Below are 57,671 nucleotides of genomic sequence, written 5' to 3'. Positions count from 1 at the left end.
AACAGATTGTTACCAAGATCACTGATCAAGGTTATGTGACTTCCCACGGCGACCATTTCCATTACTATAATGGTAAGGTGCCTTATGATGCTATCTTTAGCGAAGAACTGGTCATGAAAGATCCGAATTATCAGTTGCGTGATCAAGATATTGTCAATGAGATTAAAGGTGGCTATATCATCAAAGTGGACGGCAAATACTATGTCTATCTAAAGGATGCTAGCCATGCTGATAATGTCCGTACCAAAGAACAAATCGAGCGTCAGAAACAGGAAGGCACATCAGATAGAGGAAATGAAACTAAGGAAGTCCTCGCTGCACGAGCACAAGGCCGATATACAACGGATGATGGTTATGTCTTTAATGCTGCAGATATCATAGAAGATACTGGTGATGCCTATATCGTTCCTCACGGTGGGCATTATCACTACGTTCCAAAGAGCGCTCTATCTTCAAGTGAATTGGCTGCCGCTCAAGCTTACCTTGCTGGAAGAGGAAGTCAACAAAGTTTAACAGACTACAAACCGATTCCAAGTGTTGAACCAAGTCACCAAGTAGAGAAACCAGCTACAAGCAATCCAGTACAAGAAGAAAATAATCTTCAAAAACTTCTAGAACAGCTTTATGCTTTACCAGTTAGTCACCGCTATAAAGAATCTGATGGTTTGGTATTTGACCCGGCTAAAATTACCAGTCGTACTCCATCAGGGGTGGCCATTCCACACGGTAATCACTACCATTTCATCCCTTATAGTAGTCTATCTGCTTTGGAGCAAAAGATTGCACGTTTGATGCCACTTTCAGGTCTTGTAAGTCCGTCAAATCCTGTAGAACATCCAAACAAACCAAGTGAAGACCATGAACACCACCATGACCATGAAGATGCTAATCATGACCATCATAATGATGGAGAAGAACATGATCATGGATTTGCAGCTGAGCGAGTGATTAGTGAGGATGAGCAAGGTTTTGTGGTTTCACATGGAGATCATGCCCACTATTTCTTTAAAAAAGATTTGTCAGCAGAGCAGATAAAGGCAGCGCAAGAACATTTACATGGTCACCATCAGGCAGAGCCTGTAAAACCTCTTGCCAAGACTGTAGAAAGTTTCTCTCGAGATGCCAGCGATGAAGAAAAGATAGCTTATATCTCTAAAACCTATGGTGTTCCGCTTGAAGCTATCCGAATTTCAAATGGATTCTTTGTATTTGGAAATCCAGACCAGGCTTATGACCCAACTCACATTCACCCTTATGCAGTTCGAAAAGAACACGTTCGTATTCCGCTTCAAACAGGCGATGCAGAGCTTGATTTCCTAAACGAACTCTATACAACTGCACTTCGGGATGGTGTCTCTCCATATAGTTTGCAGGTGGAAAATGGCAGCTTCGTCATTCCTCACGGAGACCATAATCACTACATTAAAGTACAGACTAAAGGTTATGAAGTGGCTTTAAAACATAAGATTCCTGCCTTGCAATCCAACTACCAACCAGGTGCCTTTGATGAAGCTACTGTTCAGAATAAAATTGATCAACTTTTAGCAGAAAGTCGCGAAGTTTACAAGGATAAACCAATTTTACAAAGACAAATTGAGCTTGCCTTGGGACAATTCTCTGAAAATATGAAGAAGCTCTCAACAAACTCTACAGCTGGTTATCTGGCTGCTTTAGATCTCTTTGACAAGCAGTATATCCATGTTGATGCTAGCGTAAAACCAACAGAAATCAGTCCTTTAGATAAGAAATATCAAGCTTTAGTAGATAAGATTAATATCTTGGATACGGATGCTTATGGACTTCCTAAGAAGGATCTCTTGGCTCAGCTCCAAGAAAATAAATTGGCTCAAGATGAGGCTGGATTAGATGCAGTAGAAGCAAAACTAGAAGCCTTACAGGACTTTAATGATCGAACTGGAGTTACAACAGTCGAGTACATTAAGTATTTCTATCAACATCTGTCAGATGGTCGTTTAAATGATACTCTTAGAAATAAGGTTGCCAACTTAACTTGGACCCTTTATCAGTCACAATCCTTCCTTAAGGCGACTGACTTAAACAAACTCTTCCCTGAAATCTATCAAACAAAATTAGAGGTAGAAGAAGCAGTGAAGAATGAATCTGTTGCTCATAAACCTTCTGAAACAATTTTAGATACTGAAAAAGTGGATGGTCACAGTGCTAAAACGGCAGTCTATGAATTTTTGAAAGGTTTGTATGATGATATTAAACCTGAGGAACAAAGTAATCATGTTCGAAAAGGTCAAGTAGTAGAACTCTTAACGAAAGCTGAAGAGTTAGTGGCTCAAGTCAAAGAAGAGGGAGTCAAAGCTTCCCTTGCTGACGAAGTGAAAAATCTGAAAGCTGCTCTAGAAAAAGACGATGCAGACCTTGATGAACTAAACACACAAGTTCAAGATCTTCTAAAACGAATTTCACAAACCATTCAGACTGAACGTGAGAATGCCAACCAAGACCCAGAGGTTTTAGTTCTTTATCAAAAACTATACAACGGAGTTATTGCCCTTCATACTTATTTAGAAATGAATAATGGTTCTGATGCTGACTTTGAAAAAGTAGATGCCTTGTTTGATAAATTGTCAGCTGCAAGCAAAGACAAGCAAGCTCTTCTAGCTCTTGCTCAAGAAATTGTCTCATTAAACCAGGAATTTCAATCTAAAGTCAAGCCAGCTGAAGTTAACACCGAAACAGCCAATAAAGAAACAAACGATAAACAAGCTGAGTCAACCTTAACTCCTGCAACTACATCTTCAGAAACAAGAGAAAAAGTAGCAGAATAACAAAAAGTTCAGTCAACTACCGTGTCAAAAGTAGATGCTGATAAAAAAAGAGGTCGGGAATTTTTTCCCGATCTCTTTAGTCTTTATAAGCTACAATTCCAATGATAGTATCAACTGCACGCTCCATGGTTTGAAGACTAACATATTCAAAACGACCGTGCATATTTTCACCACCGGCGAAGATATTTGGCGTAGGAATTCCCATAAAGGAAATCTTAGACCCATCTGTTCCACCACGGATAGGCTCAATAATTGGAGTAATATCAAGACTTTCCATTACTGATTTAGCGATGGTGATTGGAGTCATATCCTTTTCAATGACTTCCTTCATGTTGTAATATTGGTCTGTCAAAGTCAAGGTTACACGATCGCTACCAAGTTCTTGGTTCATCTTATCAGCAATAGCTTGCATGGCAGCTTTACGCGCTTCGAAGCTTTCTTTTTCAAAGTCGCGAATGATGTAGCTAGCACGCGCTTCCTCAACAGTACCAGTTATATCCATGAGATGGAAGAAACCTTGGTAACCCTCAGTCAACTCAGGTCGGTCACCAGCTGGAAGTTGATTGTGGAAGTTGATGGCTAACTGGAGAGCATTGACCATTTGTCCTTTAGCTGTTCCTGGGTGAACATTACGGCCTTGGAAGTGAAGTTCAGCTCCTGCAGCAGAGAAGGTTTCATACTGCAATTCTCCAAGAGGTCCGCCGTCAACTGTATAAGCAAAGTCAACATTGAAGTCCTCTGCATCAAATTTGTTGGCACCAACGCCGATTTCTTCATCGGGACCAAAGCCGACACGGATTTCACAGTGCTTTATTTCAGGATGAGCGTTCAAGTATTCGATAGCTGTCATGATTTCAGCGATACCAGATTTGTCATCAGCGCCGAGAAGAGTAGTTCCATCTGTAGTAATTAAAGTTTGGCCATGGTATTTCTCTAAGCTCTTAAAATCTGCTGGATCAAGTTTGAAACCAGAATTCCCAAGCTCTATAACACCACCGTCGTAGTTTTCAATAACTTGCGGGTTAACACCTTCAGCATTAAAATCAGCTGTATCCATGTGGGAGATAAAACCAATCTTACGAGTCAAACTTGGGTCGTTGGCTGGTAAGGTTCCGATAGCAAAACCGTTTGGTAGATAGTAGACATTTTGCAAACCGACACGTTTCATCTCAGGGATGAGGACATTGGTTGCGAAGTCTACTTGACTTTGGGTACTTGGTGTAGTGGTTGAATGTTCGTCAGAACGAGTATTGACTTTGACATAAGTCAAAAAACGCTCCAACAATGTTGGATATTTCATCGTAACTCCTTTTTCCTTCTTTTAAAACCATTGTATCATAGAAAGAAGAGAAAAACAAAAGTCAGAAGGGAGGTAACATTCTTATGTTAGCGTTTACTTATGGCTGTTTTAGTGATACAATAAAAAAGATAAAAATATCACAAGGATGCAAATATGAAAAAAGCGATTTTAATGATGACATTTGGTTCCCCAGAAGAGATTACCTTTGAAGGAGTAGCCGATTTTTTTACCAACATTCGTCGTGGAGTTCGACCTCAAGATCACGAGATTCAAACACTTTATGATAATTATGTTCGAATTGGAGGAACTCCACTACAAAAAATTACCCGTGAAGAAGTTGCCTTAGTAGATGCTAGATTGGGAAATGAATATAGTGTCTATTTTGCCAATAAATTTTCAACCCCTTTTATTCCAGATGTGATTCGGCAAATGGAAGCAGATGGAATTGAAAAGTGTATTTGCTTGATTTTGGAACCACACTATTCCTTTTACTCTGTCATGGGGTACGAAAAGTTTCTGGAAAGCAAACAAATTCAGTTTTTAGTTATTAAGGACTGGTATCAAGAAGAAGCCCTCTTAAACTATTGGACAGATGAAATTGCTAGGATTTTAAAAGAAAAGGTGAAACAGGATAGCTTTAAAGTCATCTTTTCTGCCCACAGTGTGCCCATTTTTGCCTTAGATTTTGGTGATCCCTATATCGACCAGATTTTCGAAAATAGCAAGTTAATTGCTGAAAAATTAGGCTTGAAACCAGAGCAATATACCAACACTTGGCAGAGCGAAAGTGATATTGGTATTCCTTGGATTAAACCAGATGTCCTGGAATATCTTAGAGAGCAGAAAGAACATCCAGAGCATTATATTTTTGTACCCATTAGTTTTATTAGTGAGCACATTGAAGTCTTGTTTGACAACGATGTGGAATGTTATGACTTGTGTCAGGAATTGGAGGTGAACTACCATCGGCCACCAATGCCAAATACAGATTCTCGTTTGATTGATGCCTTGGTCAATATTGTCCGAGCTAACGAACATAAAGAATTTAGAGAATTCCTCCCAGAAGAAGAGACCTTTGATGAATTAGTCCCTTCGGATGAAACTAAGAATATTTTAGATGAATCACAAGACTTACAAATGCCAGAATTTGTTAAAAAATTAATAGAGAAAAAAGGTCGTGAAAATGTCAAGATGCCTTATTTAATCAAAAAAATGCTTGAAAAAGCTGGCAAATTACCTAAAGACTAAGTGAAAATAGAAAAGAACTGGTAATACTCTTCGAAAATCAAATTCAAACTGCGTCAACGTCGCCTTGCCGTATATATGTTACTGACTTCGTCAGTTCTATCTACAACCTCAAAGCAGTGCTTTGAGCAACCTGCAGCTAGTTTGCTTTTTAATTTTCATTGAGTATAAGGTTTGTTTCAGATTTCTGCTAAGGCAGGATATAACTTAGAAGGTGAAAGAAAAGGCGGTGGGACAGACAGCCATGACGACATAGCCGTCACCCACAGAAACACGAAAATAAAGACAAGAGCCCTCATTTAGAAGTATAATCTAAGTGAGGGCTTTGTGGTTGATAATTTCTTGAATATCACTTTCGCGGGACAAACTAATCCACTCTACCGACGAGTACCCCAAAATATCGCCTTGAGCATGAGTATAAAAATACGACAACGTTATCGGTAGACAAGCTCTCTGACTTTATAAATGGAGGGAATCACAATGGATGTTCTCTATCAATCTTGTGCAGGTATTGATGTCCATCAAGCTACTGTTGTGGTTTGTATTCTACATGGGCCGCTCACTTCTACTCGTCCAAAGCGTGAAATGGCTCAGTTTGATACAACGACAAAAGGATTAAAAGCCTATCATGATTTTCTCACTCAATTTCATGTAGAAGCCGTCGGCATGGAAAGCACAGGAGTTTACTGGAGACCTGTCTGGCATGAACTCTGTGATGACTTTGAACTCATCCTAGCACAGCCTGCTCATATGAAAGCTATTCCAGGTCAAAAAACAGATAAGAAAGATGCTCACTGGATTGCCCAATTAACACGAATCGGCCTGCTCCCTCGCAGTTTCGTTCCTGATGAAACCATTCAAGAATTGAGAGAGCTAACACGACAACGGAAACACTATGTAGAGAGCCGTAATCGTGAGACCAATCGGATCCATAAAATCCTCCAATCAGGAGGTATTAAGCTGACAACCTACATAGAAGATATCATGGGTGCTTCTGGTCGAAACTTACTGCAGCTGCTTATTGATGAGACGCCCCTTACCCCAAGAATGATCCATCAATCTGTTTATACCAGTTTGAAAAGAAAAGTTCCCCAACTCCTTGAGGCACTTGATGGGTACTTTTCGGCTCATCATCGTTTTATGTTAGGTCAGTCCTTAGAGATTTACGATTTTTATCAAAAACAAATCGATTGTTTGGAAGAGCGTATAAACGGCTATCTAAATCTCTATGAGAGACCAGTGGAAATCCTAGATTCTATTCCTGGTATGGATCTTATTACAGCCTCTGTGATCATAGCGGAAATTGGGGTAGACATGAGCCAGTTTCCAACAGCTGGACATCTCGCTTCCTGGGCTGGTTTGTGTCCTGGAAATAATGAAAGTGCCGGTAAAAAGAGGAGCACAAAAATCAGACATGGCAATTCCTATTTAAAAAGGTGTCTCTGTCAAGCAGTTTTTGCGGCAAAAAGACAAAAAGGAAGTCCACTAGCAGAGCGTTATTACCAAATTCAAAGTAGGAGAGGACCGCAAAAAGCAACTATTGCACTCGCACATCAACTTCTTAAAATAGCTTATATCCTTTTGAAAGAAAATCTCACTTATCAGGAGTTTGTGCTACAAAAAAGGCTACTAGAGACGAGCCAGTAGCCTAATACAATTTTTTCACCTTCATTATATCACAAGGGGAGTCTTTTTGCGCTCTTTTGAGTTTTCGTATAAGAAATCGGTAATTCGTTAGAATTCGATTTCGTCGTCCCAGCCCCGCGAGGATGATTAGGAGCTTTTTGGAGTCTAAAAGACGAACAAAAAGTTCAATCAGCTACCGCGTCAAATCATGATTGATAATAAAAAGTGAGGTCGGGATCTTTTTGTCCCAACCTCTTTTTAGGTGACTAGTATTTTTTGACCTAGTTTTTATGTTATTTACCTAAACAGAATTGGCTAAATAATTTTGTGATAAGCTCATCTGGAGCAGCATCACCAGTAATTTCTCCAAGAATTTCCCAAGTACGGGTCAAATCAACCTGAAGCAGGTCGACTGGCATGCCCAATTCAAGACCTTCGTTAACAGCTTGTAAGCTTTCAAGTGCCTTCTCAATCAAAGAAATGTGGCGAGCATTAGACAAGTAAGTAGCATCTTGCTCAACAAGTCCAGCATTTTCAAAGAATAGATTATTGATTCGATCTTCAATCTTATCAATGTTTTGATTTTTGAGAACCGAAATGCGGATGATATCTTCAGGAAGTTCCTTTGTTTCAATAGCTTCTGGCAAGTCAGTTTTGTTGAGAAGAATGATTCGATTAGTATCTTGACTAATTTCAAGAAGTTGTCGGTCTTGAGTAGTCAGAGGTTCACTAGCATTTAGGACAAGTAGAACTAAGTCAGCTTCCTTGAGGGCTTTTTTGGAGCGTTCAACCCCGATCTGTTCCACGACATCATCCGTTTCTCGGATACCAGCAGTATCAATCAACTTCAGTGGAACACCGTTGATATTGACGTATTCTTCAATGACGTCTCGAGTAGTCCCTGCAATATCCGTTACAATGGCTTTATCTTCGCGCAGGAGGTTATTGAGAAGGCTAGACTTCCCAACGTTGGGACGACCAATGATAGCCGTTGAAATCCCTTCACGAAGGATCTTCCCACGACGTGCCGTTTTTAAGAGATTGGTTAAGAGTTGTTCAAACTCCATAGTTTTTTCACGGACAACAGCAGTAGTGGCTTCTTCAACATCGTCATACTCAGGATAGTCGATATTAACCTCTACTTGTGCTAGTGTATTGAGGATTTCCTGACGAGTATTGTTAATCAAGTCAGATAGAGAACCGTCTAATTGTTTGACCGCTATATTCATAGCCTTATCAGTCTTGGCGCGGATGATATCCATAACAGCTTCAGCCTGAGTCAAGTCCACACGACCGTTGAGGAAGGCACGTTTAGTAAACTCTCCAGGCTCTGCCATACGTGCACCTTCACGGATAGCCAATTGTAGGATTTCATTAGTTACGGCGATCCCACCATGGGTATTAATCTCGATAATGTCTTCACGAGTGAAGGTCTTTGGAGACTTCATAGCCCCAACCATAACCTCGTCCATGACCTTACCAGTTTGAGGATCAACAATGTGGCCGTAGTTAAGAGTGTGGCTAGCAACCTTGCTCAAGTCCTTGCCTTTAAAGATTTTCTGCGCAATGGCAAAACTATCCGTTCCGCTTAGGCGGACTATCCCAATAGCACCTTCACCAAGCGGTGTCGAGATAGCTGCAATGGTATCAAATTCCCGTGTAATCATTTCAATTCCTTTATAGTTTATTTGTTTGTATAGACTAATATCTCTTCAAATTGTAACAAATTTTAGTATTTTCTTCAATGAATGTTACTTATAAAGAAAAGCCTAAGCAGATTGCTTAAGCTTTACTTAGTGCGCATTTCACCTTGTGGGAAATAGGTTCCTTCAGGCATATCGTTGATAATGACATGAACAGCAGATTGAGGTGCACCAGTGTTGCGAACAACAGCTTCCGTAACTTCCTTGGCTAGGGCTTTCTTTTGCTCTAACGTGCGTCCTTCAAATAAATCGATGCGTACAAATGGCATAATTGGGTCCTCCACTAGTTCTTGATTTCTTCTATTTTACCACAATTTGTCGTTTAAAGCTTTGAGAAAATATGGTATACTAGAATGTAGCAAAAATTTAGAAATGGACGTGAAATAGAAGCATGGCACAGTTGTATTATCGTTATGGGACCATGAACTCAGGAAAAACGATTGAGATTCTCAAAGTAGCCTATAACTATGAGGAGCAAGGAAAGGGAGTTGTGATTATGACTTCGGCTCTGGATACGCGTGACGGTGTTGGCTATGTTTCAAGTCGAATTGGGATGAAAAGACCAGCAGTTGCTATTGAGGAAACAACGGATATCTTTGGATTTATCCGAGATTTACCTGAAAAGCCTTACTGTGTACTTGTCGATGAAGCCCAGTTTTTAAAGCGTCACCATGTTTACGATCTAGCTCGTGTTGTGGATGAGTTAGACATACCTGTTATGGCATTTGGTTTAAAAAATGACTTTCGTAATGAACTATTCGAAGGTTCAAAATATCTTCTGCTCTTAGCAGATAAGATTGACGAAATCAAGACCATTTGTCAGTATTGCAAGAAAAAAGCGACCATGGTCTTGCGTACGCAGAATGGTCTGCCAGTCTATGATGGTGATCAGATTCAGATAGGTGGCAATGAAACCTATATCTCGGTTTGCCGTAAACATTATTTTGCACCACTGATAACATCTAAAAGGAACAAGACTATGACAATTGAACTAAGAGATGTTACAATAAAAAATTATTTTGATGTTCTGAATTTGGATGTTAAGGAATATCAAAAACAATTTATTGCTACCAACGCAATTAGTTTAGCTGAAGCATATGTCTACACAAAAAATGGAGATTTTGTAGCTCCATTGGCAGTTTACGATAATGATGCAATCATAGGTTTTGTGATGTTAGCATATGATAAAAAAATCGGAATTAGTAATGGAAATTATTTACTATTTCGTTTCATGATTGATAAGTATTTTCAAGATCAAGGATATTTTAAACCAATTATGGATAAAGTGCTAGACTATGTTCGGACAGCGCCAGCGGGTTTATCCAATAAACTTTGGTTGTCTTATGAACCAGAAAATGAACATGCAAGATCTTGTTACCTCAGTTATGGATTTAAAGAAACTGGGGAAATATTTGAGAACGAAGTAGTAGCCATATACGATTTAACAATTGAGAAATAAGGAGAAGAAATGAACATCTATGATCAACTACAAGCTGTAGAAGACCGTTATGAAGAGTTGGGAGAATTGCTCAGTGACCCTGATGTAGTTTCAGACACCAAGCGTTTCATGGAGCTTTCAAAAGAGGAAGCTTCTACTCGTGATACTGTAACTGCCTACCGCGAATACAAACAAGTCCTTCAAAACATTGTCGACGCCGAAGAGATGATTAAGGAATCAGGCGGAGATGCGGACTTGGAAGAAATGGCTAAGCAAGAATTGAAAGATGCTAAGGCTGAAAAAGAAGAGTACGAGGAAAAACTGAAGATCTTGCTCCTTCCTAAAGATCCAAACGATGACAAGAATATCATCCTTGAAATACGTGGAGCTGCAGGTGGTGATGAAGCAGCACTTTTTGCTGGTGATTTGCTAACCATGTACCAAAAGTATGCTGAAGCCCAGGGCTGGCGTTTTGAAGTTATGGAAGCTTCAATGAACGGTGTTGGTGGTTTTAAAGAAGTGGTTGCCATGGTTTCTGGTCAGTCAGTTTACTCTAAACTCAAGTATGAGTCTGGTGCCCACCGTGTGCAACGTGTCCCTGTGACAGAAAGTCAGGGTCGTGTTCATACATCGACTGCAACTGTTCTTGTCATGCCTGAAGTCGAAGAAGTAGAATACGATATTGATCCAAAAGACCTTCGTGTGGATATCTACCACGCTTCTGGTGCTGGTGGACAGAACGTCAACAAGGTTGCGACTGCTGTTCGTATCGTTCACTTACCAACCAATATCAAGGTTGAAATGCAGGAAGAACGTACTCAGCAGAAAAACCGTGAGAAGGCCATGAAGATTATTCGTGCGCGTGTTGCTGACCACTTTGCTCAAATTGCTCAAGACGAGCAAGACGCAGAGCGTAAGTCTACTATCGGTACTGGTGACCGTTCAGAACGTATTCGTACCTATAACTTCCCACAAAACCGTGTCACTGATCACCGTATTGGCTTGACTCTTCAAAAACTAGATACTATTTTGTCTGGTAAACTAGATGAAGTTGTGGACGCCTTGGTTCTTTACGACCAAACTCAAAAATTGGAAGAATTAAACAAATAATGAAATTAGCTCAAATTTTTAAGGATTTTGAGGAAAAGTTGATAGCACAGGGAGAGGAAGCAGAAAGCCTCTCCTTTGTCTATCGTAGCCTGAAAAATCTATCTTTTACTGACTTCGTCTTTGCCCTTCAGCAAGAAGTTACAGAGGAAGAAAAAGAGTTTGTAGAGGAAATTTACACGAAACTGGCAAATCATATACCTGCCCAGTACATTATCGGTCATGCAGAATTTTTTGGGATGCAGTTAAAGGTTGATGAGCGGGTCTTGATTCCCCGTCCAGAGACAGAAGAGTTGGTGGAGCTCATCCTAGCTGAGAATCCAGAGGAAAATCTCAAAGTTCTGGATATTGGAACTGGGAGTGGAGCTATCGCTCTTGCTTTAGCTAAAAATAGACCAGATTGGACAATCACAGCTGCCGATATTTCTCAGGATGCTTTGGATTTGGCGATGGAAAACGCTGATAATCTAGGTCTAACATTATTCTTTATTAAATCTAACTGTTTCTCCGAAATTTCTTCAAAATATGATATAATTGTATCCAATCCACCTTATATATCTCAAGTAGATGAGGCAGAAGTTGGTTTGAATGTTCTCCATTCAGAGCCACATTTAGCCCTCTTTGCAGATGAGGATGGTCTAGCGATCTATCGCAGAATCGCGGAGGAAGCTAAAGACTATCTAAAAGATGGTGGTAAGATTTATCTTGAAATTGGCTACAAACAAGGACAAAGCGTTCCAGCTCTTTTCAAGGAAAATTTTCCCGAGAAGCGAGTTCGAACTCTGAAAGACCAATTTGGCCAAGATAGGATGGTTGTCATTGATGATGGAGAAAATTAAACACGAGCTTGAAAATGGTGGAGCTGTTGTTTTGCCAACGGAGACAGTTTATGGACTTTTTGCAAAAGCATTGGATGAAAAGGCTGTTGACCATGTTTATCAGCTTAAATGTCGTCCAAGAGATAAGGCTCTCAATCTCAATGTTGCTAGTTTAGACGATATCTTGAACTTTTCTAGGAATCAGCCAACTTATTTACAACAATTGGTTGAAAGTTTTTTGCCAGGCCCTTTGACCATTATCTTAGAAGCTAATGACAAGGTTCCTTACTGGGTCAATTCAAATTTGACGACAGTTGGATTTCGCATGCCGAGTCATCCTTTAACTCTGGAATTGATTCGTGAATTTGGCCCCTTAATCGGACCTTCTGCCAATATCTCAGGTCAATCAAGTGGAGTAGATTTTCACAAGATCCTTCATGATTTTGAGCAAGAGGTCGTGGGACTTGAAGACGATGCATTTTTAACAGGTCAGGATTCGACTATTTTAGACCTATCTGGCGATAAGGTGAAGATTCTACGCCAAGGAGCGATTACTCGAGAAGATATCCTTGCCAAGATACCAACAATTCCTTTTGAGGAGGTATGACATGCTACGTGATTTGAAAACAACAGATGTTACAGCTATTTGTGAGATTAATAAAGAAGCTTTAGGTTATTCGTTTAGTTTAGAGGAAACGGCTAGTCAACTAGCTAAGTTATCTCAGGACTCCCATCACTACCTACTGGGTTTCGAGGATTCGACCAGCCATGACTTACTTGGCTATGTCCATGCCGAGGTTTATGAATCCCTTTATTCAAAACCAGGTTTTAATATTCTAGCTTTAGCTGTTTTGCCTCAAACACAGGGCCAGGGTATCGGAAAAACTTTGCTCCAAGGATTGGAACAAGAAGCAAAAAAACGAGGCTATAACTTTATTCGCTTAAATTCTGCAGACCATCGTCTGGGTGCCCATGCATTTTACGAAAAAGTTGGTTATACTTGCGATAAAGTGCAGAAACGGTTTATTCGCATTTTTTAGTTTGGATTTTATATTCTTGTTGTAAAAACAAACTAAAGACCTGTCACACTATAAAGGAGAAGACCTATGATTTTTGACAAAGATGATTTTAAAGCTTATGACGCAGATCTTTGGAATGCTATCGCCAAAGAAGAAGAACGCCAACAAAACAACATCGAGTTGATTGCTTCGGAAAACGTAGTTTCCAAGGCTGTTATGGCTGCTCAAGGGTCTATCTTGACAAACAAATATGCCGAGGGGTACCCAGGACGCCGTTACTATGGTGGAACTGATGTGGTAGACGTGGTAGAAAGTCTAGCTATTGAACGTGCAAAAGAAATTTTCGGCGCTAAATTCGCTAATGTCCAACCTCACTCAGGAAGCCAAGCCAACTGTGCGTCTTACATGGCCTTGATTGAGCCAGGTGATACCGTTATGGGGATGGATTTGGCAGCAGGTGGACACTTGACCCACGGAGCTCCAGTTAGCTTCTCAGGTCAAACCTACAACTTTGTTTCTTACAGTGTTGACCCTGAAACGGAACTCTTGGATTTTGATGCTATCTTGAAACAAGCCCAAGAAGTAAAACCAAAATTGATCGTAGCAGGTGCTTCAGCCTATTCTCAAATTATCGACTTTTCAAAATTCCGTGAAATTGCGGATGCTGTTGGAGCTAAGCTCATGGTCGATATGGCTCATATTGCTGGTTTGGTTGCAGCTGGTCTACATCCAAGCCCAGTACCATACGCTCATATCACTACAACAACGACCCACAAAACCCTTCGTGGCCCTCGTGGTGGTTTGATTTTGACCAATGATGAAGACTTAGCTAAGAAAATTAACTCAGCTATTTTCCCAGGTATTCAGGGCGGTCCTTTGGAGCATGTTGTTGCTGCTAAGGCAGTTTCTTTCAAAGAAGTTTTGGATCCAGCTTTCAAGGAATACGCTGCCAATGTAATCAAAAACAGCAAGGCTATGGTAGAAGTCTTCTTGCAAGATCCTGATTTCCGTATCATTTCTGGTGGGACTGAAAACCACCTCTTCCTTGTTGATGTGACTAAGGTTGTAGAAAACGGAAAAGTTGCTCAAAACTTGCTGGATGAAGTCAATATTACCCTAAATAAAAACTCAATCCCTTACGAAACCTTGTCACCATTTAAGACAAGTGGTATTCGTATCGGAGCAGCAGCCATTACTGCGCGTGGATTTGGTGAAGAAGAAAGTCGCAAAGTGGCTGAACTCATCATTAAAGCCCTTAAGAATGCAGAAAATGAAGCTGTTTTAGAAGAAGTGAGAAGTGCAGTTAAACAATTAACAGATGCCTTCCCATTATACGAGGACTAATATTTTTATGGACATTTATATTAAGAAAGCTATTATCCATCAGTTCAGCCCTGATGACACGGACTTGTTTCTAGCGGATAAGCTTCTCAATATCACTCCAAAAATTGAGGAATACCTGCGTAAAAAAATTGAACGTGTGTATTCAGATGAAGCCAAGACTGGGATTTTCGAAGAAGAAAATCCCTTCTTCAATCACATCACTGACGATTTGTTGGAGACATCAGTAACGCTGGCTAATCTCTGGAAAGAGGAATTCAGTATTTCTGAAAACCTCAAGACCAATGACTTGATTTTTGTGCAATTTTCTAAAGAAGGTGTGGAGCATTTCGCTTTCTTGCGAATTGCCCTGCGTGAGACCTTGACTCATCTGGGGGGAGAAGTTGATAATCCAATCAAGCTAACTCAAAACAATCTTCCAGGATTTGGAACAGGTGCTAACGAGGCCTTGGTGGTCAATCTTCAGAGTCGCAAGTACCATCTGATTGAAAAACGAATCAAGTATAACGGGACTTTTTTGAACTATTTTTCTGAGAATCTGATCCAGGCTCAGCCAAAGATTTCACCTAAAAAGTCTATCAAGGAACTTGAAAAAACGGCTCAGAGAATTGCTGAAACATTTAATACAGATGATTTCCAGTTTCAATCCAAGGTCAAGTCTGCTATTTTCAACAACCTTGAAGAAAGCAATGAATTGTCGCCTGAGAAATTGGCCAATGACCTTTTTGACAACAATCTGACGGCTCGTCTTAGCTTTATTGACCAAGTCAAAGAAGCCGTACCAGAGCCAGTTCAGTTTGATGAAATCGATGCTAGTCGCCAATTAAAGAAATTTGAAAACCAAAAACTTTCTCTGTCAAATGGTATTGAATTAATTGTACCCAACAATATTTACCAAGATGCTGAGTCGGTAGAATTTATCCAAAATGACAATGGAACCTACTCTATCTTAATCAAAAACATCGAGGATATACAAAGCAAATAATGTTTAAATTTATAAGAAGGGTCTTGGTACTAGTTCTTATCTTATTTACTGGCTATAAACTTTTCTATATGTATCGGGATGTAAAGCAGGTCATGACCTATCAATCCTTGGTACGAGAAGTTTTAAGTGAGCAAGATACGCCAGCAAATGAAGAACTAGTCTTGGCCATGATTTATACCGAAACCAAAGGTAAAGAAAGTGACGTGATGCAGTCCAGTGAGTCTGCTAGCGGTACTACTAATACAATTTCTGACAATAGGAGTAGTATTCGTCAGGGAATTCAAACCTTGACTGAAAATCTTTATTTAGCGCAAGAAAAAGAAGTAGATGTTTGGACTGCTGTACAGGCTTATAACTTTGGTCCAGCTTATATCGATTTTATCGCTCAAAACGGGAAAGAGAATACACTTGCCCTAGCCAAACAATACTCACGAGAAACAGTTGCTCCGATTTTAGGAAATACAACTGGAGAAACCTATACTTACCTTAATCCTATTTCACTCTTTAGCGGAGCTGAACTCTACGTTGATGGGGGGAATTACTATTATTCGAGGCAGGTTAGATTGAATCTCTATATCATTAAACTTTTTAATTTATTTTAAGCATCTAGAATTTCTAGGTGCTTTTATAAGCTTTCTTTAAGGCTAATTTACTATGCTAGACTAGAAAAGGAGGAACGTCTCATGCGAAAGAAAGTCTTTCTGACTAGCGCTGCAGTACTTTTAGCGGTTGCAACTTTGCAAAGTGCTCAAGCAGCTACTGATGTTCAAAAAGTAATTGATGAAACCTATGTTCAACCTGAGTACGTCTTGGGTTCTTCATTAACGGAAGATCAAAAAAATCAAACACTTAAAAAACTTGGCTATGATGCCTCAAAAGATACTAAAGATTTGAAGACCATGACACCAGATGTCTACTCAAAGATTATGAACGTCGCCAATGACTCTAGTCTCCAGCTCTATTCATCTGCAAAAATTCAAAAATTAGGAGAAAAATCTCCCCTTGAGGTCAAGATTGAAACACCTGAAAATATCACTAAAGTAACGCAAGATATGTACCGTAATGCGGCGGTTACCTTGGGTGTGGAGCACGCGCGTATCACCGTTGCGGCACCAATCCCAGTTACTGGTGAAAGTGCTCTAGCGGGGATTTACTATTCCCTTGAGTCTAATGGTGTTAAGTTGCCTCAGGAAAATAAAGACTTGGCTCAGGAAGAGCTCAAGGCCTTGTCAGACATTAACGATGAAAACAAGGACAAATCAGGCTTTGATGCCAATAAACTGAACGTAGCCCTAGCCGATATCAAGGCTGCAGTCGCTAAGGCTAAAGAGTCTAAGGGTGAGCTTACTGAAGATGATGTTCGTAAGATTGTAGAAGATACATTGAAAAATTATAAGCTAGATCAGGTTATAACAGGAAATCAGATCAATATCATCATCAACTTTGCCTTTAATCTTTCAAAGAGTGATATTCTGAATAATGAAGACTTCACAAAAACCCTAAAAGATTTGAAACAAAGCATTGTTGCGCAAGCAGGTGATAGTTTCAGCAATATTGACCTTAACTTTGATGCTAATAAAGCATTGGAGGACGGGGGCAATATTCTCAGTGCTATTTGGCAAGCAATTGTAAACTTTTTCAAGAGTTTTGGTGCTTAGGTTAATTCATGGTATAATAGATGGTAACAGAACAGTTGCCGTCTTTTTTTCGGCACATAGAAAGTGAAAAATATGTTAAAGAAAAATGATATTGTAGAAGTTGAGATTGTCGATTTGACCCATGAAGGAGCAGGTGTTGCCAAGGTCGATGGCTTGGTCTTTTTTGTAGAGAATGCTCTTCCGACTGAAAGAATCCTTATGCGTGTCCTTAAAGTCAACAAGAAGATTGGCTTTGGTAAAGTCGAGGAATATCTTACACAATCTCCACATCGTAATCAAGACTTAGATTTGGCTTACCTGCGTTCAGGCATTGCTGACTTGGGACATCTAGCTTATCCAGAGCAACTCAAGTTTAAAACCAAGCAAGTAAAAGATAGTCTATATAAGATTGCTGGAATCACGGATGTAGAGGTCGCAGATACTCTTGGTATGGAAAATCCTGTCAAGTATCGAAACAAGGCTCAGGTTCCTGTTCGTCGTGTTAACGGTGTTCTGGAGACTGGTTTCTTCCGTAAGAATTCTCATGACCTTATGCCATTGGAAGATTTTTATATCCAGGATCCAGTCATTGACCAAGTTATCCTTGCATTACGTGATTTTCTTCGTCGTTATGACTTAAAACCCTATGATGAGAAGGAACAGTCTGGCTTGATTCGTAACCTTGTTGTTCGTCGTGGACATCATTCAGGTCAAATCATGGTTATCTTGGTGACAACTCGTCCTAAAATTTTCCGAGTAGAACAGTTGATCGAACAATTGATTAAGCAGTTCCCAGAAATAGTATCAGTTATGCAAAATATCAATGACCAAAATACCAATGCCATTTTCGGGAAAGAATGGCGTACGCTTTATGGTCAAGATTACATTATGGACCAAATGTTGGGGAATAGCTTCCAAATCTCTGGACCAGCCTTTTATCAGGTCAATACAGAAATGGCAGAGAAGCTTTATCAGACAGCTATTGATTTTGCGGAGTTAAGTGAAGATGATGTGGTGATCGATGCCTATTCAGGAATCGGAACTATTGGATTATCTGTCGCTAAGCATGTTAAGGAAGTTTATGGGGTTGAGGTCATTTCAGAAGCCGTGGAGAATAGCATTAAGAATGCAGAGTTGAACGGTATTACCAATGCCCACTATGTCTGTGACACAGCTGAAAATGCTATGAAGAATTGGGTCAAGGAGGGTATCCAACCAACTGCCATCCTGGTCGACCCACCACGAAAGGGCTTGACTGAAAGCTTTATCAAAGCAAGCGCTCAAACAGGAGCTGATCGGATCACCTATATCTCCTGTAACGTCGCTACCATGGCTCGGGATATCAAACTCTATCAAGAATTGGGCTACGAATTGAAGAAAGTACAGCCGGTGGACCTTTTTCCGCAGACGCATCACGTCGAGTGTGTTGCTCTGCTCGTAAAAACCTAGAAACCTTTGAATGAAAGGGATAATGAAAAGCCTTGATTGCAAGGCTTTTTTTGTGTTTTTGTGATAGAATATAGGTAGTTATAATCGACAGCAACTAAGAAGCAGTAAAAATATTATTCATAAAATAATCAAGATAAGGGCAATAAAATGACAGAAATTGACAAAAAGAATTTAAAAAATTATCTTTATTGTACATTTGGAATTACTTATATAGCTTGGGGGATTCTTGCCATCTTTACGCAATCTCATATTTTTGGATTAGAAACGATTATAGGAAGAACTTTACATATAGTAGGTGCACTTGGACCAGCTATTGCAAGTGGCTTTTATTTGAAAAGGAATAATATAAAATTTAAACATTTTGTATTTGGTAAGAAAGAAAATAGTAGTATTTATTTCATCATTCATTTGTTAGCAATTTTGATACTATTTTCTGTATCTTCCTTAGAATTAAATGAAGTATCAATTTATCTGATGCCATTATTCTTTATACAACTAATTTTTTTTGGTGGTGGACATGAAGAATTAGGATGGAGAGGAATATTACAACCCTTACTTGATAAAAAATATGCTTATTGGCAATCTAATTTGATTGTAGGATCAATTTGGGGAATATGGCATCTGCCTTTATGGTTTATAGTTGGAGAAAGTCATCAAGGATTTCCTTTCATTCTATTTTTTATATATACATTATTTTTAAGTTTTGTTTTTGGGCTTCTTTACCGTCAAACGAAATCTGTGGGGTACTGTCTATTATTTCATGCGTTCGCAAATTTGTTAAATCTCTATTTTGTGTTAAAAATTAATGTTATTTTTATTATCATTTTTATTGGTTATTTGGTTTATACTATATTGGCTAGTAATAGAATTAGTAAGGAAACAACATTTTAAAATTTAGATCAGGCTATCCTTTATTGAAAGTAACGATTTGCTAATTAGATGATCTATGTTAGAGAATTATCTATTATAATTTAAAGTGGAGTGATGAATATCGTTTCTTTTGGAACTAGCGAAAATCTTTCCGTTCCACAGTATCATTTTAAAATGATTTTCATTGCCTTTTGTTTATTAGTACAAAAAATATTATCACATGTCGAGTGTGTAGGTTTGTTAGTAAAATGTGGATAATCGTTCAAAAATCAGAAGGACTAGAGATGTATATGTTGGAATTGTATCAAAATCCTTCTTATAAAGATCTAGTCGCATTTGGGTCCTTAAAAGAAGGAAAAGAATTTGTATCCAAAATAACTGGATATACTCTAGAAAATGAAGATGATTTTGTTCAAGGTAATAAAGAAGAAATAACGAAGATTTATATGAAAGGTTTAGAGTAAACATGAGTCTCTTATTTGAAGAATTTAAAACCATTTGTTTCCATTTAAATCGAGTCGGAATTACACCGACACTGATGGGTTCTTTGGGATTGGAGTTTAGAACGAAAGAAAATTGGGGGCCGTCTGATATTGACATTCATGTACCTGGTGACCCTAGAGGTTGGGAAGCACCTGACCATCTCAGAATTTATGACTGGGACAAGATAATGAAAGTGATGAAAGACTTAGGCTACGTCTTAATAGATATTCATGAGCATGAATTCAAAAAGGATCGAGTGAGTGTTGAATTTGGAAGTATCGATTCCTTACCTGATTTTGCAGGTGTTTCGGAATCGGATATAGAGCTTATTCACATTGAATGCATCACTTTTCGTCTTCCAAGTCTGGAGCAGTATCTAAGTATTTACAAAGCTTCTTCTCAAGACTCCTATCGAAATGATCACAATAACAATAAGGATTTTAAAAAGATCGAGTGGCTGGAAAGACATTTGTAAATTATCATATGAAAAGTAGTAAGTTGTAAGACTGGCTGCTATGTTATTTTTATTATCATTTTTATTGGTTATTTAATTTATACTATATTTGCGAGTACTAGAATTAGTAATGAAAAGCAGGTGGAAAAATTGTAAAAGAGCCACAGGGACTTTTCTGGAGTAGACATCACGCATATTTTTCGGATTTAGATGGATATTATTGGGAAGTTTCTTGGGGGACCCAATTTTCAATTTGATGAAAATGGACTATTGAAATTTTAGTAATTAAGGGAGATAGCAAAAATGGCTTCAAGTAAAGAATATTTAGATTTCATTTTAGAACAATTGTCCGAGTTGGAAGAAATATCATATAGAGCAATGATGGGTGAATATATAATTTATTATCGAGGGAAAATCATGGGTGGAATTTATGATGATAGATTTTTAGTGAAGCCTGTCAAATCTGCAATAGCGTATATGCCGAATGTAGAATACGAATTGCCGTATGAAGGTGCAAAGGAAATGCTATTGGTAGATGATGTTGACAACAAAGAATATTTAACCGGCTTATTTAATTCAATGTATGATGAGTTACCTGCACCAAAACCAAAGAAAAAGAAATAATAAAATCTCAGTTTATCTAGGTAATACTATTTAACGATAACCTTATGCTATCGTTAAAAAGTTTATAGAACAGACAAGACTACCTGGCATAATTAGTGTTCACTCGTTTCATGTTGAGGCGGTATCACTGCTTGTACGAGCTGAGGCATCAGCGAAGTAGAAGTAGATGCTCCGCCCATGGGATAGTACTCGTAGAATGAGGAGGGAAACCGACGAAATGATACGGTAAGTCCGAACCGCCGAGTGCGTGGCTCTGCTTTTCCTATCTGAGACAGTCGAAAAGTAGAAGGGGATGGTATTAGTATCAATCAATGAGTAACAAAGTAACAGCATGATTCGAAACATTTGCTTGTAATTTGCGGAGGAACATCAATATGGATGGAATAACAAAAGAATCTATAAAAACGGCTAAACTAATGAAACAATTATGGCCCCAATTGACCGATAAAGAAGCTATTGATGAAGTAAAAAGATATACGAATGGCAAAAATACTGCAATCTTTACTGAAGTTGAAGGTGACACAATTGTAGGTCTAGCACTATGTTCACTCAGATTTGATTATGTTGAAGGTTGTAAATATAGTCCTGTTGGATTCTTAGAAGGGATTATTGTCGACGAGGAATATCGTTTAAAGGATATTGCTAAAAATCTCTGTACAAAATGTGAGGAATGGGCGAAAAATAAAGGATGTAAGGAATTTGCAAGTGACTGTACTTTAACGAATACGGATTCTATAAGATTTCATCTCAATATTGGATTTCAGGAGGCAAATAGAATTATTCATTTTAAGAAGAAACTATAATTTCAGAACGTGGTCAAAATTTATGTATCTTTAGGAAGTGTGAAAGATTGGACGAACAAATTTTTTTGATAGGTGGAAATCCGCCGATCAAGAACCATACGATTGTTAATAAAATTGTGTCATCAAGGAAGATCGAAAGAATTGTCATTTTTACAGTTTATCGAGAAAATTGGGAACCGTATATGAAAAAGTACACGGAAGTTTTCCGCAGCCATTTTTCTAACCTAGACACTGATTACTTACTCTTGGACACTGAGCAGATTGATTTTGATAGCTATTTAGATGCTGATCTAATTATTATCGGTGGTGGAAATACGGAAAAGTATTTAGCTACTTACGTCAATCCGCAGTTCAAAAATTATATCGATCGTATGCTGAATAAAGGGGCGAAAGTTATGGGATTTTCTGCAGGAGCCCTATTATTAGGAGAAAAAGTCTATGTTTCACCTAATGATAATTCAGATCATCAGATAAAGATAAAAAATGGATTAGGACTCTTTAGTCAGTTTTTAATTAGTGTCCATTATGATTCATGGAATGATAAAGCTAATAAGGATAGAGCTGAAGAACTCGTTAATGTTCCCATAATTCCACTAAATGATCATTCATGTCTTGTATTGGATAAACTTGGAAATATCATAGAGAAAATTGACTAGTTTTCATTATCTAAATCTTGATCTAGGTAACTAAAGTGTAGACGAACTGGATAGGTTACTAGTGAAAACTGCAAAAAGTGTTGTGAAATGAATCGGAGAGTGCTTGATGGATTTTAGTAGTAAGATAGCTATAAATAAAGGCTGGTCAGATGATAAAAAATATTGTGTGACAGATCAATATCAGCAAAAATATTTCTTGCGTGTTTCTGATAAGGAGAAGTTAGATTCTAAAAAATTTGAATTTGATATGATGGAGAAAGTAGCTTCTCTTGGAGTTCCTATGTGTAAACCGATTAGCATAGAACTCTGCGATGACGAGGTACACTCTTTACACGAATGGATAGACGGGAAAGAAGCAAGAGAAACCATTTTAACTGTTTCGAAAGAACAACAATACACTTACGGAGTAGAAGCAGGAAGAATCCTTCAAAAAATTCATTCACTCCCTATTACAGAAGTTCGTGAAGATTGGGAAGTCTTTTATAATCGAAAAATTGATGACAAAATCTCCAAATACAAAGAATGTCCAGTTCAATATGAAAATGGTCAGATTTTTATTGATTTTTTAAATGCAAATAGAGAATTATTAAAAGATAGACCTCAGGTTTTCCAACATGGAGATTATCATATCGGGAATTTCATGATTGGTGAAGATCGTAAAATTTATGTCATTGACTTTGATCGATTTGATTTTGGAGATCCTTGGGAGGAATTCAATCGTATTGTATGGTCTGCTCAAGTTTCACCTTCTTTTGCCTCTGGTATGATAGATGGATATTTTGATCATAAGGTTCCAGATTTATTTTGGAAACTTCTTGCTATCTATATTGTAAATAACATAGTTGGTGCTCTTCCATGGTCTGTTCCTTACGGAATCGAAGAAATAGCAGTAATGCAAAATCAAGCTAAGGAAATTTTAGAATGGTATGATGATATGAAGCAAATCATTCCTAGTTGGTATTTGATTGAGAAAAGGCTGAATAATAAAAGGGTTTAAATATCAATTTGAAAAAATGTCAAGAATATTTGCTCATATTATAACAAATTCAATTCTTTATTAATATCTATCGAGAATTATCTTGAAACTTGGAATGTTGTTTCGGGGTCAAGTTACATGAAAGGATATATTTTAAATTTAGAAAAAGAATTCTCTTTAATAGAAAATGGATTTAAAGAAGAAGAGAAAAGAGCTCTTGCTGACTATCTATCAAACGATAATGCGTATACTAAAGAATTAGCATTTTTAGCCTTTAAATCCAATGTATATCAAGTTAGAATGTACAGTGTATTTCTCTTTAGCCATTTGTCATCGTATGGAGAAATTTTAATCTTCATGAGGGATGAGGTTTCAAAGGATGACAATTGGAGAGTTCAAGAAGTATTAGCAAAAGCATTTGATGGATTTTGTAAGCAAACAGGTTATGAAAAATCTCTTCCGGTTATTGACGACTGGCTACAAAATAATAATCCAAATGTCAGAAGAGCTGTTACAGAAGGTTTGAGAATATGGACGAGTAGACCATATTTCAAGGATAATCCAGATGAAGCTATTGAAAGGATTGCCAACTTAAAAAAAGATGCAAGCGAATATGTGAGAAAATCAGTTGGAAATGCTTTAAGGGATATTAGTAAGAAATTCCCGGAGTTGATTAAAGAAGAACTTGATGGTTGGGATATTAATAGTAAAGAGATTCAACAAGTATACAAACTAGCAAGTAAATTTATTAAGTGACAATTATCAGCTATAAAGTTGAAAAAAGGGAACTATAAAATATTTTCATTCTAAAGTTTAATTTTAAACAACAACTCTATCACTTTCGTTCTATAATATAGAAGTTTGCTAACACCACATGTTGAGGCCGGTATCATTGCTTGTACGAGCTGAGGTATCAGAGAAGTAGAAGCAGATGTTCGGCCCATGCGATAGGACTCGTAGAATGAGGAGGGGCACCGACGAAATGATACGGTAAGTCCGAACCGCTGAGAGTGTTTCTCTGCTCTTAAAAGTGAACGAAAGGAATAATGAAAAGCGTGAAGGTAGCTTCTCTAATCGAATAGAGGGTAAGAATCAGAGTAATAGTTCAAGTTGGGCTTCTGGATACTATAGTCTGACATGCTATCAATCTATTTCAGAGCTGGACAAATTGTAGTAACTTTCCTTGAAGGAATTGAGGTAGATTTATAAGAGACTGTGACTGGGAAGTTGCAGTCTTTTTGAGGTTTTAATGGTATAATGAGATTATAAATGTGTATAATATTTAAATTCTCTGGAGGACGCATAATGTTGAATTTAGTAAAAGGTCATCGAGTTAGCTTGGTAGAAAACCTGTTTGAGTCATTTACAAAGTTAACTGAACATCATTTGACGGCGAATGTACACGCAGAAAAAATATTAGAGGTTTTTCAACATTTTATTGCGATTCATGACGAGCCCTTGTTTTTTATTTTGGAGTTGCCTGTCAGTATTGATAGAGAAAAAGTGATAGCAAAGAGTATTATCAAGGAATCCCATAAGGATGTTTATTATATTGATGCTTGTTCAAGAGAGGAATACCTAGCACTGTTGATTAGATACGGTGATTTACTTGTTAATGATGGATTAAGTAAGTTTGGATTTGGTGGACATAAAAGTCATGATGAGATTATGCTTGATAGCTATAATGTTGTGACAATTTATAGTAAAGAACTATCGAAATTTAATGACTTTTTTGAACCTCATAATATTCAATTTGTAGAAGAACTAGTGACTGCTTGGAAAACTTTTTCTAAGACCTCACCAGGAATCTCTGAAATCTATGAAAGTAATGGAAAAACTGTTTATGACTTGCCTGAAGAATTAGCTGAATGGGGAATATATTTAGCTGAAACTCGAACAGAATAGGTATAGTTATAGATTAGAAAGAGAATATTTCAATTCCTCTAATACCCAAAATTTAACTTGAGTCAATTTATAGAAGGAAAAGCTAGATGCAAACACACGTTGATGCGGTATCACTCTTTGTACGATCTAAAAAAAGTAGAGTAGATTTTTAGTATATTTATAGATGTGACATCGAACATTAGGAGGTATTTTATGTTAGGAGCAATAGTTGGAGACATTGTTGGTTCTGTTTACGAATGGAACAATATTAAAACGAAAGACTTTCCATTATTTCGTGAGGATTGTTTTTTCACTGATGATACGGTTATGACCTGTGCTGTTGCAGAAGCCATTATGAATGGCGGTCAGAACGATGACTTTATTGATGCCATGAAGAAATATGCTAGGATGTATCCCGATGCAGGTTACGGTGCAAGATTTGGGAATTGGGTTGATGGCGACGATCGAGAACCTTATAATAGCTTTGGCAATGGCTCAGCAATGCGTGTTTCTCCATGTGCCTGGGCCATGGATTGTAGTTTCTGTGCACGAACGGGAGCCTGGCCGTCCAGAAGAGCACTTGCACGACTTTCTGCAGAGGTGACTCATAACCATCCAGAGGGTGTTAAAGGAGCTATGGCGACGTCTGATGCTATCTTTATGTGTCGTTATTACTTTGGAGGCTATAGTGGCGACTATGAGCAACCAATCAACGATAATCCTACAGAATGTAAGAGACTCATCAAGGAGCACATAGAGGAAGAGTATGGCTATGACCTATCGAAAACTCTGGATGAAATTCGTCCTCATTATCGATTTAATGAAACTTGCCAGAATACGGTACCTCAGGCCATCATTGCCTTTCTTGAAAGTACAGAGTTTGAGGATGCTATCAGAAATGCTATCTCTATTGGTGGGGATAGTGATACTCTTGCTGCCATCACAGGAAGTATAGCAGAGGCTGCTTATGGTATACCTGATTGGATTAAGGAAAAGGCCTATACCTATCTAGATGAGCCTTTAAAAGATGTTCTAAAACAATGGGAAGAAACGATTGTAATAAAATAATATTGTACTATTATAGTACGTAATTACTAATGTTGGAGTTGCAGTGATTAGATTTGAAGGAAGGTGGGTTATCAATGCTTATATTGGAATTGTACCAAAATAATTATTCAAAAGATTTAGTCGCTTTTGAGTCTTTAGAAGAGGGGAAAGCCTTTGTAGCTCAAATCCCTGGATATACTTTAGAAAACGAAGATGGGTTTGAAGTGGAGTATGTGAATCCTAAACGCTTGCCAGATTATATAGAAATTATCTTCAACGGCAACATTGTCCCTTTATCTAGATTCTCATTTGAACCTGAGAAAAATGTCGAGATTATTTGGAAAGAAATTTCGAATCTATCCGAACCAAGCGATAGAGTGGTCGAAGGGTTTACAAAAGTCGATGCCTATGTCGTTAACAACGATGAAGTGAAAGTCTATGTTGAAGCCAGAGAAGCAAACTTCCGCAAGGCAAAAGCTTTCTTAGAAAGCAAAGGGTACGAAGTCGACAGAAGCTTTTTCGGAAGTGAAGACGGGGAAGCGATTGTCTACAGAAAACGCGACACCGAAGATTGGCACTTCCTATGTCACCTTGATCCTTCGTTTGTAGAGATTGAAGATGTAGAAGGATATGTGAAAGAAGCCATGGAAGATATGCAATAGTTACTCAAACTTCGTTTTGAATGTGTAGGATTGCTAGTTAAAGCAATTTGATATAGTGTTCAAATAATCAATAAAAAATGTAGTATTTTAGCAAATATAATATGGAGGTTTAAGATGCCAACTACAATAGAAGTTAATAAGCAGCGTGTTGAGGCACTACTTGGTAGTGGAAGAACAAAACCATTTGTTATTCCAGAATATCAGCGTCCTTATGCTTGGACAGATGAGCAGGTTGAAACACTGTTTGAAGATTTATGGGAATTTACCGTCAGTAATGGTGGTACTGAACGCGAAGGTTCGTATTTTCTTGGAAGTATCGTTTCGTATGAAAATGATAATGGTGAACAGGAAATTATTGATGGTCAGCAACGTATTACCTCTCTGTTTTTATTGTTAAGAGCGATTTACACAAAGCTATTTAATTCTCCATTATCAGAACGAACTCCAGAAGCGAACAATTTTATTGGTAAGATTGAACCCTCAATCTGGCGCACTAATAAACTGACTGGAACAGTTGATTATAAGACTACTCTTCTAACATCACGTGTTGTTAATAATGAAGGTAATGAAATTCTTCGTAAAATTCTCGAAACTGGAAGAGCAAATAAAGATTCTAAAGATAATTATTCTAGAAATTATATTCATTTTCAGGAGTTACTTGATAAACATTCAAGTGATAATCCCTTGATGATTTATCAGTTCATTTATTCCCTATTAAATCAAGCTATTCTTTTACCAATAACTGCTGATACCCAAGATACAGCATTGACTATTTTCTCTACTTTAAATGACAGAGGTTTACCGCTATCTGATGCTGATATATTTAAAGCTAAGATTTATAACCATCTTGAGGGAAAAGATAAGGAAATATTTATTGAACGCTGGAAAGAGCTTGATGAACAAGCTACAGCAGCTAATGAAAGTATCCAACAATTATTCTATTACTATATGTTCTATCTTAGAGCTTTGGAAAAAGATACTAAAAGTACTACACCTGGTGTCAGAAAATACTATTCGAGTAACAAATTTGAGCGCCTTTATCAATCTGAATTATTAGATAATTTATTCGTAATGATCGAATTATGGAAAGTAATTAATAAAGGTGAAGTGCTGGAAGATGAGAGTTGGTCATCAAATATACAGATAAAACAAACATTAGATACACTTACTTCATATCCTAATGAGTTCTGGAAATATCCGGTGATTATATATTATATTTGTTATCGTAAGGATAAAAACTTTGAGGATAAATTTGCAAGATTCTTAAACAAATTACTCGCTGAACTAATGACAAAATACATTCTTATTCCAACTATCAATGCTGTTAAAGGTGATATTTTGAAATTAAATTCAGCAATTGTTGTATCAGATATTCCTAAATTTGATTTCAAAGAACTAGACCAAGCTCAACTTGAAGCAGGAATCCAAAATCCTCACCGTAATGTGGTGAGAATGTTGCTTAAAACACTTGCTTATAAACATCAGGATTCATTATTACCAAGTAAATGGGAAATCGAACATATCTTCCCTCAAAAATGGCAAACTAACTATTTTATCGATGAATCAGATCATAAAATCCGAGAGAAAATCGAGCATATAGGCAATAAATTACCATTTGAAAAGAAGTTAAATATTATAGCAGGAAATGGTTACTTTGCTAAAAAGAAAAAAGAATATGCAGCTTCTAAGATCGAAATCACAAAATTTATGGGACTTTCTGAAATTCAAGAGTGGAATTTAGAGTCAATTTCGAAAAGAGATATCAGGATTTCAGATTCTATTATTGCAATTCTTAAAAAATGGAACAAAGAGTATTCGGTTATTACAAAAGAAATTGTTTCCAATAAACCTTCAGATGAGGATTTAGCTCGTATTGCTGAATTTAAGGAAAAAGGATGGATTTAATGGTGAATCAATAACAAGTAGCTGTGCGTTTTTTAAACTATTTTAGATTTTTATAGAGAGAAAGCGTATGAGATGAGAAAATAGTGGAGGGCAAGATTTTATGCTAGAGTGGAAATCTGTACCAGAGGATGAATATGAAGCTAGTGCAGCTTTTAGCGAAAATAGTCATTACGAGATTTCTACGATGACTTTGAAGGGAAAGAAACATCTGATTCGATTGAAATTTCCCTTCTGTCATTTTTACCAAATCACAGAAAGAGACTTATTTGATGCTCTTCATCAGATTCCTAGTTCGTCAGATCTTGAATCGCCTATTTGTAAGCTAGAGACTAGTAGCCTGATTACAGAAGTGATTCATAGGGCGGGTGGAGTTTTGGCTGAAGAAGACTTGGTTCATTTTCGTATTTGTGCTAAGAATCTAGTTTTTGACTTAGTTCTCTATAAAAATCAAGAGAGTGATATAAGGATAGAAGAGGTTTGTTAAAAATGAAGTGGGTTCATATTGGTGAGGAAATCAAGTATAATTGGTATGAATTACGGTGTCAACTTTCTCAAGAAAATCACCTGCAAATTTTTCTTGAGGGCTTAAAGAATCAAAAGCTCAAATACTGTATTGATTTTGGTAAGATTCTTTTTTGCAGATCTATTGATGAGGGGTGGGACCTGAATTTACTAGAAGAAGATTTACTCAGCGGACCAGAATTTCCCTATTTATCAGATGGGATTTTACTTGAAATGATAGACACTCACCTTAAAAACCGAGTTCAAAAGTTTTATCCTGCCCCCATCTATCACTACCAAGTACAGGGAATTAATTTTGGGATAGACGTCCTTACAGAGGCATTTCCGATTATAAAAAAACTAGACTGAAGCCTAGATAAAAGTAAACCTTTTCAACAATAAAATAGACTCCATAATATCTATAGGGAATTTATCCACTAGAAATATTATAGAGCCTGAATCCTTACAGCTTTATCTACAGATTTTGGTAAGTTCTTTATAAAATATCCACCCTGAGGGAATCGAACCCCCATCTCAAGAACCGGAATCTTACGTGATATCCATTACACTAAGGGTGGAAACTTTAATTATTATATCAAAAAAGAGAGCTGAACTCAAGTTTTTTCTAAACTCAGCAAAAAGAGAAGTAAAAAAGATTCAGTATTGAACCGAATCCTCTAGATGATTATTTTTTCTCAAGAAGAGCTTTGATTTCTTGAAGAACTTCCAACTCAGTTGGACCAGCAGGTGCTTCTTCAGCAACTTCTTCTTTTTTGGCAAGGTTTTGAGCTTTTTCCATTGCTTTAATCACAAAGAATAGAACGGTACCAACAACAAGGAAGTTGATAACAGCACTCAAGAAGTTACCGTAAGCAACACCATTCCATGAAAGTTCAGCAATACGTTCAATTTTTGCAGCTTTCAAAGCAGGGTTCAATAGAAGTGGAGTGATGATATCATTAACAAATGAAGTCACGATAGCACCAAAAGCAGAAGCGATGATTACACCGACAGCAAGGTCTACAACGTTACCACGGAGCAAAAATTCTTTAAGATCTTTTAACATTTTCTTTTTCCTTTCGAAATTTTACAGTCTAAATTATATCTCAATCATCTGTTGAATTCAAGAAATATGCTCAGTGTTTTTTAAAAACAAAAACTTTACTGAAGATGTAATTGAGGACTATGATCGTAACTTGTGCAAAAATAGTCTCAATTGTGTTGATAGTATTGAGATTATCACCTACAAATTGACCGATGATGTGAGGGAAACTCGTCACAAAAATAAAGGTCAGAAGGAGGTCTAATAGAAAAGTTATGAATCTTGCAGTTGTAAATTTTATCAGACGTTTGAACCAATTTTTTCGTTTCTGTTTAAAAACAATGGTATCGTTGGTGAAAAAAGCAAACAAAATTCCAGTTATATTTCCCAGAGCAGTCGCCCATAATTCTTGTTGGCAAAGGTAAAAAATCGTGATACGAACAATAATCGAAACAAGAGTAGTTGCAGCTCCAAAAAATAAGTAGGAGAGAATTTCATTATCGAAGAATTTTTTTATGCATGTTTTCATAAAAATAGTATAGCATAAAGGAGATAAATGTGCTATACTTGTAGGGTTGACTTGCTCAACCCTTGGTGCTTAGCTTCTTTCACCAAGCATATTTTACGCGGGTTAATCGCTAAAGGAGAAAACATGAAAAAACTAACTATCCGTGATATGGCAGATATTGCCATTGTCGCAGCAATTTATGTGGTTTTGACAATCACACCACCCCTTAATGCTATCAGTTACGGTGCTTATCAGTTCCGTATCTCTGAAATGATGAATTTCCTTGCCTTTTACAATCCTAAGTACATTATCGGTGTTACTCTTGGATGTATGATTGCAAATTTCTTCAGTTTTGGAATCATCGATGTCGCAGTTGGTGGAGGCTCTACGCTTATCTTCCTAAGTTTAGGCGTATGGTTGTTTAGCAAATATAAAAAAGACTATCTTTTTAATGGATTGATTCGAAAAGATCATTTCTTCTTTTCAATTCTTTTTTCGATTTCAATGATCACCATTGCTGCTGAATTGAACATCGTAGCAGAAGCACCTTTCTTCTTAACTTGGTTTACAACTGCTATCGGAGAATTCGCTTCTTTGATTGTTGGTGCTATTCTTATCGGAAAAATCGGTAAACGTCTTGATTTGACTAGATAAAGATATCACATCAAATATTATTGAAAAGGGCTGAACGTTGTTCAGTCTTTTTCTTTGTCCATAAAACTAGTTGTTCAATAAAAGTGATATAATAAGGAAAAAAGGAGCTTTAATTATGATAGATTATTTTTTGATTGGGCTAAAGTCGATGATGAAAAGCTCGGTTTTGACTTTTGCTATTTGCTTTGTATCCTTCCTTCTTTTATTGATCCTTTGGCGCCGTTATGTCATTGTGCGTCAAAGTGGTGGAAACTTTTTTGCCCCTTTTCATATTGCTAAGGGAAGATTTTATATCCATAATGCTTATGTTTTTAGAAAGCGAATTATACCACTGAATAATATTAAAAAGATTGAGGTTGATTTTATTCCAAGTGTTAAATTGAATGGAGCTAGATATTTTTTGAGTATCCAACAAAAGAACGGAAAAGCTCTAGCCTATTTCTTTGGCCAATCAAAAGAGAATGATAAGCTTGTCAGAAATCTAAAAAATGAAACGAAAAAGTATCATATTAAAGTTATCATTCACTGACAATTCCAAATATTGGAGAGGGATAAAGATGGATAGGCTACAAATAATCAGAAATAATCAGAAATAATCAGCATTTAAGAAGATTACTTTTAGATGAGTGTGATATTTACTTTTATGATCACATCAGAGAGGTGCAGTTTTCTAACAACGATGAGGAATATTCTCTAGCTTGTCAGGCCTTTGCTAAAGACGGCAGCGGGGGAGAATATGTAATTCTTGAGGATGAGAGTATTGGCTTTATAGGGAGTGAAGGCCAAGTTGGTCGGGTAGCAGAAAGCCTTGATGACTTGCTTACTTTCTTACTTCATGCTGGTTCTATATCAGACTTTTCTTGTCGGTTGCTCTATCAAAACAAGGATTTGTTGTCAAAATTCTGTCAGGGATTTATTAACAAAGCACGAGAGAACTACCAGTCAAAAGGCGAAAAGTGGGACAAAGTGAGAACTCTACTTGCACAAGAGTTGGGACTTGAATTTCAGCCAGAAAAACTGCAAGAGTTAGCCTCCAATTTTTATCAATCAGCGATAAGAACTCCACTATTTACTTGTAAATATGGTCATGGTGAGAATGAATATGTCTGCGATTCTGTTTTGTCAGATATTGTCGGCTTGTGGGTTTCAGAGCTACTGGGGGCGACTGCAGAAGAAATTGAAGCTTTTGCTAGCGCTAAAAATATTCAAGTGTAAAAAGTAAAATTTAATTTTCACTTAAATTATTTTATGTTATAATACTGATGATTATATTTTAAGGAGTTTATATGAGTTCATCAGAATTTATTTCAAAGATTGATTATTATTGTCATAAGAAAGAAAGTCTATTTGACCAAAGTAAGTTCAAGTATGCTATTCGTTCCATGTTTGCAGGTGCTTTTTTAACCTTTAGTACAGCCGCTGGGGCCATAGGTGCTGATCTACTCAATAGCATCGTTCCAAGTGCTGGTTATTTCCTATTTCCCTTTGTATTTGCATGGGGACTTGCTTATATCGTTTTCTTAAATGCCGAGTTGGTGACGTCAAATATGATGTACTTGACAGCTGGAACATTTTTGAAGAAGATTGATTGGAAAAAAGCCTTTATTATTTTACTTTATTGTGCCTTTTTTAACTTAGTTGGCGCTCTGTTAGCAGGTTGGTGCTTTGCTAATTCATCGGCGTTTTCACACCTGACACACGACAGTTATCTTCCAAAGATTGTAGCCAAGAAGTTGGCACGTCCTAGTGATTTGGTCTTGTTGGAAGGGATTTTGGCAAATATGTTTGTAAATATTGCCATTCTGTCTTCAATTTTGGTTAAGGATAGCAATGCCAAACTCTGGATTATCTTGTCAGCTATTTCTATGTTTGTCTTCTTATCTAACGAGCATATTGCAGCCAACTTTTCATCTTTTAGCATTATCAAATTCAGCATTGTTTCTGATCAAATTGCTAACTTTGATATTCCTAATATCCTACGTCATTGGAGTGTTACCTTTATCGCTAACTTGATTGGTGGAGGATTCTTGATAGGCTTACCATACGCTTATCTTAATAAAAATGAAGATACTTATGTTGATTAGTAAAAGCTTTTGAAAATATAATGAAAATCAATAATAGAGGAGGTCGGGACTAAAAATCCAGACCTCAATTTTTTTCCAAAGAACTTTTTGATAAAAACGTTATTTTCTCTGTCTATAAATTCAAACAAATTATTAGTGCATGGACTTTTGCTGAAAAATAAAGAAACTTTTTTGTAAATTCAATATAGAACAAAATAAAAACATATATTAAATATATAGAATGGAGAGTTTAAAAATAAAGGGGTGAAAACATTAAAGATGCTGATACAAAGCAAATGGAAACGATTACTAAAAGTGATGAAAATATTGTAACTAGAATTAAGAAAGCCTTCCCATAATTTCGATTTTATGTTATAATATTCACAAATAAAAGTTTTAGGAGTTTATATGGTTTCTTCAGAATTTATCTCAAAAATTGAGTTTGCTTGTAAGAAAAAGGAAAGTCTTTACAGTCAAAGTAAATTCAAGTACGCTATCCGTTCAATGTTTGCTGGTGCATTCTTAACATTTAGTACAGCAGCTGGTGCAGTTGGAGCTGACTTGATTAATAAGATTGCTCCAGGTAGTGGACGTTTCCTCTTCCCATTTGTTTTCGCTTGGGGATTGGCTTACATTGTCTTCTTAAATGCTGAATTGGTAACATCTAACATGATGTTCTTGACAGCTGGTAGCTTTTTGAAAAAGATTAGCTGGAGAAAAACAGCTGAAATCCTTCTATACTGTACTTTATTCAACTTAGTCGGTGCTCTTATAGCAGGATGGGGCTTCGCCCATTCAGCAGCTTATGCAAACCTAACACATGATAGCTTTATTTCTGGAGTTGTGGAAATGAAGTTGGGCCGTTCAAATGAACTAGTCTTGCTTGAAGCTATCTTGGCTAATGTTTTTGTAAATATCGCGATTCTTTCATTCGTTTTAGTTAAGGATGGTGGAGCAAAACTTTGGTTGGTTCTTTCAGCCATTTACATGTTTGTATTCTTAACAAACGAGCACATCGCCGCAAACTTTGCATCATTTGCTATTGTGAAATTCAGTGTTGCTGCTGATTCAATCGCAAACTTCGGTATTGGAAATATTCTTCGTCACTGGGGTGTAACTTTCATCGGTAACTTTATCGGTGGTGGTCTACTGATGGGATTGCCTTATGCCTTCTTAAATAAAAACGAAGATACATACGTAGATTAAAAGTTGGATTCATTCCAACTTTTTCTTTTTGTTTTTCCATGCTATAATGAATGTAGAATAGATAAATATAGAGGAATAACATGAACGAAATTAAATGCCCCAACTGTGGGGAAGTCTTTACAGTTAATGAAAGCCAATATGCAGAGCTGATTTCTCAAGTTCGAACTGTAGAGTTTGATAAGGAATTGCATGAACGCATGAAACAAGAGCTGGCCTTGGCTGAGCAAAAAGCCGTGAATGAACAACAGGCAAAACTGGCTCAAAAAGACCAAGAAATTGCCCAGCTTCAAAGTCAAATTAACAACTTTGATACAGAAAAAGAATTGGCTAAGAAAGAGGTAGAGCAAAGTGCTAGTCAAAGCTTGCTAGAGAAAGAAAAAGAAGTCCAAGCTCTCGAAAATCAATTGGCTACCTTGCGCTTGGAGCATGAAAATCAACTACAAAAAACTCTTTCTGATCTTGAAAAAGAACGTGATCAGGTCAAAAATCAGCTCCTCTTACAAGAAAAAGAAAATGAGTTGTCTCTAGCTTCTGTTAAACAAAACTACGAAGCCCAGCTTAAGGCAGCCAGTGAACAGGTTGAATTTTACAAGAATTTCAAGGCGCAACAATCAACCAAGGCAATCGGTGAAAGTTTGGAACACTATGCAGAAAGTGAGTTTAACAAGGTTCGAAGTTTTGCCTTTCCAAATGCTTACTTTGAAAAGGACAACAAGCTTTCTGAACGTGGCTCTAAAGGTGACTTTATTTTTCGTGATTTTGATGAAAATGGACTAGAATTCATTTCCATCATGTTTGAGATGAAAAATGAAGCTGATGGAACGGAGAAAAAGCACAAGAATGCAGACTTTTACAAGGAATTAGACAAAGACCGCCGTGAGAAAGATTGTGAGTATGCTGTTTTGGTAAGTATGCTTGAAGCAGAAAACGACTACTTTAATACAGGAATTGTTGACGTTAGCCATGAATATGAGAAGATGTATGTCATTCGTCCCCAGTTCTTTATTCAACTAATTGGACTCTTGCGCAATGCTGCCCTTAATTCCCTAAAATACAAGCAGGAACTCGCTTTTATCAGGGAACAAAATATAGATATCACTCGTTTTGAGGAAGATTTGGACGCTTTCAAGGTAGCTTTTGCAAAGAATTATAACTCAGCTTCTGTCAACTTTGGCAAGGCCATCGACGAAATCGACAAGGCAATTAAGCGAATGGAAGAAGTCAAGAAATTCCTGACAACATCAGAAAACCAACTCCGCCTGGCTAACAATAAGTTAGAAGACGTTTCAGTCAAAAAACTGACACGAAAAAATCCAACCATGAAAGCTAAGTTTGAAGCATTGAAGGGGGAGTAGAAAGCAACACATGAACGGTATTATTAACTTAAAAAAAGAAGCGGGGATGACCTCGCATGATGCAGTTTTTAAGCTGCGTAAGATTTTGGGAACCAAGAAGATTGGTCACGGTGGGACGCTAGATCCTGATGTGGTGGGTGTTTTGCCGATTGCCGTTGGTAAGGCGACTCGTATGGTCGAGTTTATGCAGGACGAGGGTAAGGTCTATGAGGGTGAAATTACTCTGGGATATTCTACAACAACCGAGGATGCTAGTGGTGAGGTGGTTGCTGAGACACCAGTATTGTCTCCCTTAGATGAAAAGCTTGTTGATCAAGCGATTGCAAGTCTGACTGGACCTATTATTCAGATTCCCCCAATGTATTCCGCTGTCAAGGTCAATGGGCGCAAACTTTATGAATATGCGCGTGCTGGTCAAGAAGTGGAACGTCCAGAACGTCAGGTGACCATTTATCAATTTGAACGGACAAGTCCGATTTCTTATGAGAGTGAACTTGCACGATTTACTTTTCGTGTAAAATGCAGTAAGGGAACCTATATTCGTACCTTGTCGGTTGACTTAGGAGAAAAACTTGGCTATGCTGCTCATATGTCTTATTTAACACGAACAAGTGCAGCTGGATTACAGTTAGATGATGCTTTGACCTTGAGTGAAATAGAGGAAAAAGTACAAGCTGGTGAATTAGACTTTCTTCATCCCTTGGAGATTGGGACAGGTGACTTGGTCAAGGTATATTTGACTCCAGAACAGGCAGAAGAAGTGCGTTTTGGTCGCTTTATTGAATTGGAACAAACCGAGAAGGAATTGGCTGGTTTTGAAGGTGAAAAATTACTAGCCATTTTAGAGAAACGTGACCAACTCTATAAGCCTAGAAAGGTTTTCAATTGATTAGAGCTGGTGGTAAAATCGCAAACTGATTTTTAGTTTTAAAAAATGCTAAAAGATAGTTCAATTTAGACCCGAAAAAGTTATGAAAAAGGGTTGAAAACACGGTGATATTTGACAGTTTTGCTTGCTTATGATAATATTTAAATAAAGAAAAGCTAGAAAACTTTCAGAGGATATTATGAGTATTGAGATGACTGTTAGTGAGATTGCTGAGGTCTTGGGCTTGTCCCGCCAAGCAATCAATAACCGTGTCAAGGAATTACCTGAAGAAGATACGACTAAAAATGATAAAGGAGTTACTGTGGTAACTCGCAGTGGCTTGATTAAGCTTGAAGAAATCTACAAAAAGACCATTTTTGAAGATGAACCTGTTAGTGATGATGTAAAGCAACGTGAATTGATGGAGATTCTTGTTGATGAAAAGAACGCTGAAATCATCCGTCTTTATGAGCAATTAAAGGCCAAAGACAAACAGTTAGCTGAAAAAGATGAACAGATGCGTGTCAAAGACCGTCAAATCGCAGAAAAAGATAAGCAATTGGATCAACAACAACAGTTAACGCTACAAGCTATGAAGGACCAAGAAACCCTTCAGTTGGAGTTGGATCAGGCTAAGCAAGAAGTACAAGCAACGAAGAAAGGCTTCTTTGCTCGCTTATTTGGAGGATAAGAAAAAACTGCTTGGTTTCTAGATATAACCAAGTAGTTTCTTTTTACACATACAGTAAGGAATGGATAAGATGGAAAAATTAAGAGATTATATTTCATTTGATTTGGAATTTAATAAACACCAAGATAAAACTCACTTGATTCAGGTATCTGCGGTCCGTTTTAAAGATGGTGAAGAAGTAGGAGCATTTGACTCATATGTTCATACCGATGTGCCTTTGAAAAGTTTTATTAATGGTTTAACGGGTATCACGTCTGAAACCTTGAAAGATGCACCGATGGTGGAGGAAGTTCTTAAGAATTTTCAAGACTTTGTGGGTGAGTTACCCCTTGTTGGTTATAATGCAGCCAAGAGTGATTTACCGATTTTGTTGGAGCATGGTTTGGATTATAGTAGCCAATATCTAGTGGATCTCTATGATGAAGCATTTGAGCGACGCAGTTCTGATCTTCATGGTATTGCCAATCTCAAGTTACAAACTGTTGCAAGTTTTCTAGGATTTAAGGGACAATCTCATAACAGTTTAGAGGATGCTCGTATGACTGCGCGTGTTTATGAAGCATTCCTAGAGTCTGACGAAAGTAAAATCTTACTGGACGTCAAGAGTAGTCTTAACTCTAATCCTTTTGGTGGTTTAGATTTATCACAACTGTTTGATTAGGAGCTTTTATGAAACCTGAAAAGCCTAAAAAATTGGGTTTTAAAAAGATTTACCTCAATCTTGATAAAATCCTCTTTCTATTTTTTTTAATATTTATGTTGGTCGACTATATTTGGTTACCTTTGAATTCATTGATAGCGGGTTTTTTGCTAAGTCAGACGGGCTATTTGTTTATTTCTTACAATAACATTTTTGCCATTATCAAAAATGCTCCTATAGTCAGTATTGGCTTCTTAATCTTAATCATTCTTAACCTTTTAGTTGCTTATTTTCAACTCAGTCTTCTCTTTATAGGGGCGCGTCATCTTCTCTATCATGAGAAAAGAACACTGATAGAATACAGTCGTAAGGTCTTTCGTGAGAGTCTTGTCTTTATGAAAGGTCTGACAATTACAAAAGCCTTATTTATCTTCTTCTATGTTGCCATGCTTTTTCCTTTTATCAGGAAGATTTTAAAGATTTATTATTTTAATAAAATCGTAATCCCAGAGTTTATTCAGACCTACATGGAAGATAAATACTGGATGTGGTGGCTAGGTATTATCATCTTGTCAATCCTCTTCCTCTACGTTTCTGTTAAGTTAGTATTTGTTCTTCCAAAAATCTTGTATGACAAGATGACAGTCAAGGAAGCTGTGCTCTATAGTCTTGAAAGAACTAGAAATCAATTCTGGTTTTACGCTTGGCATCTCTTTCTCATTGTTGTCAAAACAAATCTTTTCTTTTACTTGCTTCTAATCCCACTATTGATTGTCCAGTTTTTAGTGGATGGTCTCACACATCGAGAATCTTTGGTTCTTGCTATTTCGAACTATATATTGATTAAAAATATCCACTATATGGCTTTGACTTACTTCTTGGTTAAGTTTACCTCCTTTTTAACTGGTGAGGAGTTGGATATTATGCCAAGACGAAAGAAAGATCATATCATGAGATGGGGTGTAATGGGGTGCGCCAGTGTCTTCTTTGCGATTGAGGGTTATGTTTATCTAGAGGCACCCGTAGTCAATCCTCCACTTGTCATCTCTCACAGAGGTGTTTCTAATGGAAATGGTGTCCAAAATACAGTTGAATCCTTAGAAAAAACAGCTCAGTTAAAACCAGATTTAGTTGAGATGGATGTACAAGAAACCAAGGATGGTCAGTTTGTCATGATGCATGATGCTAACCTAAAAAGTTTAGCGGGATTAAATGTAACACCACAAGACTTAACTTTAGATGAGTTGAAGCAATTAGATATTTATGAAAATGGTTATCAGACCAAAATATCCAGCTTTGATGATTATATAAATCGTGCCAATGACCTTCATCAGAAATTGCTGATCGAAATTAAAACGAGTCGAAAAGATAGTGCTCAAATGATGGATCATTTTCTAGATCAATATGGGGCAAAGATCAAAGTCTATGGGCATCAGATGCAATCTTTGGATTATCATGTTATTGAAAAAGTAACTCAGTATGATAAGGAAATTCCGGTCTATTTCATTCTGCCCTACAATTCCGTTTTTCCAAGAACGAATGCTACAGGTTATACCATGGAATATTCTACCTTAGATGAATATTTTGTAACCAAGCTTTGGAATACAAAACAAAAACTCTATGTATGGACAATCAATAGTTCGGAATCCTTTGATAAGTCCCTACGTTTGGGAGTTGATGGTATGATAACAGATGATCTAGAAAGAATTAAAGAAGAGCTTGAAACCGCTCAGGAAGATCCTGAATATACGGACTTGCTTCTCAAGAAAGCAGCAGAAATATTTACTTTCTAGGTAAGACAAAAGAGGCTGAATTGAACATCGGCCTCTTTTTATGCTATTAGAATGGTAATTTACCAGCAAAAGCACCTAGTTTCTTTTTAGTTGCTTCATCAATTTGTTCAAGAGCAGCATTGACTGCTTGAACAGTCATATCTGAAAGAGTTTCAATATCTTCTGGGTCAACAACCGCTGGATTGAAATCAATTTTTGTAACTTTCTTGTCTCCTGTTAGTGTGGCAGTTACAAGGTTTTGGGCAGAAGTTCCAACAAATTCTGTAGCAGCAAGTTCAGCTTGACTTTGCTCCATTTGTTTTTGAAGTTTTTGAGCTTGACGCATCATGTTTTGCATATTCATCATGGTGGTATATAGCTTCCTTTTCTTTTATTTTCCCTATTATTTTAACAATTTTAACTAGAAAAGTCTATTCTAATTTTAAAGGAGCGAACATTAAATTTTCTGACAATTTATTAAATAATTAGAAAAACTATGATATAATAAATTTTAAAAATGGGATTTCCATGATTTAATAGGAGCGTTATATGAAAAAACTTGGTTTTATCCTTTTATCTTCGGCTTTATTATTAACGGCTTGTGCGGCACAGACTGAAAAACAGACCTCGACAAGTAATTCCTCTCAGGTTACAAAATTATCAGAAGATAACCAAAAATTATTGGATAAGGCAACTAGTGACTACAAAACCTTTGTAGAAGAACAGATTGATAAACTTTTAACAGATACAGAAGGTTTTGTTAAACTTTTGAAGGATGGTAAGCTAGAAGAAGCTAAGAAGGCATACCCTTTAATCCGTATGTCCTATGAACGTTCAGAGCCGATTGCAGAGAGCTTCGGAGAATCTGATGTGAAGATTGATTTTCGATTAGCAGACTACTTAGATGAAAACAAGACTGAAGAAGGTTGGTCTGGTTTCCACCGTATCGAGCGCATTCTTTGGGAGGAAAACACAACCAAAGGAACTGAGTCTTATGGTGACCAACTGGTAAATGACATCAAGGAATTAAAGGCTAAGATTGCGACTGTAGATGTTGATTACAAGATTATGCTAACTGGCGCTGTTGACCTTCTTAATGAAGTAGCGACAAGTAAGATTACTGGTGAAGAGGAGATTTATTCTCATACAGATTTGTATGATTTCCGTGCCAATATCCAAGGTGCTGAGAAGATTTTCCAGCTATTTAAACCCTTGCTTGAAAAATCAGATGCAGCTCTGGTTAAAGAGTTAGAAGAAGATTTCAAATCTGTCAATAGTTTGTTAGACAAACACATGACGGACAAGGAACACTATAAGCTCTATACAGACTTAACGAAAGAGGATACCAAGGAATTGTCTGAAGCAGTCACAAAACTTGGTGAACCATTATCACAAATGGGTAAATTTCTTGGTGGAGAATAAGTAATATGACAAACAAAGGCGAAAAATTTTTTGAACAAAAAATGGACCGTCGAGAATTTCTAAAAAAAGCAGGTATCGGAGGTGCCGGTCTCGCACTTGGGCTCTCTGGTGCTTCTGCTTTTTTCGCACCTAAGCTTGATGGTCAGGAGAAAATCTCGTACGGGGATGAAAAAATAGCCTTCTATGGCAAGCACCAAGCTGGCATTACAACTGTCATGCAGAAAAACATTTATTTTGTGGTTTTAGATTTGCATACAACTGACAAAGAGAAAATCATCCAGTTATTTAAGGATTGGACGGATTATAGTGCCAAACTTGTAGAGGGAGAATTGGTTAAAAAAGATGGTAACAATAGCCTCTTGCCTCCGAGTGATACTGGAGAAACAGTTGGGCTTAATCCTCATCGTTTGACCCTGACTTTTGGAATTTCGGCTAGTTTCCTAGAAAAAATGAAACTAGAGAATAAACGTCCAAAACTTTTTAGAGATTTACCTCCATTTCCAAAGGAACAATTACGAGAAAAGTACACGGGAGGAGATATTGTCATTCAAGCATGTGCAGATGACGAGCAAGTTGCCTTTCATGCCGTTCGCAACCTTATCCGAAAAGGAAGAAATGCAGTTACTCTTCGTTGGAGTCAATCAGGTTTTGCAGCTATCGGCAATCGTATGGAAACTCCTCGGAATCTCTTTGGTTTTAAAGACGGGACTGCTAATGTTACCACTGAGAAAGAATTTGATCAGGTTGTGTGGGCAGATAGTAAGGATTGGATGGAAAATGGTTCCTATATGGCAGTTCGTCGCATCCAGATGTTCCTTGATACTTGGGATCGAACCAATCTGGAGGAGCAAGAAAATACCTTTGGGCGCTATAAGGAAAGTGGAGCTCCTTTTGGTAAGAAGAATGAATTTGATGAGGTGGACTTGAGTCTTCTTCCTGATGATTCTCATGTTCGCTTAGCAAAAGAAGTGGACAAACCTCTCCTGCGTCGCTCTTATTCTTATTCTGATGGCATAGATGAAAAGACTGGTCAGTTTGACACTGGTTTGCTCTTTATCTCCTTCCAAAAGGATCCAGATAACTTTGTTAAGGTGCAGACCAATCTAGGTGCTACGGATAAAATGAATGAGTACGTTACCCATATAGGCAGTGGTCTTTTTGCCTGCTTTGGTGGAGTAGAGAAGGGAGGTTACATTGGGCAGAAATTATTGGAATCCTAAAAGTATTATCCTCCTATGTGCTTGTTTCTTTCTGTTGATTTTTCCGGTAGGAGCTAAGGAAAATTTGAGTTCCTACTTTGTGAAAATAACTGATGCAACTAAAGCTGTCAAAGAAGGCAAACAAGATCAGGCTAGAAAACTAATCGATGAAATGACCAAAGATTTCGAGAAAGTTGAGAATTCTGACTCTGAAGCTGGACGTAAAGTTCAAGAAAAGTTAGCCTTAACTGGTGATATTACCGAAGACCAGCTAACTCAGATTTCTTTAGCCCTTTTGACATTCGAGAAAGAGCAAAATCCAGTCGACCTTGATGCAGAAAAAGAGAAACTTGTTTCACGATTAGAACCTCGTTTTGAAGCCTTAGACAAGGCAATCGCTTCTCAAGATCTGGAAGCAGTAAGAGAAGCCTATAAAAAAATGAATTCAACCTGGACCATCAATGAAGCAGTGGTTCGCGACCATAGTACAGCTCATTATGGGCAAGTAGAAACAGCAATTTCCTTCTTGCGTAGTAGCATTGAGACTGAACCAACGAACTTTGATACTATTCAGGCATCGTTTGATGATTTGAAAAAAGCCATTTCTAACTTTGTTGAAGGAAAAGATGTTGCGGCGACATCATCCAACCTGACACTGAAGGATGGGATAGATCTTTTAAAGAAGGTTTTGACCCAATTTCAAGCTGGTCAAGATAGTGATGCAGCTGCGACGATGAAGGAGTTTATTACTATTTGGCCCACCATCGAGGGTTCTGTAAGTACAACCAATCCTTCGCTTTATACCAAGGTTGAAAGTGAAAGTCCTGTCATCATGGTTAAGGGAAAGGAAAGTGAATATCAAGAAAAGCTTTCTAGCTTGATTGCAGAGCTATCTCAAATTGATACTAGCGCTTCCTATAATGTATTTGACGCCATGCTCATCTTGCTCCGAGAAGGTGTAGAAGCACTCTTGATTGTCATGGCGCTTGTGACAACTTTGAAAGCTGGTAAGATGAGAAAGGGCCTCAAGTGGGTCTATGGTGGTGCATTTGCGGGTATAGTGGCTAGTCTTTTAATTGCCTATATCCTACAGATTGCCTTTCCAGCAGTTACCTCAGGAACTAACCGTGAAATCATCGAAGGTGCAGTCGGGATTTTTGCGGTTATCATGATGATTTTAATAGGTATTTGGCTTCATAGCAAATCTTCTGTAAAAAAATGGAATGCTTTTATGGAATCGCAGATGCAAACTGTCACGAAAACAGGTTCTTTCCTTTCTATGTTTGCTCTGAGTTTTCTAGCTGTATTCCGAGAAGGTGCTGAGACGATTTTATTCTATGTGGGGATTCTGCCAAGGATTTCTAGTTTTGATTTTGTCCTTGGAATTTCTCTGGCCCTCTCAGTTTTAGTCGTGATTGCCTTTGTGATGAACAAGGCCAGTCAATTTTTCCTGCCTCATAAGGTTTTCTTTATCCTGACTTGGATGATTTATGCCTTAGCCTTTAAGATGACGGGAGTCAGTATCCATGCCTTACAGTTGACAAATATGATTCCAAACCATCTGATCTCAGGAATACCAAGTATTGATATATTGGGAATTTACCCTAGTTGGGAAGGGTTAGCAGGTCAGATTCTCTTTATCCTCATAGTTTTTCTAATTACCATTAGACAGGGTGAAAAGTGATGGATCAAAAGGAATTGACAATTATTGAACATTTGGTAGAATTTAGAAAGAGATTGCTAGCAGTAGTTGTTTGCTTCTTTCTAGTATTCTGCCTTTCACTATTATTTGCCGATCAGGTTTATCAGTATATCACACAAGGTTTTAGTCAGAAGTTAATCGTCTTGGGGCCGAATGATATTTTATGGATTTATCTCCGTTTAGCAAGTTTAATGGCCTTTAGCCTTACCTTACCTTTTACGGTCTATCAAGTCTGGAGTTTTGTTCGACCAGCCCTTAAAACTGAAGAAGCAGGAGCGATTTTTGCTTATATCCCTGCAACTTTCCTTTGTTTTATCTTGGGATTAGCCTTTGGCTTTTATTTTGTAACACCAGCTATACTTCAGGTCTTACTGGGACTAGGTGAAAACTTATTTGAGACGCAACTGACAGCACAAAATTATCTAGCCTTTGTCTTTCAAACAACTGTACCACTAGCGTTTATCTTTGAATTGCCAGTTATCATTGCTTTTTTTACCTCAATTGGTTTGATTGGACCTGGCCTACTCATTTCTTATAGACGTTATGCCTACTTCATTTTATTGGTATTGGCAGTTATATTGACGCCGGCCGATTTTATTAGCGATTTAGCGATGACTGTTCCCCTAATCCTTTTGTATGAGGTTAGTATCGCTATTAGTAAATGGATAATTAAGAGAAAAAGGAAAGGAGAAAAAGATGGGAATCTTACGTGATATTGGTGCACCGGGCTTGATAGTCATTGTCCTTGGAGCATTGTTGATTTTTGGACCAAAACGCTTACCAGAGTTAGGCGAGTCAGTAGGAAAAATGCTTGCCGAGTTTAAGAAAGCCGTTAAGGGCATCGGTGAGCAAGAAGAAAAATAAACGAAAAATGATTGAATAGAGTTGAGAATTGTTGGATTGGAATTATCTCTGGCTACAATCTCAACTTTTTTATTTAGTTTAAGGTTTTTTTAAGTTTTCTATAATATTCTGAAGAACTCTATATTTGTTGAAAATAGAGTTGAGATTTTTTTATCATTCAAGTTACTTTCCCTAATGGTATGCCTAGGCTCTTTCTGACTAGAGAATTCTAGTATTTATTTCGAGAAAGGGCTAGGTTGTGATATAATGGTAAAGAATGAGTTTTTTAGAACAGACTAAAGGAGTATTAAAATGATCTACGCTGGAATTTTAGCAGGTGGAACCGGCACGCGCATGGGGATTAGTAATTTACCAAAACAATGCTTAAAGCTAGAAGAACCAGTCAGAGAAATCAAAGATATTCACCGAGTTTTTGCAACTGACTTAAATACCGCATTTAAGACAGTCTTTAAGTGGGAAGTCTAATGGAGGATGATTGTGGAAAAAAACATTAAGGAAAAACTTACCTCTTTACTATCAACTGATGAAGATATTCTGAGCGTTGAACAATTAGGTGGTATGACTAATCAAAACTACCTGGTCAAAACAAGCTCAAACCAGTATATCGTTAAGTTTTTTGGAAAAGGTACAGATAAATTAATCGACCGCCAGAATGAGAAGTTCAATCTTGAATTGTTGAAAGATTTGAAATTAGATGTAGAAAATTATCTTTTCGATATTGAAGCAGGAATTAAGGTTAATCAATACATTGAAAATGCTGAAACGCTTAACTCAAATACCATTAAAACTAAATTTGAAAAGATTGCACCAATTCTACAAACGGTTCATGCTTCGGGTAAGGAATTAAAAGGGGAGTTTGCTCCTTTTGAGGAAATCAAAAAATATGAATCTTTGATTCAAGGGGAAATTTCCTATCCGAACTATGAAGCTGTCAGAAAGTCAGTATTCTCACTGAAAGATCAACTTGAAGAAATTGGAATTGATAAAAAATCATGTCATATTGATTTAGTTCCAGAAAACTTTATTGAAGGACCAGATGGGCATCTATATCTGATTGATTGGGAATATTCTTCCATGAACGACCCTATGTGGGATTTGGCAGCTCTCTTTCTAGAATCTGAATTTACACCGGAGGAAGAGGAAGAATTTCTAGCTTATTACGAGAGTGACAAGACTCCTGTTTCGAGAGAGAAAATTCGTATCTACAAAATCTTGCAAGATGCTATTTGGAGTCTTTGGACTATTTACAAGGAAGAAAATGGCGCAGATTTTGGAGATTATGGTGTGACTCGTTATCAACGAGCTGTTAAAGGTTTGACATATTATGGAGGTTCAGATGAAAAATAAAAATGGAGTTTCCTTCGGTCTACTCTCAGGTGTTTTCTGGGGATTAGGGCTAACCATTAGTGCCTATATCTTCTCTATATTTACGGATCTATCACCTTTTGTAGTAGCAGCAGCGCACGACTTTCTTAGTATTTTTATCTTGCTAGGATATCTTTTAGTTAAAGAAGGTAAAGTACGTCTTTCAATCTTCTTGAACATTCGAAATGTTAGTGTCATTATTGGAGCACTATTAGCTGGGCCGATTGGTATGCAGGCCAATCTCTATGCGGTTAAGTATATTGGTAGCTCTTTGGCATCTTCGGTTTCAGCAATTTATCCTGCAGTTTCTGTCCTTCTTGCCTTCTTTATTCTAAAGCACAAGGTTTCTAAGAATACAGTATTTGGAATTTTACTAATCATTGCAGGGATTATTGCTCAGACCTACAAGGTTGAACAAGTCAATTCCTTCTATATCGGAATTCTTTGTGCATTAGTTTGTGCCATCGCCTGGGGAAGTGAAAGTGTTCTAAGCTCTTTTGCAATGGAAAGTGAACTCAGTGAACTCGAAGCACTCTTGATACGACAAGTCACATCTTTCTTGTCCTATCTCGTTATCGTTCTCTTCTCGCATCATTCATTTGCAGAAGTGGCAAATGGACAATTGCTTGGTTTGATGATAGTCTTTGCAGCATCTAATATGATTTCGTATTTAGCTTACTACATTGCTATCAATCGTTTACAACCTGCAAAAGCAACAGGCCTAAATGTGAGTTATGTAGTATGGACTGTTTTGTTTGCAGCAATCTTTTTGGGCTCGCCCCTTAATTTACTGACCATCATTACTTCACTTATCGTAATGGCTGGTGTTTACATTATTATTAAAGAATAAAGGAGAAAGCGCGTGAAAGCGATCATCTTAGCAGCAGGTTTGGGAACTCGTTTGAGACCCATGACAGAAAATACTCCCAAAGCCTTGGTTCAAGTTAACCAAAAACCTTTGGTTGAATATCAAATTGAATTTTTAAAAGAGCGTGGAATCGATGATATCATCATCGTAGTTGGTTATTTGAAAGAACAGTTCGACTATCTTAAAGAAAAGTACGGTGTTCGTTTGGTCTTCAACGATAAGTATGCTGATTACAATAATTTTTACTCACTTTACTTGGTAAAAGAAGAGTTGGCTAACAGCTACGTTATCGATGCGGATAACTATCTTTTCAAAAATATGTTCCGCAATGACCTCGAGCGTTCAACATACTTCAGCGTTTATCGTGAAGACTGTGATAATGAGTGGTTCCTAGTTTACGGAGAAGATTACAAAGTTCAAGATATCATCGTCGATAGTAAGAATGGTCGCATCCTGAGTGGAGTTTCATTCTGGGACGCTCCAACAGCTGAGAAAATTGTTGGGTTTATCGACAAAGCCTATGCAAGCGGCGAATTTGTAGATCTATACTGGGACAACATGGTTAAAGATAATATCAAAGAACTGGATGTTTACGTAGAGGAATTGGAAGAAAACTCTATCTACGAAATCGACAGTGTCAAAGATTATCAAAAATTGGAGAAGATTCTCTCTTCACAAAAATAAGTAAACTAAAATACGTCAGACGCCTTACCTATTTTTGCTTGACTTTTTAGGGTTGTTACAGTATACTAGTAAAAATTAACCTTTAAGGGAAGTCCAGAGAGGCTCACAAGGTGTCAGATAGAAAATAGATTACACAAACTTCGAATAAACACAGTTTATTTGATTCTTTTCTGTAAGTATCTTACTGAAACCTTGCGATTGCAAGGTTTTTCTTTTTCTGAACCCCTTAAAATTTAAGGAGGAAAAGTTATGAATCCAAATTGTAAAAAACGCATGGGTGCTATTCGCTTGGAAACCATGAAAGTAGTGTCCCAAAAGGAAATCGCACCAGCAATCTTTGAACTAGTACTTCAAGGAGAAATGGTTGAAGCGATGAAAGCAGGGCAATTTCTTCATTTGCGTGTACCTGATGATGCCCATCTCTTACGTCGTCCAATTTCAATCTCGTCTATAGATAAGGCTAATAAACGATGCCATCTTATTTATCGTATCGAAGGTTCTGGTACGGCAATTTTTTCAACCTTAAAAACAGGCGATAGCTTAGATGTTATGGGACCTCAAGGAAATGGCTTTGATTTATCTGATTTAGACAAGCAGAGTCGTGTTCTCTTAGTTGGTGGCGGTATTGGTGTTCCACCCTTACTTGAAGTAGCTAAACAATTAGATGAGCGTGGTGTAGATGTCACAACGGTTCTAGGATTTGCGACCAAAGATGCAGTTATTTTGGAAGATGAATTATCCCAATACAGCAAAGTCCTTGTAACGACTGATGATGGTTCTTATAGAACCCAAGGAAATGTATCAGTTGTGATTAAAGAATTGGATAGTGAATTTGATGCCATCTACTCATGTGGGGCACCTGGTATGATGAAATACATCAATCAAACCTTTTATGAGCATCCAAGAGCTTATCTATCTTTAGAATCGCGTATGGCTTGTGGTATGGGAGCCTGTTATGCTTGCGTCTTAAAAGTACCAGATAGTGAAACAGTTAGTCAACGTGTCTGTGAAGATGGGCCTGTATTTAAAACAGGAACAGTTGTTTTATAAGGAGAGTATCATGACTACAAATCGATTACAAGTTTCTCTACCAGGCTTAGAATTAAAGAATCCTATCATTCCTGCTTCAGGCTGTTTTGGTTTCGGACAAGAGTATGCCAAATACTATGATTTGGCCCTCTTGGGTTCTATCATGATTAAGGCTACAACACTTGAACCACGCTTTGGTAATCCTACTCCACGAGTGGCAGAAACACCTGCAGGTATGCTCAACGCTATTGGTTTACAAAATCCAGGTTTAAAGGTCGTTCTCTCTGAGAAACTACCTTGGCTTCAAAGAGAATACCCAAATCTCCCTATTATTGCCAATGTTGCTGGCTTTTCAAAACAGGAGTATGCAGCAGTTTCTCATGGTATTTCCAAGGCAAATAATGTAAAAGCCATCGAGCTCAATATCTCTTGTCCTAACGTCGATCATGGAAATCATGGACTTTTAATTGGACAAGATCCTGAGTTAACCTATGATGTGGTGAAGGCTGCCGTAGAAGCATCAGATATGCCCGTTTACGTCAAATTAACCCCTAGTGTGACTGATATCGTGACTATTGCAAAAGCAGCAGAAGATGCTGGTGCTAGTGGTTTAACCATGATTAATACACTTGTAGGTATGCGTTTTGATCTTAAAACCAGAAAACCAATTATAGCTAATGGAACTGGTGGGATGTCGGGTCCTGCAATTTTTCCAGTAGCTCTCAAATTGATTCGTCAAGTAGCTCAAACAACTAAGCTTCCAATTATCGGTATGGGGGGAGTGGATTCAGCTGAAGCGGCCTTAGAAATGTATCTGGCTGGTGCCTCAGCAATCGGTGTCGGAACAGCCAACTTTACGAATCCCTATGCTTGTCCAGATATTATCGAAAATCTACCAACAGTCATGGATAAGTACGGGATCGAAAGTCTAGAAATATTGCGAAAAGAAGTCAGAGAAAGTTTGCTCTAAGTTTTATGTCCTGAATTCAGTCTAAATTGTTTTGAAAGCGCCATTTTTTTGGTATAATAAATACTATGATTATTACAGTACCTATTAAAACAGAAAAAGATATTGCAACACCAGGACCAAACGTCCTTGTACTTGGTTATTTTGATGGAGTTCATCTCGGCCATCAAAAATTATTTGAAATAGCTTCTAACATTGCTGCTGAAAAGCGCCAGGGAGTAGCTCTAGTAACTTTTAACGAATCACCAAAACTAACTCTGAATCAATACTCACCTGAACACTTATTGCATATTTTGAATGCTAGTGAACGTGAACGTAGATTGAAGCGAGCTGGAGTTGAGAGCTTGTATTTGATGGATTTCACTAGTCGAGTAGCAAATATGACTGCCCAAGAATTCATTGATACCTATGTCAAGGAAGCAAAGGCAGATACGATTGTAGTTGGTTTTGACTATACTCTTGGTTCAGATAGAAAAACAGCTGAGGATTTAAAAGAACTTTTCCATGGTGAAGTAGTTGTTGTTCCACCAGTTGAGGATGAAAAGGGGAAAATTAGTTCAACGCGCATTCGCCAAGCCATTCTAGAAGGAGATGTAAAAGAAGCAGGCAAACTTTTGGGATTCCCTTTACCAACGAGAGGTGTAGTGGTTCACGGAAATGCTCGAGGTCGAACTATTGGCTTCCCGACAGCTAATCTAGTCAACTTGGATCGGACATATATGCCAGCTGATGGTGTTTATGCTGTTGACGTTGAAATTCAAAGAAAAGTCTATCGTGGTATGGCGAGTCTAGGTAAAAATGAAACCTTTGATGGCGAAGAAGAGCGTTTTGAAGTTCATATCTTTGATTTTTCCGACGATATCTATGGGGAAACTGTCATCGTTTCCTGGTTGGACCGTATCCGTGATATGGTAAAATTTGATAGCGTTGATCAATTAGTTAAGCAACTAGAAGAAGATGAAAAGACAGCTAGAAAATAAAATCAAAAAATAGTAGAGTTTGGGATTTTCTCAAACTCTTTTTTTATTTGTATTTTTAGCTTAAGTTTTGGGAATCATCATAACTATTATAGTAGGCTAAATAAAGAATAGTTCATTTCGACTTCTAAAACATTGCTAGGAATTGATTTGACTCCCCTAATCAATTTGTCCAGATTTTATTTCATTTCACTATAGAGAAAATTTGAAATATCAACTTGTGAACATCATCGTATTTTTGGATTATAGAATAAATAAATGATATGTTCTTTTTATACCAAGCTATAGAAATTATAAAATCTATCTAAAACGAGTTTTAAGAAATATTTTCTATAATCAAGACCGCGAATAAGTTTCATGAGAAAGAGAAAAGTGCTAGTTATTATATAAAAATACTAATTGGCGTATTGGAGATCTTTTTTGAACTGTGAAAATCAGTCTTTTTTAGTAATTAACGGTTATCATTGCTAGAAATTATCAATAAAAAGTGGTACAATAGGAGGTAGCATCAATTTTTAAAATTGATAGAAAAACGAAAGGTGTTTACATGTTTTTTAAAAGAAATGAAGGTCAATTTAGAGAGACAGACCGTGTTACAAGATTTAAGTTAATCAAGTCTGGTAAGCACTGGTTACGTGCCTCTACTTCCCTTTTTGGTTTGTTTAAAGTCATTCGTGGTGGAGTCGATACTGCTCAAGTATCAACAGAAGTCGTCTAAGAGCGTTCTTCTACCCCATTGACTGGAATTGATGTCCTTAAGGGAATAGTAGCAGCTGGTTCAGTTATCGGTGGTGGGGCTGTTGTTCAAACTCAAGTCCATGCCAATGAACAAACTGCAGTTGAAAAAGTTATCGAAACAGAGGATACACTTGTCACTGCAGATAAAGTTGTTCTAGGAACAGTAGGGAAAGAAAATCAAGAAACTCCAGCTTCAGATGTGGCTTCTCAGTCTATTAGCGAGAGTGTTTCAGTCTCTGAAAGTCAATCATTATCAGAGTCCGTGTCATCATCAGTGTCTGCAAGTACATCTGCATCAGAGTCAACCTCAACTTCAGCATCTACCTCAACTTCAACCAGTACCTCTGAGTCACTTACAAGATCAGAAAGCCTCTCAGAAACGAGTTCTACTAGTTCTGTAGTCACAAACTCAACAAGTAAGGGTTCTACTGGTGAAACTTCTAAGGTAGAAGAAGTAGTAGCGAATAAAGATGATGCTACAATTACATACAAGTCAACTCCAGCTAACTTGAATACTGCTTCAGTAAGCGCAGGTGTTTCTGATAAAGTCAATGGCAACACTGCTGATATGTTAACAACAGCAGCGACAGGGTTAGTAACTGCGACTGAAACTGACAAAAAACGTGCAGAGCAGGAGAAAAAACTCAAGAGTCTTTCAGATGAGATTGGAACCTATCTCGGTCGTCTGGGAAATCGTGAGGGTGCTGAAAGTGCGCTTCTAAAAGGAAATGCTACGATTGAAGCAATTCAAAATGCTTTGACAGATCCTAACGCTGACCTTAATACTCTTATCTCTGAGGCTACTAGAACACGTAATAGTGTGGTCAACACAGTTCTTCGTGCAAGCTCTGGAGCGCGTGACTACCGTAATGGTCAAGCTTTGACTTCTTCAAATGACTTTCATATTCCATTTAATACAAATGCTTCTTTGGGAAATGCAAGCTATGATTCTAAGGCGCATTTGATTGTAACCAATAAGAACCAAGCAAACTACTTTAAAACATCAGGGACTGCAAATCTAAGTGGTGGTACAGTAACCTTGACACAAAATACAGGTGGGCAAGCCGGTTCCTATACCTTGAAAACCAAAATTGATATGACTGAGAGCTTCACCCTAACAGGTAAGATCAATCTTGGAAATGCATATGAAGGGTTTAAACCAGGACATGCAGGTGGTGACGGGATTGCAGCGGTGTTTTCAACTGGGGAACCTGGTGTTATAGGAAATGCTAATGGAAACGGTTCTGGGGCCTCTCTTGGTATGGGAGGAAATAATCTCAAAGGTTCTTTCGGTTTCAAACTAGATACTTGGCACAATACTAGTGCGCCAGATACCCACAATATGGCTTCAGCAGATCCCTCACGTGTTGGTGGTGGCGGAGCATTCGGAGGATTTATTTATAGTTATAATGGGACGAAATATATTAATGCACAAGGACGAGTGTATCCTGTTATTTCAACTTTTTCTAAACTTCAAACGAATCCAACAAATAATTCTTTCCAAAATTACACTGTAAATTATAATGGTAATACTAAAGTTATGACCGTAAATTATGCTGGTCAGACTTGGTCTTATAATTTAGCGAATCAGAAAATTGGTCAACAAAGTGATTATCTGGTTGATGATAAAGTTAGAAATACAAATGTTCTTTGGAACGATACAAAGAATATGACACTGTTGTCAAATGCAGGAAATCCTAGTGAATTAGCATTGGCTCTCTTCGCTTCGACAGGCTCTGGAACCAACTTGCAACAATTTAGACTAGAAAAATTTGATTATTCAGCTCGTGGTGCCTATGTTACAGTTCATTTCATCGATGCAGATACTGGAGAGGAAATCCCTGGTAAGGATGAGGTGTTTATCCAACAACTTCCAGGAACAACTGTAGATCTTTCACAATATTTGAACATTGATGGTTATCAGTTGAAGGCAACTAACGTTGCAACTGCCAAAGGATATGTATCAGGCAATACTGTCAGAGTTCTTGAAGGGAAACAAGGTATTACCTATGCCTTCCATAAACTCAAACAAAATGAACTATATAATGCTACAACTAAAGTTCCAACTGTCTATACTTTGCAAGGGGAAGCTGCGACAGATCTTGCTAATGTAAATAACTTTGTCACTGTTGATCCTGTTGATAGTTCAACACCAGCTGTCACTGGACATAGCATTTCTTGGGTAACGCCAATCTCTACTAGTGCAAGTGGGGCTCAATCAGCTCTAGCACGTGTTACCTATTCTGATAATTCGACAACGGATGTAACCATCAACTATACGGTCTATCCGAAAGTTGAAACCAAAACAAACAATGGTGTGAAAGGTCAATTTTATGCCTTTAAAGCAGTTCCAGGTAGTGATAGAACTGTTGGAGGAAGCTATGCCAATAATATTGGTGGCTATTCAAACCTCTATATCAATAGTAGTGACCTTCCATCAGGTACTACATTCTCTTATGAATATCGCCTGAATAACAATCCAAGTGCCACATTGAGTAAACAAGATGGCTCACCTGAATTTAGTAGCGTATGGCATACAACAGGAACTAATCCTGTGTCGCACCGTACAACTTACACAGTAAGAGCTACCTATCCAAATGGACGTTTTGGTACTGTATCATCTAGCAATGCAGCCCTAACAAGTGAAACTAGCTTTGACTATACTGTAGTTGATCCGGTAGCAAAACAAGAGTATGTTACTACAGTTGGTGATAAGGCTTCATTAGCGGATATTATTGCCAATCCAAGTAATGCTATTAAGAATTCTGATGCTGGAGTTGCGATACCTGCAGGTACAACATTCAGTTGGGAACAAACTCCTGACGACGCCATGGTTGCTAATCCAGGATTCTACACAAGAAAAGTAAGAGTGACCTTACCGCAAGGTTCTACTGATGCAGCAAGAAACAGCACATCTGTTCCAGTTATCTTCAAGGTCAATCCACAAGCACCACAAATCGCAGATAATCAGGTTACTAACACAGGTGGTCTTCCAAATAGAGGAATCACAGTCACCAATGTGACGCCGGGTGCACTTGTTACCCTGACATTAAACGGACATACATTCCCTAAGACAGCGGGGAATAATGACACAAGCGTAACATTTACTGCGACAGATTTGAAGGCTGCCTATGATGGAAACAACGGTCTCCTTCCAACAGGTGACGTAACTGTTAAACAAAGTAAGGTTTTCCAAAATCCTGGTACTAGTGTAAATGAAACCTTGGAATCAGCTACAACGACTAAAACTATTACCAAGGAAACTGTAGCACCTGAAGTAACTTTTGAACTTTATGTCAAGAACGACAAGACTGGCCTATGGGAAAAACAATCGATCAAGAATAATGTTCGTCCAGGAGTCAGTGGTTACGAAGTATTCGCAGGCGACAAGATTAAAGTTGTTTTAACTGCTAAAGATAATAGTGGTAAGATTAAAACTCTGAAATTAAACGATGGTACTTCAGATATCAGTCGTATCTTCCAAGATGGTTATTCTTCAGATGATGCAGCGCCAGGCATTAAGGACACCACTACTGAAGCTTCAGCAACAAATCCAAAAGTATTAGAGTACACTGCTACTTACGGAGAAAATGTCCAATATAAAGATGGAAATAAATGAAAAATTCCCAGGAGCTCAACCTACTAACGCCATTGCAGTTGCCAATCCAAATGCGTTGACCGATGATGAACGCACCAAGATTCTTGATGCAGTGAAAACTGCAAATCCTCAGGTAGCCAACCGCATTAGCGATTATAGTATTGCTACCGATGGTACTGTAACGATTACCTACAAAGATGGCACAACGAACGATGTGACTATTAAGGTAATTCCACAGGCACCAGTTATCTCAGTTGCTTCTACTAATGAAACTGGTGGCTTGCCAAATCGTTCGATTGTTGTGACCAATGTCACACCTGGAGCTCTTGTAACCTTGACTTTAGCAGGGCATACGTTCGAGAAGAGAGCTAAAGATAATGAAACAAGCGTTACTTTTGAACCTGCAGAAGATCTGAAAAAGGCTTACGACGGTAACAATGGTCTCCTTCCGACTGGAGATGTAACAGCTAAGCAGACAGTTGCTGGTCTCGATTCAGAAGTAACGACAAGTAAGATTACTCCTGAACGTGTGAACCCAACAATTACCTATACTGTCAAAGTTAATGGTCAAGAACCTAAGAGAGATAGCAATGGTCGTTATCTGTTCTATGCTGGAGATACTATCCAGATTACCTATACAGGTAAAGATAATAGTGGTAAATTAGTCACACTGAAGGTCTCTGGTAATAGAAAAGACTTGACAGACTTCTTCGAAAATAGACCTGAATGGGGAACTGGTCCTATCACAAATATTATCAATACCTTAACAAATGATGACCAAACTACCTTCACCATTAATGCGGTTACTAACAAAGACCTTGCTTGGAGGTCAGGAAATACCTGGGGACGTTGGCTCAATGCTACAGATCCAAGTGGAAACACTGTTGACGTCGGAGAAATTCGAATTCAACAAGATCAGTTGCAGAACTTGTTTAATAAACCTGCGATTGACTTGACTGAAGTCAAGGATAAAAATCATTTATCAGAATCTGATAAGGACAAAGTTCGCGAAGAAATCAGAAAAGCTCACGATAAAGTGACTCCGAATGGTCGTGATCGTATTTCTAGCATCGATGTAAGTGACAGCGGTGTTGCAACAGTTTATTATAAAGATAATGCTAAAGTAACATCTGGTAATCAACCATATGCACCAACGGTTTATAATCAAAACGAGACTGTTACGGATAACAAATATCGTTCTGAATCAGCGTCAACAAGTGCATCAGTGTCAGCGTCAACTAGCGCATCAGTAAGTGCAATGACTAGCGCAAGTACATCAGCCTCAACAAGTGCAAGTACGTCAGTAAGCACATCTGCTTCAACAAGCGCAAGTACATCTGCTTCAACAAGCGCAAGCACATCAGCAAGTACATCTGTTTCAACAAGTGCAAGTACGTCAGCAAGTACGTCATCGTCAACAAGTGCAAGCACCTCAGCAAGTACATCTGCTTCAACCAGCGCAAGCACATCGGCAAGTACATCCGCTTCAACAAGCACAAGCACGTCCGCTTCAACAAGCACAAGCACGTCCGCTTCAACAAGCACAAGCACGTCCGCTTCAACAAGTGCAAGCACGTCAGCAAGCACGTCCGCTTCAACAAGTGCAAGTACGTCAGCAAGTACATCAGCTTCAACCAGCGCAAGCACGTCAGCAAGTACGTCCGCTTCAACCAGCGCAAGTACATCGGCAAGCACCTCAGCCTCAACAAGTGCAAGCACATCGGCTTCAACAAGTGCATCAACATCAGCATCTGAATCAGCAAGCACAAGCGCGTCAACATCAGCATCTGAGTCAGCCTCAACAAGTGCATCGACATCAGCTTCAACAAGTGCAAGCACAAGCGCATCGACATCAGCATCTGAATCAGCAAGTACAAGCGCGTCAACCTCAGCATCTGAGTCAGCCTCAACAAGTGCAAGCACATCAGCATCTGAATCAGCATCAACAAGTGCAAGCACAAGCGCATCGATATCAGCATCTGAATCAGCGTCAACAAGCGCTTCAACAAGTGCATCGACATCAGCGTCTGAGTCAGCAAGCACATCAGCTTCTGAATCGGCATCAACAAGTGCCTCTGAGTCAGCCTCAACAAGTGCGTCAGAATCAGCAAGCACAAGCGCTTCT

56 protein-coding genes, 1 tRNA gene, 4 pseudogenes and 1 riboswitch (1 of these 62 only partly in view) are annotated in these 57,671 nt (G+C 37.8%); of the genes and pseudogenes, 54 read left to right on the top strand and 7 right to left on the bottom strand.

Annotation, left to right across the window (positions count from 1 at the left end):
* Window positions 1–2,801: the 3' portion of a pneumococcal-type histidine triad protein gene (locus tag M1R56_RS01520; protein ID WP_248034347.1), read on the top strand. It extends 202 nt beyond the left edge of the window; only the last 2,801 of its 3,003 coding nucleotides appear in the window; the start codon falls outside the window, past its left edge; its stop codon occupies window positions 2,799–2,801.
* A gap of 76 nt (window positions 2,802–2,877) precedes the next feature.
* Here the strand turns inward: M1R56_RS01520 and pepT are convergent, their stop codons facing one another.
* Entirely contained in the window at window positions 2,878–4,101 is a 1,224-nt protein-coding gene (gene pepT, locus M1R56_RS01515; RefSeq protein WP_248034346.1) for a peptidase T, read from the bottom strand.
* Window positions 4,102–4,254: 153 nt separating this feature from the next.
* Here pepT and hemH point away from each other — a divergent pair, with 153 nt between their 5' ends.
* Both hemH and M1R56_RS01505 read left to right on the top strand, forming a co-directional pair.
* A complete protein-coding gene (gene hemH / locus M1R56_RS01510; RefSeq protein WP_248034345.1) occupies window positions 4,255–5,349 on the top strand; it encodes a ferrochelatase in 1,095 nt (364 codons plus the stop codon).
* A gap of 477 nt (window positions 5,350–5,826) precedes the next feature.
* Window positions 5,827–6,993 carry an IS110 family transposase gene (locus M1R56_RS01505; RefSeq protein ID WP_248034344.1) on the top strand — a complete coding sequence of 389 codons (1,167 nt, stop codon included), beginning with the start codon at window positions 5,827–5,829 and terminating at the stop codon, window positions 6,991–6,993.
* A gap of 272 nt (window positions 6,994–7,265) precedes the next feature.
* Here the strand turns inward: M1R56_RS01505 and mnmE are convergent, their stop codons facing one another.
* Together mnmE and M1R56_RS01495 are read right to left on the bottom strand one after the other, a co-directional pair.
* Window positions 7,266–8,639, bottom strand: a complete 1,374-nt coding sequence (gene mnmE, locus M1R56_RS01500; protein WP_248034343.1) for a tRNA uridine-5-carboxymethylaminomethyl(34) synthesis GTPase MnmE — start codon at window positions 8,637–8,639, stop codon at window positions 7,266–7,268.
* A gap of 122 nt (window positions 8,640–8,761) precedes the next feature.
* Window positions 8,762–8,944, bottom strand: coding sequence for a 4-oxalocrotonate tautomerase (locus M1R56_RS01495; RefSeq protein ID WP_001117401.1), 183 nt, complete (start codon window positions 8,942–8,944; stop codon window positions 8,762–8,764).
* Window positions 8,945–9,066: 122 nt separating this feature from the next.
* On the opposite strand from M1R56_RS01495, the pseudogene M1R56_RS01490 reads away from it, so the two are divergent.
* From M1R56_RS01490 to M1R56_RS01365, 26 genes and pseudogenes are all read left to right on the top strand, one after another.
* Window positions 9,067–9,639 (top strand): annotated as a pseudogene (locus tag M1R56_RS01490) (thymidine kinase); the annotation flags it as partial.
* Between the two features lie 15 nt (window positions 9,640–9,654).
* Complete coding sequence (locus tag M1R56_RS01485) at window positions 9,655–10,134, top strand: GNAT family N-acetyltransferase (RefSeq protein WP_248034392.1); 480 nt, start codon at window positions 9,655–9,657, stop codon at window positions 10,132–10,134.
* A 9-nt stretch (window positions 10,135–10,143) separates the two neighbouring features.
* Complete coding sequence (gene prfA, locus M1R56_RS01480) at window positions 10,144–11,223, top strand: peptide chain release factor 1 (protein WP_001028815.1); 1,080 nt, start codon at window positions 10,144–10,146, stop codon at window positions 11,221–11,223.
* Entirely contained in the window at window positions 11,223–12,059 is an 837-nt protein-coding gene (gene prmC / locus M1R56_RS01475; protein ID WP_248034342.1) for a peptide chain release factor N(5)-glutamine methyltransferase, read from the top strand. The genes prfA and prmC overlap by 1 nt, the downstream gene beginning before the upstream one ends.
* Window positions 12,043–12,645, top strand: coding sequence for an L-threonylcarbamoyladenylate synthase (locus M1R56_RS01470; RefSeq protein ID WP_248034341.1), 603 nt, complete (start codon window positions 12,043–12,045; stop codon window positions 12,643–12,645). The genes prmC and M1R56_RS01470 overlap by 17 nt, the downstream gene beginning before the upstream one ends.
* Before the next feature lies 1 nt (window position 12,646).
* Window positions 12,647–13,078 carry a GNAT family N-acetyltransferase gene (locus M1R56_RS01465; RefSeq protein WP_248034340.1) on the top strand — a complete coding sequence of 144 codons (432 nt, stop codon included), beginning with the start codon at window positions 12,647–12,649 and terminating at the stop codon, window positions 13,076–13,078.
* Between the two features lie 66 nt (window positions 13,079–13,144).
* Entirely contained in the window at window positions 13,145–14,401 is a 1,257-nt protein-coding gene (gene glyA / locus M1R56_RS01460; protein ID WP_248034339.1) for a serine hydroxymethyltransferase, read from the top strand.
* Window positions 14,402–14,408: 7 nt separating this feature from the next.
* A complete protein-coding gene (locus M1R56_RS01455) occupies window positions 14,409–15,383 on the top strand; it encodes a nucleoid-associated protein (RefSeq protein WP_248034338.1) in 975 nt (324 codons plus the stop codon).
* On the top strand, window positions 15,383–15,985 hold the full coding sequence (locus tag M1R56_RS01450; protein ID WP_248034337.1) for a lysozyme family protein: 603 nt from the start codon (window positions 15,383–15,385) through the stop codon (window positions 15,983–15,985). Before M1R56_RS01455 ends, M1R56_RS01450 begins: the two co-directional genes overlap by 1 nt.
* Window positions 15,986–16,066: 81 nt before the next feature.
* Entirely contained in the window at window positions 16,067–17,041 is a 975-nt protein-coding gene (locus M1R56_RS01445; RefSeq protein WP_248034336.1) for a DUF1002 domain-containing protein, read from the top strand.
* 72 nt (window positions 17,042–17,113) lie between these two features.
* Window positions 17,114–18,469 (top strand): 23S rRNA (uracil(1939)-C(5))-methyltransferase RlmD, encoded by a 1,356-nt coding sequence (gene rlmD / locus M1R56_RS01440; protein ID WP_248034335.1) that lies wholly within the window; start codon window positions 17,114–17,116, stop codon window positions 18,467–18,469.
* Between the two features lie 147 nt (window positions 18,470–18,616).
* Window positions 18,617–19,360, top strand: coding sequence for a CPBP family intramembrane glutamic endopeptidase (locus tag M1R56_RS01435; RefSeq protein ID WP_248034334.1), 744 nt, complete (start codon window positions 18,617–18,619; stop codon window positions 19,358–19,360).
* 263 nt (window positions 19,361–19,623) lie between these two features.
* Window positions 19,624–19,803 (top strand): hypothetical protein, encoded by a 180-nt coding sequence (locus M1R56_RS01430; protein ID WP_248034333.1) that lies wholly within the window; start codon window positions 19,624–19,626, stop codon window positions 19,801–19,803.
* Window positions 19,804–19,805: 2 nt separating this feature from the next.
* Window positions 19,806–20,297 (top strand): phosphoribosylanthranilate isomerase, encoded by a 492-nt coding sequence (locus M1R56_RS01425; protein ID WP_075231762.1) that lies wholly within the window; start codon window positions 19,806–19,808, stop codon window positions 20,295–20,297.
* 119 nt (window positions 20,298–20,416) lie between these two features.
* Window positions 20,417–20,558, top strand: a pseudogene (locus M1R56_RS01420) (VOC family protein); the annotation flags it as partial.
* 21 nt (window positions 20,559–20,579) lie between these two features.
* A complete protein-coding gene (locus M1R56_RS01415; RefSeq protein WP_070845560.1) occupies window positions 20,580–20,900 on the top strand; it encodes a TfoX/Sxy family protein in 321 nt (106 codons plus the stop codon).
* A gap of 374 nt (window positions 20,901–21,274) precedes the next feature.
* Window positions 21,275–21,703 carry an aminoglycoside 6'-N-acetyltransferase gene (gene aac(6') / locus M1R56_RS01410; RefSeq protein ID WP_075231760.1) on the top strand — a complete coding sequence of 143 codons (429 nt, stop codon included), beginning with the start codon at window positions 21,275–21,277 and terminating at the stop codon, window positions 21,701–21,703.
* A 47-nt stretch (window positions 21,704–21,750) separates the two neighbouring features.
* Complete coding sequence (locus M1R56_RS01405; RefSeq protein ID WP_075231759.1) at window positions 21,751–22,359, top strand: Type 1 glutamine amidotransferase-like domain-containing protein; 609 nt, start codon at window positions 21,751–21,753, stop codon at window positions 22,357–22,359.
* Window positions 22,360–22,465: 106 nt separating this feature from the next.
* The gene (locus M1R56_RS01400) at window positions 22,466–23,356 is read left to right on the top strand and encodes a phosphotransferase (RefSeq protein WP_248034332.1); all 891 of its coding nucleotides are present in this window, start codon (window positions 22,466–22,468) and stop codon (window positions 23,354–23,356) included.
* 117 nt (window positions 23,357–23,473) lie between these two features.
* Window positions 23,474–24,091, top strand: coding sequence for a DNA alkylation repair protein (locus M1R56_RS01395; protein WP_248034331.1), 618 nt, complete (start codon window positions 23,474–23,476; stop codon window positions 24,089–24,091).
* Window positions 24,092–24,640: 549 nt separating this feature from the next.
* Window positions 24,641–25,240, top strand: coding sequence for a hypothetical protein (locus M1R56_RS01390; protein ID WP_248034330.1), 600 nt, complete (start codon window positions 24,641–24,643; stop codon window positions 25,238–25,240).
* A gap of 192 nt (window positions 25,241–25,432) precedes the next feature.
* Window positions 25,433–26,287, top strand: coding sequence for an ADP-ribosylglycohydrolase family protein (locus tag M1R56_RS01385; protein ID WP_248034329.1), 855 nt, complete (start codon window positions 25,433–25,435; stop codon window positions 26,285–26,287).
* A gap of 74 nt (window positions 26,288–26,361) precedes the next feature.
* A complete protein-coding gene (locus M1R56_RS01380) occupies window positions 26,362–26,928 on the top strand; it encodes a hypothetical protein (protein ID WP_248034391.1) in 567 nt (188 codons plus the stop codon).
* A gap of 114 nt (window positions 26,929–27,042) precedes the next feature.
* Complete coding sequence (locus tag M1R56_RS01375) at window positions 27,043–28,833, top strand: DUF262 domain-containing protein (RefSeq protein WP_248034328.1); 1,791 nt, start codon at window positions 27,043–27,045, stop codon at window positions 28,831–28,833.
* A gap of 100 nt (window positions 28,834–28,933) precedes the next feature.
* Window positions 28,934–29,317: a hypothetical protein gene (locus M1R56_RS01370; RefSeq protein WP_248034327.1), complete on the top strand. Its 384-nt coding sequence runs from the start codon at window positions 28,934–28,936 to the stop codon at window positions 29,315–29,317.
* Between the two features lie 2 nt (window positions 29,318–29,319).
* A complete protein-coding gene (locus M1R56_RS01365) occupies window positions 29,320–29,703 on the top strand; it encodes a hypothetical protein (RefSeq protein WP_248034326.1) in 384 nt (127 codons plus the stop codon).
* A gap of 137 nt (window positions 29,704–29,840) precedes the next feature.
* Here M1R56_RS01365 and M1R56_RS01360 read toward each other — a convergent pair.
* The 3 genes from M1R56_RS01360 to M1R56_RS01350 form a co-directional block, all read right to left on the bottom strand.
* Window positions 29,841–29,912 (bottom strand) — tRNA-Arg (locus tag M1R56_RS01360).
* Window positions 29,913–30,019: 107 nt separating this feature from the next.
* Window positions 30,020–30,400, bottom strand: coding sequence for a large conductance mechanosensitive channel protein MscL (gene mscL / locus M1R56_RS01355; protein ID WP_248034325.1), 381 nt, complete (start codon window positions 30,398–30,400; stop codon window positions 30,020–30,022).
* Between the two features lie 70 nt (window positions 30,401–30,470).
* Window positions 30,471–30,905, bottom strand: a complete 435-nt coding sequence (locus M1R56_RS01350) for a GtrA family protein (RefSeq protein WP_248034324.1) — start codon at window positions 30,903–30,905, stop codon at window positions 30,471–30,473.
* Between the two features lie 28 nt (window positions 30,906–30,933).
* Window positions 30,934–31,031, top strand: a riboswitch (PreQ1 riboswitch).
* Between M1R56_RS01350 and M1R56_RS01345 the strand changes: the two genes are divergently transcribed.
* The 10 genes from M1R56_RS01345 to M1R56_RS01300 all read left to right on the top strand — a co-directional run bounded on the left by M1R56_RS01345 (window position 31,029) and on the right by M1R56_RS01300 (window position 40,154).
* Window positions 31,029–31,538: a QueT transporter family protein gene (locus M1R56_RS01345; protein WP_248034323.1), complete on the top strand. Its 510-nt coding sequence runs from the start codon at window positions 31,029–31,031 to the stop codon at window positions 31,536–31,538. Its footprint overlaps the riboswitch before it by 3 nt.
* Window positions 31,539–31,653: 115 nt before the next feature.
* Window positions 31,654–32,067 carry a hypothetical protein gene (locus M1R56_RS01340; RefSeq protein WP_248034322.1) on the top strand — a complete coding sequence of 138 codons (414 nt, stop codon included), beginning with the start codon at window positions 31,654–31,656 and terminating at the stop codon, window positions 32,065–32,067.
* Window positions 32,068–32,120: 53 nt separating this feature from the next.
* The gene (locus tag M1R56_RS01335; protein ID WP_248034390.1) at window positions 32,121–32,753 is read left to right on the top strand and encodes a hypothetical protein; all 633 of its coding nucleotides are present in this window, start codon (window positions 32,121–32,123) and stop codon (window positions 32,751–32,753) included.
* A gap of 71 nt (window positions 32,754–32,824) precedes the next feature.
* The gene (locus M1R56_RS01330; protein WP_248034321.1) at window positions 32,825–33,622 is read left to right on the top strand and encodes a formate/nitrite transporter family protein; all 798 of its coding nucleotides are present in this window, start codon (window positions 32,825–32,827) and stop codon (window positions 33,620–33,622) included.
* Between the two features lie 387 nt (window positions 33,623–34,009).
* Window positions 34,010–34,807, top strand: coding sequence for a formate/nitrite transporter family protein (locus tag M1R56_RS01325; RefSeq protein ID WP_248034320.1), 798 nt, complete (start codon window positions 34,010–34,012; stop codon window positions 34,805–34,807).
* An 80-nt stretch (window positions 34,808–34,887) separates the two neighbouring features.
* On the top strand, window positions 34,888–36,162 hold the full coding sequence (locus M1R56_RS01320) for a DUF2130 domain-containing protein (protein WP_248034319.1): 1,275 nt from the start codon (window positions 34,888–34,890) through the stop codon (window positions 36,160–36,162).
* Between the two features lie 10 nt (window positions 36,163–36,172).
* A complete protein-coding gene (gene truB / locus M1R56_RS01315; protein ID WP_248034318.1) occupies window positions 36,173–37,051 on the top strand; it encodes a tRNA pseudouridine(55) synthase TruB in 879 nt (292 codons plus the stop codon).
* 178 nt (window positions 37,052–37,229) lie between these two features.
* A complete protein-coding gene (locus tag M1R56_RS01310) occupies window positions 37,230–37,721 on the top strand; it encodes a DUF536 domain-containing protein (RefSeq protein WP_049504976.1) in 492 nt (163 codons plus the stop codon).
* Between the two features lie 70 nt (window positions 37,722–37,791).
* Complete coding sequence (locus M1R56_RS01305) at window positions 37,792–38,382, top strand: 3'-5' exonuclease (protein WP_248034317.1); 591 nt, start codon at window positions 37,792–37,794, stop codon at window positions 38,380–38,382.
* Window positions 38,383–38,390: 8 nt separating this feature from the next.
* The gene (locus tag M1R56_RS01300) at window positions 38,391–40,154 is read left to right on the top strand and encodes a glycerophosphodiester phosphodiesterase (protein ID WP_248034316.1); all 1,764 of its coding nucleotides are present in this window, start codon (window positions 38,391–38,393) and stop codon (window positions 40,152–40,154) included.
* Window positions 40,155–40,200: 46 nt separating this feature from the next.
* On the opposite strand, the gene M1R56_RS01295 is transcribed toward M1R56_RS01300, so the two are convergent.
* Window positions 40,201–40,500 carry a YbaB/EbfC family nucleoid-associated protein gene (locus M1R56_RS01295; protein WP_000981533.1) on the bottom strand — a complete coding sequence of 100 codons (300 nt, stop codon included), beginning with the start codon at window positions 40,498–40,500 and terminating at the stop codon, window positions 40,201–40,203.
* Window positions 40,501–40,682: 182 nt separating this feature from the next.
* Here M1R56_RS01295 and efeO point away from each other — a divergent pair, with 182 nt between their 5' ends.
* From efeO to M1R56_RS01220, 15 genes and pseudogenes are all read left to right on the top strand, one after another.
* Window positions 40,683–41,555 (top strand): iron uptake system protein EfeO, encoded by an 873-nt coding sequence (gene efeO / locus M1R56_RS01290; RefSeq protein WP_248034315.1) that lies wholly within the window; start codon window positions 40,683–40,685, stop codon window positions 41,553–41,555.
* A 5-nt stretch (window positions 41,556–41,560) separates the two neighbouring features.
* Window positions 41,561–42,775, top strand: coding sequence for an iron uptake transporter deferrochelatase/peroxidase subunit (gene efeB / locus M1R56_RS01285; RefSeq protein ID WP_248034314.1), 1,215 nt, complete (start codon window positions 41,561–41,563; stop codon window positions 42,773–42,775).
* Window positions 42,750–44,438, top strand: coding sequence for an FTR1 family protein (locus tag M1R56_RS01280; RefSeq protein WP_248034313.1), 1,689 nt, complete (start codon window positions 42,750–42,752; stop codon window positions 44,436–44,438). Before efeB ends, M1R56_RS01280 begins: the two co-directional genes overlap by 26 nt.
* Window positions 44,438–45,169, top strand: coding sequence for a twin-arginine translocase subunit TatC (gene tatC, locus M1R56_RS01275; protein ID WP_248034312.1), 732 nt, complete (start codon window positions 44,438–44,440; stop codon window positions 45,167–45,169). Before M1R56_RS01280 ends, tatC begins: the two co-directional genes overlap by 1 nt.
* Window positions 45,153–45,320 carry a twin-arginine translocase TatA/TatE family subunit gene (locus tag M1R56_RS01270; RefSeq protein WP_000512114.1) on the top strand — a complete coding sequence of 56 codons (168 nt, stop codon included), beginning with the start codon at window positions 45,153–45,155 and terminating at the stop codon, window positions 45,318–45,320. Before tatC ends, M1R56_RS01270 begins: the two co-directional genes overlap by 17 nt.
* 291 nt (window positions 45,321–45,611) lie before the next feature.
* Window positions 45,612–45,704: pseudogene (locus M1R56_RS01265) on the top strand (2-C-methyl-D-erythritol 4-phosphate cytidylyltransferase); the annotation flags it as partial.
* Window positions 45,705–45,797: 93 nt separating this feature from the next.
* Window positions 45,798–46,667, top strand: coding sequence for a phosphotransferase family protein (locus M1R56_RS01260; RefSeq protein ID WP_248034311.1), 870 nt, complete (start codon window positions 45,798–45,800; stop codon window positions 46,665–46,667).
* A complete protein-coding gene (locus M1R56_RS01255) occupies window positions 46,657–47,535 on the top strand; it encodes a DMT family transporter (protein ID WP_248034310.1) in 879 nt (292 codons plus the stop codon). Before M1R56_RS01260 ends, M1R56_RS01255 begins: the two co-directional genes overlap by 11 nt.
* A 12-nt stretch (window positions 47,536–47,547) precedes the next feature.
* On the top strand, window positions 47,548–48,237 hold the full coding sequence (locus M1R56_RS01250) for a sugar phosphate nucleotidyltransferase (protein WP_248034309.1): 690 nt from the start codon (window positions 47,548–47,550) through the stop codon (window positions 48,235–48,237).
* A 249-nt stretch (window positions 48,238–48,486) separates the two neighbouring features.
* A complete protein-coding gene (locus M1R56_RS01245; protein ID WP_248034308.1) occupies window positions 48,487–49,287 on the top strand; it encodes a dihydroorotate dehydrogenase electron transfer subunit in 801 nt (266 codons plus the stop codon).
* Window positions 49,250–50,236, top strand: a complete 987-nt coding sequence (locus M1R56_RS01240; protein ID WP_248034307.1) for a dihydroorotate dehydrogenase — start codon at window positions 49,250–49,252, stop codon at window positions 50,234–50,236. Before M1R56_RS01245 ends, M1R56_RS01240 begins: the two co-directional genes overlap by 38 nt.
* A 65-nt stretch (window positions 50,237–50,301) precedes the next feature.
* Complete coding sequence (locus tag M1R56_RS01235) at window positions 50,302–51,213, top strand: bifunctional riboflavin kinase/FAD synthetase (RefSeq protein ID WP_248034306.1); 912 nt, start codon at window positions 50,302–50,304, stop codon at window positions 51,211–51,213.
* A 544-nt stretch (window positions 51,214–51,757) separates the two neighbouring features.
* A complete protein-coding gene (locus M1R56_RS01230) occupies window positions 51,758–51,928 on the top strand; it encodes an accessory Sec-dependent serine-rich glycoprotein adhesin (protein ID WP_248034305.1) in 171 nt (56 codons plus the stop codon).
* 18 nt (window positions 51,929–51,946) lie between these two features.
* Window positions 51,947–55,567, top strand: a complete 3,621-nt coding sequence (locus tag M1R56_RS01225) for a Rib/alpha-like domain-containing protein (protein WP_248034304.1) — start codon at window positions 51,947–51,949, stop codon at window positions 55,565–55,567.
* A gap of 37 nt (window positions 55,568–55,604) precedes the next feature.
* Window positions 55,605–57,671, top strand: a pseudogene (locus M1R56_RS01220) (accessory Sec-dependent LPXTG-anchored adhesin); the annotation flags it as partial.

It is taken from the genome of Streptococcus sp. oral taxon 431 (genome assembly GCF_023115445.1).
In the GTDB taxonomy this organism is placed as follows: Bacteria; Bacillota; Bacilli; order Lactobacillales; family Streptococcaceae; genus Streptococcus.
The sequence above is the reverse complement of the archived record's forward strand: the minus strand, read 5'-3'. Positions and strand labels throughout refer to the sequence as shown.

Excerpts from the sequence above, each read along its gene's own strand:
- M1R56_RS01340 (WP_248034322.1), top strand. The coding sequence starts at position 31,654 with ATGATAGATTATTTTTTGATTGGGCTAAAGTCGATGATGAAAAGCTCG.
- M1R56_RS01235 (WP_248034306.1), top strand. The coding sequence starts at position 50,302 with ATGATTATTACAGTACCTATTAAAACAGAAAAAGATATTGCAACACCA.
- M1R56_RS01485 (WP_248034392.1), top strand. The coding sequence starts at position 9,655 with ATGACAATTGAACTAAGAGATGTTACAATAAAAAATTATTTTGATGTT.
- pepT (WP_248034346.1), bottom strand. The coding sequence starts at position 4,101 with ATGAAATATCCAACATTGTTGGAGCGTTTTTTGACTTATGTCAAAGTC.
- M1R56_RS01240 (WP_248034307.1), top strand. The coding sequence starts at position 49,250 with ATGGGCCTGTATTTAAAACAGGAACAGTTGTTTTATAAGGAGAGTATC.
- M1R56_RS01245 (WP_248034308.1), top strand. The coding sequence starts at position 48,487 with ATGAATCCAAATTGTAAAAAACGCATGGGTGCTATTCGCTTGGAAACC.
- glyA (WP_248034339.1), top strand. The coding sequence starts at position 13,145 with ATGATTTTTGACAAAGATGATTTTAAAGCTTATGACGCAGATCTTTGG.
- M1R56_RS01425 (WP_075231762.1), top strand. The coding sequence starts at position 19,806 with ATGAGTCTCTTATTTGAAGAATTTAAAACCATTTGTTTCCATTTAAAT.
- prmC (WP_248034342.1), top strand. The coding sequence starts at position 11,223 with ATGAAATTAGCTCAAATTTTTAAGGATTTTGAGGAAAAGTTGATAGCA.
- M1R56_RS01445 (WP_248034336.1), top strand. The coding sequence starts at position 16,067 with ATGCGAAAGAAAGTCTTTCTGACTAGCGCTGCAGTACTTTTAGCGGTT.
- M1R56_RS01350 (WP_248034324.1), bottom strand. The coding sequence starts at position 30,905 with ATGAAAACATGCATAAAAAAATTCTTCGATAATGAAATTCTCTCCTAC.
- M1R56_RS01455 (WP_248034338.1), top strand. The coding sequence starts at position 14,409 with ATGGACATTTATATTAAGAAAGCTATTATCCATCAGTTCAGCCCTGAT.
- M1R56_RS01390 (WP_248034330.1), top strand. The coding sequence starts at position 24,641 with ATGTTGAATTTAGTAAAAGGTCATCGAGTTAGCTTGGTAGAAAACCTG.
- M1R56_RS01345 (WP_248034323.1), top strand. The coding sequence starts at position 31,029 with ATGAAAAAACTAACTATCCGTGATATGGCAGATATTGCCATTGTCGCA.
- M1R56_RS01365 (WP_248034326.1), top strand. The coding sequence starts at position 29,320 with ATGAAGTGGGTTCATATTGGTGAGGAAATCAAGTATAATTGGTATGAA.
- M1R56_RS01295 (WP_000981533.1), bottom strand. The coding sequence starts at position 40,500 with ATGATGAATATGCAAAACATGATGCGTCAAGCTCAAAAACTTCAAAAA.
- M1R56_RS01300 (WP_248034316.1), top strand. The coding sequence starts at position 38,391 with ATGAAACCTGAAAAGCCTAAAAAATTGGGTTTTAAAAAGATTTACCTC.
- mnmE (WP_248034343.1), bottom strand. The coding sequence starts at position 8,639 with ATGATTACACGGGAATTTGATACCATTGCAGCTATCTCGACACCGCTT.
- M1R56_RS01470 (WP_248034341.1), top strand. The coding sequence starts at position 12,043 with ATGATGGAGAAAATTAAACACGAGCTTGAAAATGGTGGAGCTGTTGTT.
- efeO (WP_248034315.1), top strand. The coding sequence starts at position 40,683 with ATGAAAAAACTTGGTTTTATCCTTTTATCTTCGGCTTTATTATTAACG.
- M1R56_RS01395 (WP_248034331.1), top strand. The coding sequence starts at position 23,474 with ATGAAAGGATATATTTTAAATTTAGAAAAAGAATTCTCTTTAATAGAA.
- M1R56_RS01375 (WP_248034328.1), top strand. The coding sequence starts at position 27,043 with ATGCCAACTACAATAGAAGTTAATAAGCAGCGTGTTGAGGCACTACTT.
- M1R56_RS01465 (WP_248034340.1), top strand. The coding sequence starts at position 12,647 with ATGCTACGTGATTTGAAAACAACAGATGTTACAGCTATTTGTGAGATT.
- M1R56_RS01400 (WP_248034332.1), top strand. The coding sequence starts at position 22,466 with ATGGATTTTAGTAGTAAGATAGCTATAAATAAAGGCTGGTCAGATGAT.
- prfA (WP_001028815.1), top strand. The coding sequence starts at position 10,144 with ATGAACATCTATGATCAACTACAAGCTGTAGAAGACCGTTATGAAGAG.
- M1R56_RS01435 (WP_248034334.1), top strand. The coding sequence starts at position 18,617 with ATGACAGAAATTGACAAAAAGAATTTAAAAAATTATCTTTATTGTACA.
- M1R56_RS01255 (WP_248034310.1), top strand. The coding sequence starts at position 46,657 with ATGAAAAATAAAAATGGAGTTTCCTTCGGTCTACTCTCAGGTGTTTTC.
- M1R56_RS01495 (WP_001117401.1), bottom strand. The coding sequence starts at position 8,944 with ATGCCATTTGTACGCATCGATTTATTTGAAGGACGCACGTTAGAGCAA.
- tatC (WP_248034312.1), top strand. The coding sequence starts at position 44,438 with ATGGATCAAAAGGAATTGACAATTATTGAACATTTGGTAGAATTTAGA.
- M1R56_RS01415 (WP_070845560.1), top strand. The coding sequence starts at position 20,580 with ATGGCTTCAAGTAAAGAATATTTAGATTTCATTTTAGAACAATTGTCC.
- M1R56_RS01230 (WP_248034305.1), top strand. The coding sequence starts at position 51,758 with ATGTTTTTTAAAAGAAATGAAGGTCAATTTAGAGAGACAGACCGTGTT.
- M1R56_RS01430 (WP_248034333.1), top strand. The coding sequence starts at position 19,624 with ATGTATATGTTGGAATTGTATCAAAATCCTTCTTATAAAGATCTAGTC.
- M1R56_RS01380 (WP_248034391.1), top strand. The coding sequence starts at position 26,362 with ATGCTTATATTGGAATTGTACCAAAATAATTATTCAAAAGATTTAGTC.
- hemH (WP_248034345.1), top strand. The coding sequence starts at position 4,255 with ATGAAAAAAGCGATTTTAATGATGACATTTGGTTCCCCAGAAGAGATT.
- M1R56_RS01320 (WP_248034319.1), top strand. The coding sequence starts at position 34,888 with ATGAACGAAATTAAATGCCCCAACTGTGGGGAAGTCTTTACAGTTAAT.
- M1R56_RS01305 (WP_248034317.1), top strand. The coding sequence starts at position 37,792 with ATGGAAAAATTAAGAGATTATATTTCATTTGATTTGGAATTTAATAAA.
- rlmD (WP_248034335.1), top strand. The coding sequence starts at position 17,114 with ATGTTAAAGAAAAATGATATTGTAGAAGTTGAGATTGTCGATTTGACC.
- efeB (WP_248034314.1), top strand. The coding sequence starts at position 41,561 with ATGACAAACAAAGGCGAAAAATTTTTTGAACAAAAAATGGACCGTCGA.
- M1R56_RS01385 (WP_248034329.1), top strand. The coding sequence starts at position 25,433 with ATGTTAGGAGCAATAGTTGGAGACATTGTTGGTTCTGTTTACGAATGG.
- truB (WP_248034318.1), top strand. The coding sequence starts at position 36,173 with ATGAACGGTATTATTAACTTAAAAAAAGAAGCGGGGATGACCTCGCAT.
- M1R56_RS01450 (WP_248034337.1), top strand. The coding sequence starts at position 15,383 with ATGTTTAAATTTATAAGAAGGGTCTTGGTACTAGTTCTTATCTTATTT.
- M1R56_RS01270 (WP_000512114.1), top strand. The coding sequence starts at position 45,153 with ATGGGAATCTTACGTGATATTGGTGCACCGGGCTTGATAGTCATTGTC.
- M1R56_RS01505 (WP_248034344.1), top strand. The coding sequence starts at position 5,827 with ATGGATGTTCTCTATCAATCTTGTGCAGGTATTGATGTCCATCAAGCT.
- M1R56_RS01330 (WP_248034321.1), top strand. The coding sequence starts at position 32,825 with ATGAGTTCATCAGAATTTATTTCAAAGATTGATTATTATTGTCATAAG.
- M1R56_RS01370 (WP_248034327.1), top strand. The coding sequence starts at position 28,934 with ATGCTAGAGTGGAAATCTGTACCAGAGGATGAATATGAAGCTAGTGCA.
- M1R56_RS01325 (WP_248034320.1), top strand. The coding sequence starts at position 34,010 with ATGGTTTCTTCAGAATTTATCTCAAAAATTGAGTTTGCTTGTAAGAAA.
- mscL (WP_248034325.1), bottom strand. The coding sequence starts at position 30,400 with ATGTTAAAAGATCTTAAAGAATTTTTGCTCCGTGGTAACGTTGTAGAC.
- M1R56_RS01310 (WP_049504976.1), top strand. The coding sequence starts at position 37,230 with ATGAGTATTGAGATGACTGTTAGTGAGATTGCTGAGGTCTTGGGCTTG.